Here is a 57,671-nt window from a genome sequence, read left to right as displayed (position 1 = left end):
AAGAAACAATTACTACAACATTAATGCCATTAAAAGATAAAACAGAGCATTTTTTTAAGCTGGGTCTCTATATACGTGATTCGGCTGCTGGCATCGGAACAATGACTTTCTATGAACCAAAATCAAAAAAGTACGGTGCATTAGGACATGTCATTTCTGATATGGATACGAAGAAGCCGATTGTTGTTGACGATGGACAGTTAGTAAAATCAACTGTTACATCTATAGAGAAAGGTATTAATGGGAATCCTGGAGAAAAATTAGCTGATTTTTCAACGAATCGAGAAGTGATTGGAAATATTAAGAAAAACAGTCCATTTGGTATTTTTGGGCATTTAAAAGAAGATTTAAAAAATGGTGTGTTCGATCAACCAATGTCCATTGCATTATCACATCAAGTAAAAGAAGGACCGGCCCAAATATTAACCGTTGTGGATGGTGACAAAGTTCATCCTTATGATATTGAAATTGTTACCACAATTCCACAAAAATTCCCAGCAACAAAAGGAATGGTTATTAAAGTGACAGATCCGAACTTACTTAAAAAAACAGGCGGAATTGTCCAAGGAATGAGCGGTAGCCCCATTATTCAAGATGGAAAACTCATTGGTGCTGTTACCCATGTTTTTGTAAATGATCCGACTTCAGGCTACGGTGTCCATATTGAATGGATGCTTCATGATGCGGGAATCGATATGTATGAATCCGAACAAGAAAAAGCGAGCTAAAAGCCAACAGGCAGTGATTGTCACTGCCTGTTTATTTTTTTCAGCAAATTTTGACAGAAAGAGTTTATTCTGACGAAAAATATCGAAAACAAAAGAATATGAAAGAAAATTAAAGAAAACAACTATTTTTTTAGAAATTTTTAAGAAAATAGAGGAATTAATGGGCCTTTGTCGAAATGGTTATTTAGAATATGTGATTAACAATACATGTAAATATTGAAGGAGGATATGTTGATGAAAAAAATAAAAGTATGTATCGTTGATGATAATCGCGAACTAGTAGGATTATTAGAGGAATACATAGCTTCTCAAGATGATATGGAAGTTACTGGAGTAGCTTATCATGGTCAAGAATGCTTGGAATTATTAGCTGAATCTCAAGTGGATGTTCTTATTCTAGACATCATAATGCCTCATTTAGATGGTCTTGGTGTTTTACAAAGATTAAAGGAATCTAATCAGGAATCATATCCAAATGTCATTATGCTGACCGCATTTGGTCAAGAAGATGTGACCAAAAAAGCAGTTGAACTTGGCGCTTCCTATTTTATCCTAAAACCTTTTGATATGGAAAATTTAATCCAAAATATTAGACAGGTAAGTGGAAAGGCAAGTCATCTGGTGAAAAAAATGACCGCAAAAGTGCCTGCTGAGCAAAAGCCAAAAAATTTAGACGCGAGTATTACAAGTATTATTCATGAGATTGGTGTCCCTGCTCATATAAAAGGTTATCTATATTTACGAGAAGCAATTTCGATGGTATATAACGACATCGAATTATTAGGTTCGATTACGAAAGTGCTTTACCCGGATATTGCTAAAAAATATAATACGACAGCAAGCCGCGTAGAACGAGCGATTCGCCATGCTATTGAAGTCGCTTGGAGTAGAGGCAATATTGATTCAATTTCTTCTTTATTTGGCTATACGATCAGCATGTCAAAAGCAAAACCAACCAACTCAGAGTTTATAGCGATGGTTGCAGACAAGCTTAGATTAGAACACCGCGCTTCATAGCTTTGGTATTACTGGGTTTGTATCGCTCAATTACTCACTTTCTCCGATGAATTGGGCGTCATCATTCCGATAAATCTTATACCAGCGATAAGTTCATCTTCGATTTAAGTAAGTCGTCATCTGTTCGATAAATAGCTCATTGCAATTCAGATATTTTTTTCGTATTCATCGCGATAAATATGTACACGTTTTCATGATGCGGCACTGGCCGAAATGAAGAAGCCCCGCCTGTACGACGAGGCTTTTTTTCTATGTATAAATTCATGCAGCCTTAGATGGAATTGGTTGATTAACTCATTCAAAAGTTATAATCCTTACCATTATTGAAACGATCTCTAATCGATTTTGACTATAAACGCCTTAGTTATTCCACTATTTTATCATTATCTTATCGTACCTAAACAGTTTTACGAAGATATGATAATTCCATCGGACTATTTTTAATATTTTTGTGCTATTTTGTCCAATTATAAAAATAGTTAACGCAACGTATAATATGAACAATGTCTAAATTATATCGTTGGGGAATGAATGTATTTCGTCGACGGCTTTACTGTAATATAATGTCTAAGCATCTGTTCCTGCAATTGTTTTTAATAAATAACCTTATGAATGATATGTTTTCATTAAATTTTCATTAAATTATACAATCTTTGCAGTGATGAATCTTCATCAAATTTGCAAAGTTTCTTCAACTTTCACTTTTTATAGGCAACTTGTTCTTGCACGAACTGATTCGGAATTTATCGTGATGTTGCTCATAAAAATAGATTAGAGAAATGCAGATGAAACAATGAAGAGGAGAATTAACAGATGAAAAAAACGATGGTTTTTGCTCATAGGGGGGCATCGGGAACACATCCTGAAAATACAATGGAAGCCTTTATAGCAGCGGAGGCAATGGAAGCAGATGGTATTGAACTGGATGTTCAGCTATCTGCGGATGGCGAAATTGTTGTCATCCATGATCGTAAAGTAAATCGGACGACAAATAAAAAAGGTCATGTGAAACATTATACACTCCGAGAACTAAAGAAGATGGATGCCAGCTATATGTGGAAGCATCTCAATCGAAAGCATTATATTCCCACGTTGGTCGAGGTTTTTGACTGGCTATGCACCAACACGTTAATTTGTAATGTAGAATTTAAATCAAACAAGTCCAACTCATTGGAACTCGAAAATAAAGTGGTGCAATTAGTGAGAGATTATCAACTGGAGGACAGAATCATTTTCTCATCTTTTAACCACTATTCAATCGTACATTGTCATCAAATTGCACCAGAAATAGAAACAGCGCCGCTGTATTCAGAAAACATTTTTATGCCGTGGGTCTATGCGGAATCTATCGGTGCTAAAGGAATTCATCCGAAATGGGGAGTTATTTCTGAACAAGCTATAAGAGCAACTGAGGAGAACGGTATTTCTGTAAGACCATATACTGTCAATAGAGAAAGAGATTTACAGCGGCTATTTTCCTATCAATGTACAGCAGTTATCACTGATTTTCCCGCATTGGCAGTTAAATTGCGAGACAAAAAATATTGAGGTTGGAATCGATTTTTTCCAGCATAAAAAAAGTCTGTATGCAATCATACAGCTTTTTTCTTTTCATTCATTTTTTTTTCTAATAAAACGTTTTTGTACTTTATTTCGTTTTTGATCACGTCTAAATATAAAACCTGCAATAAAACTTAATCCAGCAACAAAGAATACGAGTCCTAATAAAAATTGAATACTGAGATTAGGATAAGGATGAAGCAAGATGCCGAATAGCATGTCCCTCATCATTTTAATTCCATAGCCAGCTAAAATACCTGGAATGACTAAGATAATCAGCGCCACCAAACGTCCCATTACTTTATTCTCCTTCATATCATGCTTCTAAAAAAGCATATAACATCACATAAATTTGTCAAGGGATTGATTTTTCCTTAAAATAGAGACGTGAAGATCATTGCAAAAGAGTGTTGGGATGAAGGAGGAAAAACCTTGCAAAATGTCTTAGTGGTTGGCGGTGGTAAAGGCGGAAAAGCAATATTAGAAATTTTAAAAGAAACGACTTTTCGCATCGTTGCTGTTGTTGACCCTAATGATCAAGCAGAAGGGATGAAAAAAGCGAGAGAAGCAGGGATAAAAACAGGAGCACAATGGCGAGATTGGTTAAACGATGAGATTGATATTATTTTTGATGTAACAGGAGATGACAATGTTTTTCGAGAAATTCGAGAAGCTAGAAGCAAAAATACGGTGCTTATCCCTGGAAGCATCGCATATTTAATTGCGCAGCTGATGGAAGAAAAAGGTGAATTAATCACTACTTTAATGAACGAAACGTACAAAAGAGATTTAATTTTTAATTCGACAGATGAAGGCATGGTAGTCATTGATAAAACGGGCAAGGTTATTTATTTTAATAAAAGTGCCGAAAGAATGACAGGCGTTTCACAGCAGGATGCTGTAGGAAACGATGTTCGAAAAGTGATACCAGATACGAAGATGCTTAGGGTGCTGCAGACACGAGTTGCAGAAATAAACCAAAAAGGCGTGTTGAATAACGGATTAAACATTATCGCTACTAGAATCCCGATGATTAATGAGCAAGATGAAATGATTGGTGCATTATCCGTTTTTAAAGATACGACAGAAGTAGTCCGATTAGCCGAAGAAGTAACAAATTTAAAGGAAATACAAACAATGTTAGAAGCTATTATCTTCTCAAGCGACGATGCTATATCGGTTGTAGATGAACGAGGCCGTGGAATTTTAATCAATCCAGCTTATACAAGAATTACAGGCTTGACGAAAGAGCAAGTGATCGACAAACCAGCTACTGCGGATATTTCTGAAGGAGAAAGTATGCATTTGAAAGTGTTGAACACTCGTAAAGCAGTTCGGGGCGTTAAAATGCTATTAGGGCCATTAAAAAAAGAGGTTATCGTCAATGTTGCCCCGATTATTGTAAATGATACATTAAAAGGAAGTGTCGGTGTTGTTCACGATGTTTCTGAAATCCAAGCATTGACAAAGGAATTGGATCGAGCTCGTCAAATAATCCGTACCCTTGAAGCGAAGTACACATTTGCAGATATTATTGGTGATTCTGAAGAAATGAGCCTTGCCGTTGGGCAAGCAAAGCTGGGGGCTAAAACGCCAGCGACAATTTTACTTAGAGGAGAGTCAGGAACAGGCAAAGAATTGTTTGCTCATGCCATTCATCATGCTAGTGACCGACGCTATAACAAATTTGTTCGTGTCAACTGTGCCGCAATTTCAGAATCGCTGCTGGAAAGTGAACTCTTTGGTTATGAAGACGGCGCGTTTTCTGGAGCAAAAAAAGGTGGAAAAAAAGGTTTGTTCGAAGAAGCAAATGATGGAAGCATTTTTCTTGACGAAATTGGTGAACTGAGTGCCAATACCCAAGCAAAATTACTTCGTGTTCTTCAAGAGCATGAAATCGTTCGAGTCGGGGGAACCAAGGCGATTCCGATACATGTTCGAATTATTGCCGCTACTAATGTAAATTTAGAAAAAAGAATGGCAGAAGGAACATTTCGCGAAGATTTATATTATCGTTTAAATAGAATGCCAATACATATTCCTCCTCTTCGAATGCGAAAAGGTGATATTCCTGAACTCTGCCATCGATTAATTCAAAAAATTAATCAAGACTATGGACGCAATGTCGAAGGCGTAACAAGCGGTGCAATGAAAACTTTATTTTCATATGAGTGGCCGGGAAATGTTCGTGAATTAGAAAATATTCTTGGGCGAGCGATGATATTTATGCAATTTAATGAAACACATATTGATGTGAAACATTTACAATTCCTAAAAAGCACGGAATGGGAAACGCCAAAAGTAGAAAAAGAAAGGTTTACAGCTGTCGAAGGGCATGAGGATTTGGCTTCAATCCTGCTTGATTTTGAAAAAACAGTGATTTTGCAAAGGTTAAAACAAAATAAAGGCAACAAAACATTAACTGCGAAGCAATTAGGAATTTCTATCCGCAGTCTTTATTACAAACTGGAAAAGTTTTCAATTGATAGTTTTAGCATGCAATAAACTTCATTCTGTGCAATTAATTGCAAATAATAATCAGTGAAATAAAGCGTTTTCAATCTTTGTTTCATTGGCATAAAACTTGCAAATTTAATTGATCGTGTGAAACAGAAGAGAGGATCAGGGAAAATGGTTTTAAACGAATTAATCGCAAGAGCAGCAGCCATGCCGCAACAAACGATCGCAATTGCAGCCGCTGCCGATATAGAAGTACTGGAAGCAGTAGCGCTGGCAGTGGAAGGAAAACTCGCTTCCTTTATGTTGTTTGGGGATCAAACAGCGATAGAAACATTATTAAAAAAGGATCATCCACAATTGCTAAAAAGCGCACATGTAAGCATCAAACATTCATCATCACCTGAAGCTTGTGCCGTAGCAGCAGTTCGAAGTGGAGAGGCAAGTGTTTTAATGAAAGGCAATATTGCAACATCTACCCTTTTGAAAGCAGTTCTTCATCGAGAGCTTGGTTTGCGCGGCACTCGTATACTTTCTCATGTTGCTTGTTTTGAGGCGGCTGGATTTAATCGTTTGCTTTTTGTATCAGACGCCGCTTTGAATATAACACCAGATTTGCAGGAAAAAGTACAGATTGTGCAAAATGCAGTTATCATTGCTAGAGCAGTTGGGGTTAACAATCCTAAAGTTGCACCAATAGCAGCTGTTGAAGTAGTAAATCCCGCAATGCAAGCAACTATTGATGCTGCTGCTCTAACGCAAATGAATAGAAGGGGGCAAATTCAAGATTGTGTCATTGATGGCCCTTTGGCATTAGATAATGCAATTTCTATAACCGCAATGAAGCAAAAAGGAATCACGAGCGAGGTAGCCGGCAAAGCGGATATTTTGCTCGTACCGAATATTGAAGTAGGAAATATATTATATAAGTCGCTTATTTATTTTGGCAAAGCAAAAGTAGGAGCAGTAGTAGTAGGTGCAAAAGCTCCGATTGTGTTAACATCAAGGGCAGATAGTGCACAAAATAAGCTCTATTCAATTGCACTTGCGATTCTCTCGACAACTTTTCAATAATCTGACGATACGACAGGGGGATTTATCATGCAAATTTTTGATTACATGGGGAAATATGATTATGAACAACTATTATTTTGCTACGATGAAGCATCGGGGCTTAAAGCAATCATTGCGATTCATGATACAACATTAGGACCAGCATTAGGCGGAACGAGAATGTGGACATATGATTCTGAAGAAGCAGCTATAGAAGACGCCCTGCGGTTGGCGCGTGGAATGACCTACAAAAACGCTGCTGCTGGTTTAAATCTTGGCGGCGGAAAAACAGTCATTATCGGTGATCCAAAAAAAGATAAAAGTGAAGCGATGTTTCGTGCATTCGGGCGCTTTATTCAAGGACTTAATGGGCGCTATATTACAGCAGAAGATGTTGGAACGACTGTAGCAGACATGGATACGATTTACGAAGAAACAAAATTTGTAACAGGTATTTCCCCTGCTTTTGGATCATCTGGAAATCCATCTCCAGTAACTGCTTACGGCTGTTATGTCGGAATGAAGGCAGCGGCAAAAGAAGCCTTTGGTACTGACTCGTTGGAAGGCCGGACAGTTGCTGTGCAGGGTGTCGGGAATGTTGCTTTTGAGATGTGCCGATATTTGTACAAAGAAGGAGCACAGCTTGTTGTTACAGATATTAATCAAGCAGCTGTTAAGCGTGCAGTCGAAGAATTTGGTGCAGCTGCTGTAGACACAGATGAAATTTATCGTGTAAATTGCGACATTTTTTCGCCTTGTGCTTTAGGTGCAATCATCAACGATGAGACAATACCTCAGTTAAAAGCAAAAGTCATTGCTGGCTCGGCTAATAACCAATTAAAAGAAGCTCGACATGGCGATCAGATTCATGAAATGGGTATTGTCTATACACCTGACTATGTCATTAATGCTGGGGGCGTCATTAACGTTGCCGACGAATTATATGGGTATAATAAAGACCGGGCAATGAAGCGCGTTGAATCGATTTATCAGAATGTCGAAAAGGTCATTGAAATTGCAAAACGTGATTCCATTCCGACTTATGCAGCAGCAGATCGAATGGCGGAAGAAAGAATTGAGAAAATGAGAAAATCTCGCAGTCCATTTTTATTGAACGAACGACATATATTAAGTGCTCGTGTATGAATAATCTTAGAGGACGCTGACAAAGTGGATCATGAGGCACTTTCTCCTTCTTGGCAATAAGTAAAGTTACACCCATTCTATCCTCCAACGATGCAAATTCGCCTGCCGTGCTAATAAAGCAATTCTTTTTGGTGCGGCGGGGAATTGATCATCTGGGATGATTCAGTTATCAACAACGAAAGACGTAGAAGGCATCGTTGATTAAGACCTAACTTCAATGAATTTTATCAGTACACGTGTTTAGCCAGCTAGATGCGATTCCCTCTAATATTGGGGAATACTGGATATTAATTTGGGTCTTGCCCCTTGCAACATCAAGATGAAAAGTATAGAGAAACACTTTCGAAGGTTGCAGCGAAAGGTATCTCGATAAACCGACATGCATAAGGAGGGTAGTCGTTATCGAAAAACGTGCAACATGTTAAAAACGAAGAAGATATACTACTGCGGCTTCTAATTTTCGTCATGATGATGTTCTTCAATCTAACTTATTGCAGTAGAGAGTTTTTATAAGTTTTTCGTAACGGTACACATATTGCAAGAAAAACAACTCATTCTTGTAATCAACCCTGGATCTACTTCTACTAAAATTGGTGTCTTTCAAGAGGATGATGCCATTTTTGAAGAAACGATTCGTCATTCCATTCAAGAACTGAATACATTTCATTCTGTATTTGATCAATATGAAAGTCGAAAAAAAATTATTTTAGACACTCTTTCAAAAGCAAATATCCCTTTATCAAGCCTCCGTGCTATTTGTGGCCGGGGTGGATTGTTGCGCCCAATTGAGGGAGGTACATATGTAGTAAATGAACAAATGCTTGAAGATCTTCGCAAAGGGTATGCTGGTCAACATGCTTCTAATTTAGGTGGAGTTCTTGCATTTGAAATTGCTAGAGAACTAGATATTCCTTCTTTTATTGTTGATCCCGTAGTAGTAGATGAGTTGGAGCCAATTGCTAGGATTTCGGGATTACCGCTTATTGAAAGAAAAAGTATTTTTCATGCTCTTAATCAAAAGGCTGTTGCGCGAAGAGTTGCAAAGCAGCTTGGGAGAAGTTATCAAGATTTGCGGCTTATTGTTGTCCATATGGGCGGCGGAATAACAGTTGGCGTCCATCGAGGGGGCCGAGTAATTGATGTAAATAATGGGCTGAATGGCGACGGGCCTTTTAGCCCTGAGCGGGCAGGAACCGTTCCAGCAGGTGACTTGGTTGCATTGTGCTTCTCAGGCAAGTATTATCGAGAGGAGATAATAAAGAAACTGGTAGGACAAGGTGGACTAGTAGGATATCTCGGTACGAATGATGCGGTCAAGATTGAGAAGATGATAGAAAATGGTGATATGTATGCTAAATTTATCTATGATGCGATGGCCTATCAAATTGCCAAAGAAATTGGCGCGGCGAGTGCAGTCTTAGATGGCAATGTCGATGCCATCATCTTGACAGGCGGCCTTGCGTATGGCAGCCAATTTGTACAAGCGATCAGCCAAAAAATAAGCTGGATTGCCGACGTTATTGTACAGCCTGGAGAAAATGAATTAAAAGCATTGGCAGAAGGTGCACTCCGTGTATTAAATGGTGAGGAGCATGCTAAAGATTATCCAGGGAAGACGGTAGAACATGAAGGACGAAACTGGGAGAGAAGGGAAAGTGACGATTAAGCTTATCTCACTGAGTATGTATGCTCTTAACATAAATTCTCGTCACTGAATATACATGGTAACTGGAATAGTAAAATTTCCATAAAAATATCCCGCTTCTATTTCCAGTACTTATGAAAAAAACCTCTTAAAGGAAAAAATATTTGTTGTAGGGGAGGATGAAAAAAATGTCGCAAGAATATGATTTAGTGATTCTTGGAGGCGGAACTGGCGGTTATGTGGCAGCAATACGTGCTTCTCAGTTAGGTTTAAAAACCGCTATAGTTGAAAAATCAAAGCTTGGCGGAACTTGCCTTCATAAAGGATGCATTCCGAGTAAAGCGTTGCTGCGCAGTGCTGAAGTCTACGCTACAGCAAAACGTGGAAGTGAATTCGGAGTAAATATAAACAGCGTGAGTTTAGACTTTACAAAAGTTCAGGAACGTAAAAATAGCATTATTAACCAGCTTCATAAAGGTATTCAGTATTTAATGAAGCAAGGAAAGATCGATGTTTATCATGGCTTTGGGAGGATTCTTGGACCATCCATTTTCTCGCCAATGCCTGGAACAATCTCTGTTGAGATGGAAAATGGCGAAGAAAACGAAATGCTTATCCCTAAGAATGTTATTATTGCAACAGGATCTCAGCCGCGAACACTTCCGAATCTTATGATAGATGGAAAGTATGTACTCTCCTCAGATGATGCACTGGAACTGGAAGAGCTGCCGAAATCAGTCATCATTGTTGGTGGTGGTGTAATCGGGATAGAATGGGCTTCTATGCTTTCAGACTTTGGGGTGGAGGTAACGGTTCTTGAATATAGTGACCGTCTTGTTCCAACGGAAGATCATGATATTTCAAAAGAATTGCAGCGCCTGTTAAAGAAAAAGGGTTTAAAAATTGTAACGAAAGCAAAAGTTCTCCCCGAAACAATAGAAAAAACAGATCGTCATGTGACGATTAGTGCAGAGGTAAAAGGGATAGAACAAGCCTATACAGCTGAAAAGATTCTTGTAGCTGTTGGCAGATCAGCCAACATCGAAAATATCGGTTTACAAAATACACAGATTATAGTAGAAAATGGATGCATCCAAGTAAATCCATATTGTCAGACGAAGGAATCACATATTTATGCAATTGGCGATTGTATCGGCGGTTTGCAGCTTGCACATGTCGCTTCTCATGAAGGGATTATTGCGGTAGAACATATTGCGGGAAACACCCCTGATCCGTTGGACGATACACTTGTTCCAGCTTGTATCTATAGTCAGCCAGAAATCGCTAGTGTCGGTTATACAGAAGTACAAGCAACTGAAAAGGGATACGAACTTAAAATAGGGAAATTTCCTTTTCGAGCCATTGGCAAGGCGCTTGTCTTTGGGCAAGTGGATGGATTTGTAAAAATTGTTGCAGATAAAGAAACAGACGATATTTTAGGTGTTCATATGATTGGCCCTCATGTCACCGATCTTATTTCCGAAGCAGGCCTAGCTCGGGTGTTGAATGCAACTCCATGGGAGATTGCAAATACGATCCATCCGCATCCAACATTAAGCGAAGTAATGGCAGAGGCAGCATTGGCAGTAGATGGAAAGGCCATTCATGCGTAGAAAAAACGATACTGTCGAATAAAAAACATGAAGGAGGTTCATATAATGGCAATCAATCGTCACCAAGCTTTAGGATTATCAGATGAAAATGTATTAGAAATGTATGAAACGATGCTTTTAGCCCGCCGTATTGACGAGCGGATGTGGCTGCTAAACCGTTCTGGAAAGATACCATTTGTTATTTCCTGCCAAGGTCAAGAAGCTGCACAAGTTGGCGCTGCTTTTGCTCTCGACAAGGATAAAGATTATGTACTGCCTTATTATCGTGATATGGGAGTTGTCTTGCGGTTTGGCATGACAACAAAGGAGTTAATGCTTTCAGCTTTTGCTAAAGCGGAGGATCCAAATTCTGGTGGCCGTCAAATGCCAGGTCATTTTGGTCAAAAGAAAAATCGAATTGTTACCGGATCTTCACCGGTCACGACCCAAGTGCCGCACGCAGTTGGCATCGCACTTGCAGGTAAAATGAATAAAGAAGATTTTGTTGCTTTTGTCACATTTGGAGAAGGCTCTTCCAATCAAGGTGATTTTCATGAAGGAGCGAACTTTGCGGGGGTTCATCAGCTTCCAGTAGTGTTCATGTGTGAAAATAATAGGTATGCGATCTCTGTTCCTATTGAGAAGCAGCTTGCTTGTGAAAATGTATCTGATCGTGCAGTTGGCTATGGTATGCCAGGTATCACTGTAGATGGGAATGATCCATTGGAAGTTTACCGAGCTGTCAAAGAAGCTGCGGATCGAGCACGGAGCGGCGGGGGGCCAACGTTGGTAGAAACTATTTCTTACCGCCTTACAGCCCACTCCTCTGATGATGATGATCGAACTTATCGTTCAAGCGACGAGGTTGCTGAGGCAAAAGCAAAAGATAGCATCATTACTTTTGCGGCCTACTTAAAGGAAAACGGCATTATGGATGAGAACATGGAAAAAGCGATCAACGAGCGCATCATGAAATTGGTTAATGAAGCGACAGATTATGCTGAAAATGCATCTTATGCTGAGCCGGAGGAAGCATTGAAATACGTTTATGCTGAATAAAAACTGTCTAATCAATGGTATGTATGTTCCAGAAAGTCGTAGTAATGGCACGGACGTACTTTTTGAACAACCTCTTTCGAAATGAAGGTAAGTTGAGAGAAAAATTAGGAGGGAGTAAAGAGATGCCAGTTATTTCTTATATTGACGCAGTAACGATGGCAATTCGTGAGGAAATGGAACGGGATTCGAGTGTCTTCGTGCTCGGGGAAGACGTTGGGAAAAAAGGAGGCGTTTTTAAAGCAACGCATGGACTTTTTGAGCAGTTTGGCGAAGAGCGTGTGATTGATACTCCGCTTGCAGAATCAGCGATTGCTGGTGTAGGTATTGGAGCTGCTATGTACGGCATGCGCCCAATTGCAGAAATGCAATTCGCCGATTTTATTATGCCAGCAATTAATCAAATCATTTCCGAAGCCGCCCGAATCCGCTATCGATCCAACAACGATTGGCATTGTCCGCTTGTCATCCGGGCGCCATTTGGTGGAGGCATTCATGGTGCACTTTATCATTCACAGTCAGTGGAAGCGATTTTTGCAAATCAACCCGGTCTAAAAATTGTCATTCCATCGACTCCTTATGATGTGAAAGGCTTATTGAAAGCAGCTATTCGTGATGATGATCCAGTTTTATTTTTTGAGCATAAACGTGCTTACCGCTTAATTAAAGGTGAAGTTCCTGATGATGATTATGTGTTGCCAATCGGTAAAGCAGATGTTAAACGTGATGGAGAAGATATTACGATCATTACATATGGTCTTTGCGTTCATTTTGCGCTTCAAGCTGCAGAGCGGCTGGCGGAAGATGGAATAGAAGCGCATATTTTAGATCTTCGCACAGTGTATCCGCTCGATCAGCAAGCGATTATTGATGCTGCGAAAAAAACGGGGAAAGTACTTTTAATAACTGAAGACAATAAAGAGGGCAGCATTATGAGTGAGGTCTCAGCTATAATCGCTGAAAATTGCCTTTTTGATTTAGATGCTCCAATTATGAGATTAGCTGGCCCAGATGTACCAGCAATGCCATATGCACCAACAATGGAGAAATTTTTCATGGTCAATCCTGAAAAAGTAGAAAAGAAAATGCGAGAATTAGCAGCATTTTAACTGGATTTCCGAAAAGAATTCTCCCACTTCTAAATGTGAAGGGCATAGCCCAATGAAAGTAGGAGATGAATTTTCGGTTGGTGTAAGCCAAAATATTGTTCTATAATCAACCTATACACTATGGAAGGTTGATGACAGGGATGTGAATGCAAGTAAGAACTTGCTGAAATTAGCCATGTAGTTGGTATTTTCTCTAGGGGCAGGGACTGCCCTTATAGCTTGGTAAAAATAGATAGCTAACAAAAGTATCTAGATCCCAAGAAGCTCCCACTTCAATCAGACCGCAAGGTCAATAATTGGTGAGTAGTTCACTGGATTGTATTTGAACGATAACATGTTTATTCAGTTTCCTTATGAAACTCTTTAGTAGCGTTCATTTAAATATGTAGGGAGGGAATCTCGTTGGCACTCGAAATCATTACAATGCCTCAATTAGGAGAAAGTGTAACGGAGGGAACCATTAGTAAATGGCTCGTTGCTGTAGGCGATCATGTAAATAAATATGATCCAATTGCAGATGTCATGACAGACAAGGTAAATGCAGAAATACCATCATCTTTTACAGGGATCATAAAAGAAATTGTTGCGCAAGAAGGAGAGACGCTCTCAGTTGGCGAAGTGATCTGTAAAATGGAAGTCGAAGGAACAGCTCAAACTGAAATCGAAAAAACAATGGATGTAGTTGATTCTGTTGAGAAGGAACAAAAGCAAGAAAACAGCAGCAGCAAAAAAATGCGTTATTCACCTGCCGTTCTCAAGTTATCTCAGGAACACGGCATCGATCTGTCCCTTGTAGAAGGGACTGGGATGGGAGGACGCATTACAAGAAAAGATTTGCTGAAAATCATCGACTCTGGGCAGATTCCGCAACAACAACCAAAGACAGCAGATACAGCTTTAAAAATAGATAACAAAGTAAATAGTTCTATCTCCTCACAGCCAGCAGTTGTTCCGTCTGTAAAGGGAGACATTGAAGTTCCTGTCACTGGTGTTCGGCGCGCGATCGCAACGAACATGCTGCGCAGCAAACATGAAATACCTCATGCTTGGACGATGGTAGAAGTGGATGTTACCAATCTTGTCTCCCTTCGAGAATCACAAAAGCAATTATTTAAGGAAAAAGAGGGCTTTTCTTTAACCTATTTTGCATTTTTTGTAAAAGCAATTGCCCAAGGGCTGAAAGAATTTCCACAAATGAATGCAATGTGGGCAGGCGATAAGATTATCCAGAAAAAAGAAATTAACTTGTCAATTGCAGTCGCAACGGAAGATGCTTTATTTGTGCCTGTTATCAAACATGCCGATGAAAAATCGATCAAGGGCATTGCGCGCGAGATTACAGAATTGGCTCAAAAAGTACGTACTGGTACGTTAACATCAGCAGAGATGCAAGGCGGTACGTTTACGGTAAATAATACAGGATCGTTTGGCTCAGTACAGTCTATGGGCATTATCAATTACCCTCAAGCGGCTATTTTGCAAGTAGAATCGATTGTGAAACGCCCAGTTGTCAGAAACGATGGCATCGCTGTGCGTGACATGGTGAACTTATGCTTATCACTGGATCACCGTGTGTTGGATGGTCTCATATGTGGCCGTTTCTTACAGCGAGTGAAGGAAATTTTAGAGAATATGTCAACAGAAAATACGTCTATCTATTAAAAAAAAGGTGACTCAAAAGGACGCTGAAGCGTTCTTTTGGACACCTATTCTATATAACACTAATCAAGCATTACTTGCATTAATGGCAATTTTCTGTTGGAGAATACTGTAGATGGAATTTCACCAATACGTACAGCCCCCATCTTTTTATAAAAATCTTCTGCATTTGGGTCACTGTCAATTGTAAATTTACTTAGTCCAAGCTGCTTCGCTATAAGTATTAGGTGCTTCCAAAGTTTTTTGCCAATCCCCTTGCCAATATGTTTTGAATCAACGAATAGCAAATCTAATTTTTCAGCTGCCACTACAAAACAATAAAATCCTTGTATTTCATTTTTTTGCTCTAAAAGATATACCGGATTTTTAGCAATATATTCTGTAGTTATTGTCAATCCTTCTTTGCATGCTTCTATAAATTTGTCATCGTATCCCCAGTATGCTTTTGAACGTAATGCAAGGTTGCTAAGAAGCAAAGCATCTTTGGATGCAGCCCTCCTAAAAGCCATATAATTAACCTCCAATAACAATAACAAAAATACTAAATTATTAGAATGGGATAACAAATATACAAGTTTCTCGTATTCATTTCTTCATGTTTTCCATGAAGGGAGGTGAAATAACCATTAATGCCAATTATAGCAAAATATCATATGTACTCTAAAACTGAAAGTTCACTTTCCGACTATCCTACTTAAAAGAAAAACATCACAGTTATCCCACATCTAACTGGCAGTAAGCCCCCACCTCAAGAGTAAGAGAATGAAAGAAGTCTAGGTGGGGGATAACTGAAAGTCAAATGTCCGATTGGTTCAACTAACCATGAGTGGGGGATGAAAGAAAACCCCCACTCATGGAAGTTTCACTGATATGAACGAAACTTTCAAGTCCCTACTCTATTTTTTACAAAATGTGCTATTTTAGGGCAACCTTAAGAAAAGACCACTATTTTAGTGTTCTCACAAAAAACTTTATACGGAGTGGCGGGCATGATAACCTTTGGGGTGTAGCCAATTTATCTTATTAATTGGCGTCTTGGCGTAAGACTCATGCCCGCAGAGGACTCCGTGTCAAGTTTTTATACTTCGACGAAGCACCTTATTGACGGACCTTCATTGGTTAAGCACACGGCACGAAGGCAAAAATACTCTACGACGGTGAGCATACTGATATCCGTGGGTTTTCACATTTTATCTTTCCGTCTGGGGAGCTTCCACTAACTTTATACGTGAATCCATCCAAATTGGACTGTCACAAGTGAAACTCGTGGATTCTCCTTTCCGGTTTTTGTCTTTGCCTCCGAGCCCTACTCTTATTCAATTCTTGTCCTATGTTTTATTTCATCGTATGTTATGTGTTTAAAAATATTTAAGTCGTTTTAGTTTACTGTCGTATATTTATCTTTTACTGATTCGATTTCTTGCGCAATTGCCCAAACAAAACCTGCTAACTCTCTTGCTATTGCAGTAACAGCTTTTCCACTTGCCTTTCCTCTAGCTAGTAGACGATAATACTTTTTGTGTAAACGTTGTTGTGCTTGCCATGAGATTGCATTAATGGAAGCAGATTGCCCTTCTTGCCTTTTTTTCAATTTGCCCTTGACTACGGGTTTGTATCGATAGCTCCATGCGGATTCTATTAGCAGCCAACGAAGATGGCGATTTCCTGTTTTAGTAATACTTCCCTGTTTTCTTATTTCTCCACTTGAGTGTTCACTTGGAACTAACCCTGCGTAAGCCATTAGTTGACTTGGCGTCTTAAAACGACGAAATGATCCAATCTCAGCCACTAGTCCTGTCGCGGTTATCGTTGCCACACCTCTTAATACTTGAAGTGCTTGGATCATTGGGGCATGGAAACCTTCTTCAGCTTGCTTTTGTATTTCATTGTCAATCCGTTTAATGCGTTGTTCTATTACTAGCAGCTCATGAAGATATTCTTCAAATACAAGACGTAACATTGAATTTTCAAATGTAAGTGTTTCTAACCATTCACGATAAGCATATGTCCATCTTTTTATCCCTTTAGGAGGATGAATATCTCGTCGTAATAAGAATTTAGTTAAACGATGTTTAGCTCGAAGTTCGTCTTCTTTTCCATCTTTTCGAATACGAACTAAATCTCTAAGCGCTTCATCTTCTTTGGTAGGTACGTATATAGATGTAAGCTCTCCGGCTCTAAATAATTGTGCTAAACGGAGTGCATCTCGACGATCTGTTTTTACTCGATCTCCTGGTTTTTGTGGAATAAGTGAGGGTGCAATGACTGCACATTCTACTCCAATGCTTACGAGCAAACGGTATATACCATATCCCGTTGGACCTGCTTCATAACAAAATTTTAATTGATCTGGATTACCCAGTTTTTTAACTAACTGTCTGATAGCATTTGGTGTATTAGAAATCATCCCAAGATATCTTGGTTCATTTCTTCCTTCATCTGCGATCGCAACAGCAATTTTTTCCTTTGACACGTCTAAACCTACGTATTTTGTGGTATCCTTCATATTAATGGCTCCTTTCGTAATGCAGCTCTAATTTGGTTTTCTATTTAGTAACAAGTCTAACCAAGTTAACCTGCGATATTACGAGTAAGGGGCCAGTTTCGTTCATGATAACTTTATTATCAGAGGCTGGCCATCATGTATTTGTAAGGTAAAACAAAAAAGGGATAGCGGGGCTCGCTATCCAAAAAACATCTAGGGAGTTTAGGGGTATGGATTCTAGATGTATTATTATATTGCCCAACAACAAAGAAGCTAAACATAAAGGAAAAAAACTTTTTACCATCTTAACCGTTTTTTTTGACCGCTTTGCATTTGTATTTGTTCTTTTAATTAAGTGAGAAAACAGTAATTTAACAGTGCATAACTTAAATATTTGAAATAATTATTGTAAACCTGCTATGATGTTACTATCACAAGTAAGTGTTCAAAAAGGAACTGAAGAATCTGGATGAAATTGTAATGCTGCAACCATTTTTTCTTAAATTTTTGAACAACATTACAAGGTAGTTGAAAGGGAGCGAAAAATGATGAATATGGATTTTAATATGTTAATGAATGATGTTGTGCGTCAAGCGCGTGAAGAAATGACAAGAGGCGGATACGAAGAGCTGACAACCCCAGAAGACGTAACAAACGCTTTAGAGAAAAAAGGAACGACACTCGTGATGATTAATTCAGTTTGTGGCTGTGCCGGTGGCATTGCTCGTCCAGCTGCTCTTCATTCTATTCATCATGATAAGCGTCCAGACCATCTTGTCACAGTTTTTGCTGGTCAAGATAAGGAAGCGACTGCAAAAGCACGCAGCTATTTCACAGGCTATCCGCCTTCATCACCTTCATTTGCGCTATTAAAGGATGGCGAGCTGATTACAATGGTAGAACGCCATGAAATTGAAGGACATGATCCAATGTCTGTAGTGAATAAGCTGCAAGGGTATTTCGACAAATACTGTGATTCTTTGGTTTAGAGCGGTGGGGCTAACTTATTAGCCCACTTATTTATTTTGATATTATCTAAAAGAAGAACTGATTCTTCTTCATGCTTCTTCGTAACATGGGAGTAAACATCAGCAGTTATTTGGATGGTGGTGTGGTCTAGACGTGTACTTACTGTTTTTGATGTTCTACGCCACTTTCCAATAACATGACTGCAAGGGTATGTCTTAATCCATGTGGGGAAATGTGATAAAGATTTGTTCTTTTTATTATGTTGGTGATAGCTTTGTTATTCCTTTAATGTAATCATTAGAAGGCCCTCTCTAAAGTCTATAATTGGGGTAAAAAAGATTACATATTAAGTGAACAACGAGAATTAAGCGAACAAGAACGAATGAATTAAATAAACAATTAGTTGATGAAAAGGAAGCAGATTAGACGTATAGGTTTACCCTATACGTTTTTTTATGTTTAAAGGTGAATTACAATTCATGTTGTTGAATACCAATCTCACAAAAATGTCTACTGATAACACATTTGTATATCAACTTTGTGTTCCTTTTCCACCAATTCCATGTCCGACTCATTAAGTAAAGATGTTAAAAAAAAACAGGACTATCATTCCTGTTTTTTTAGTTAATAAGGATTTTAAATTTTTTTTGAGTAGTGCTGCCATGCATGGCGTTTGTCAACAGTAAGAGGACCAAAGGGAGCATGAAGGAGTTGACAAGCTCGAACCCTCTTGGAATTGAACAAACCACATTTGTTCCTGCCGACGACCGACGAGGGGTTAAGGGGAAAAGTTCCTCTTACAGGTTTGGACAGCGTCCAGGTGTTTGTTATGCGTAGCATAATCGAATGAATTTTATAGATGACATGTTGTGTACTTTTTTATGTTACTGTCCCAACAATGGGAATTAATACATCTGCCTATACAATTAGGTTTTTAATGCATATATAGGTAATAGAACCAATAAAAAAATAAGAAAAGAGGTTAAAAAATGTACGAAAACCATTATCTATACGAAAACCATTATCCATATGAAAACCCTTATCTATATGAATATACTGATACTGATAATCAGTATGATGGTTATTCTGAATACCGAATAGATTACTCACAATATGTAGGGAGAATAATTAACGCTCGGGCAACTGTGCCAGGTTATTTTTCAAGAGGAACTCAAATTTTTATTCATAGGACTTTTACTAGGGCTGGTCGACAAATGGTAGTTGTGGTATATCCAACCCAAAGTCCTTATGGTTGCACAATTAAAATGGATACTTTTAGAGCATCTGTTCTTGATGGTCAAATTACACGTCGTACCCTTCGTAGAGGCGATCAAGGATCAGATGTTATAGTACTCCAACAAGCTCTAAACAGAGCAGGATTCTATTTTGGAAGAATTGATGGGATTTTTGGACCTGTGACTGAAAAGGCAGTGAGAGGGTTTCAGCGCTCTAGAGGACTTGTTGTAGATGGAATTGTGGGTCGAAGAACTTGGGGTGCCCTTGAAGAATTTATAAGCTAAATTTGTAAGTGGGCATATTATGGTGATTAGCCCTGTGGCTTCTTTAGTTTTACATGCATTTATGTTTGCATATTATATGCAAACATGGCCTCGTAAATAAGTCCAGCATAGGAGCCATCTTCAAAGCTTAGTAACAGTCCAAATTTTCCTTTTCTTAAACCGACATGTTCAAACTTTTAATTAATGACTTTCAACCAGTCATGGGATCGTTTATAGATTTGATATTTAGAGTTTGATTTTTTAAAAAGAATAAGCCTTACTTTTTGGACGCTGAATAACGTATGAGACATTGTTCTGTGTCCTTTTTTTGCTTTTAGACATTCTTATCATAATAAGGAGATGGGAAATAATGGAACACAAAAATAAAGGTACTATCTCTAGGCCTGACAATACCTAATTATTTATCAAACCTTGATAAATCTACATTATTATATAAGAATTTGCAGAAAAACTTCATGTCCATAGATCAATTATTTGGATGAATATGGAAAAATGGAAATTGGAGGGTTGATAAGAATCAAAAAATGAAGTAGAGGTGTAAAGTTTACGATTTATTTATTAAGAATAACAATTTATCGTGATCTTTAACAAACCTTTTTTAATAGTAAAAAGTAATTTAAAATAGTTCTGGTTTTCTTTTTTGGAAAAAAGTGTATAATAATGATGAATAGTAAATAAGCTAAAAAGACCGTAGGTGCACGAACACCTACGGTATGTACAATAAGACGTTCCCATCAAGGGTGCGGCTCAATTGACTTTATTCGGAATAGGTTCCTCGGTGTTCAAACTCAAGGGGGGCCTATTTCTTTTTGTCTTGGGATTCATTATCTTATAAGTGATGTTGCTCCAGATTATGCAAACTATAAAATCGAAGATATAACTAATAGTGATACACAAGGGTCTTTAAGTTATGACAATGTTGGACACCTGGTATCATGCCAAGGGACCTTTCTTATTCAAACCTCATTATTGTATTTAAAAATTCACTTGACGAATGACAACCTGTCATTTAAGATAAAAACAAAAATGACAGGTTGTCATTTTAAATGATTGATTTATAACTGATAGGAGATATGTGTATGAAGGTACTAGAATTAAAAAATATTTATAAGACGTACAAAATAGCAGGAAATCAGGAATTCCTTGCTTTGAAAAACATTAATATATCTTTTGATAAAGGTGAATTAGTCTCGATTATTGGTGAATCAGGTAGTGGGAAATCGACACTAATGAATTTAATTGGTGGCTTAGATTCGGATTTCCAAGGAGAACTTTTATATAATGGGAAAAATATTGGTGCTTTTAAAGAATCTGAATTAGTAGATTATCATAAGGAAAATATAGGATTTGTTTTTCAGAGTTTTAATTTAATTTCGCATTTGAATTTATTGGATAACGTAGCAATGGCTATGACATTATCTAATATAGATGCAAAAACGAGAAACAAACGAGCGCTACAAGTTCTAACAGACGTTGGGTTAAAAGACCATGTTTATAAAAAGCCGGACCAAATATCTGGTGGGCAAAAACAACGGGTAGCCATTGCTAGGGCTTTAGTGAATGACCCAGATATCATTATTGCCGATGAACCAACAGGTGCACTTGATTCTGATACAACAGATCAAGTGCTGGCTATTATTAAAGGCATAGCTGAGCGTGGGAAATTAGTTGTTATGGTAACTCACTCTGATAAAGTAGCCGCACACTCTAGTCGTGTTGTGAGGGTTGATAATGGTGAGATTGTAGAAGATAGAGATCGTGAACCTATTCATCATATACAGGAAAAAAATATAGAAAAAGCGAATTCTAAAAATAAAAACTTGAGTTTCTTTTCTGCAATGAGATTATCTTTATTGAATATGAAAGAGAAATTTTCACGAAACATGCTTGTTGCTTTTGGTTCAAGTATTGGGATTATGAGTGTCATTTTGATGCTGTCACTTGGAAATGGTGTGACAAGTTATATTACAGATACAATGAATAGTTTTGTAAACCCTGAAGTTATAGAAGTGAACAAACCAGCTGAAACGAAAGATGATACTGCATCTGAAAATTTATCTATACAAGAGCAGCAACAAGCACAGCAAGCACAAATGATGAATATGTTTGGAGGGGCAGAGCCTTTTACGAATAGTGACATAGAAAAACTCGAAGAAATAGAGCATGTGACTTCTGCGGAAAAAGGCTATTCTTTGACGGCATTAGGTAGTAATAGTGTATCGTATCAAGATAATGAAACAATGATTATGCAATTTATCTCAACCTCATCTAATTTAATGGATTCTAATTTGACTGAAGGTGAGATGCCAAAAGAAGGAGAAATACTTGTTTCAAATATGCTTGCAGAAGCGTTAAACGAAGATATCATTGGAAAATCAATAGATGTCAATATAGTAGTCGATGAAAAAAAGATTACAGAAAGTTTTCAAGTAAGCGGTGTGTACGAGAGTACAGGTAATGCAGTATATATGTCTTATAGTGACATTGAATCGTGGTTCAGTGAGGAAGGGGTAGAATTAGAACCGAATGTACTTTATTTACATGCTGATGATGCAGATAATGCTGACTTCATTAAAGAGCAAGTGAAAAATTTAGGATATACTGGTTCAGCGCAAGAGACAATGGCCTCCATGTTTACAGAAATGCTAGATATTTTGACTTATGTACTTGCAGCTGTGGCTGGTATTTCGTTAGTTGTGTCAGCTATTATGATTCTAGTTGTCTTGAATATTAGTGTTGTCGAGAGAACGAAGGAAATAGGTGTATTAAAAGCGTTAGGTGCGAGAAAGAAAGATATTCGCAGAATTTTTGTTTCCGAAAGCTTTTTACTGGGGGTTTTTGGTGGTTTAATAGGTACAGTTTTAACCTATTTAATTGGAATTGGATTAAATCATTTCACTAATAAACTTTTTGATGTTAGTATTATTCAAACTATGCCGACGTATATATTGTCCGGGATTGGAATTAGTGTCATAATTAGTATGATAGCTAGTTTCTTGCCAGCAAATAAAGCTGCAAGACTAGATCCAGTTGAGTCTTTACGCAGAGAGTAAAAGAAAAACGGAAAAGGTTGGTTCAACTCTAATAGGCAAATGCTCTACATAATCAAAGTTGCTTTTTAACTATACGTATGTAGAGCATTTGACACGAAGAGTTAGCCTTAGAAGCTAGACAACATAAGGGGAGAGAAAGAAGATGCCTACTGATCTTTTTTTTAAAGCATCTATGGAAAAACAAGAAAGGATATTGGCTGCTGCAAAAAAAGAATTCAGTCAATATCCTTATTTTGATACTTCAATTAATCGCATAATTAAAAATGCGGGAATATCAAGGGGAAGCTTTTATCTTTATTTTGCTGATAAAGAAGATTTGATTTTCTATATTTTAAGGAAAGATGTTGAGGAGCCTCTCTTACAAAAATATAGAGAAAAATATAAAGGGCAGCCAGTAGATTTATTTGAATTAGGTTTGTATTTTTTTGATAGTATGATAGAAATAACATTAAATAAAAAAGATTTTTTTATTAACATTTTTACAACCATAAATATTAAACAATTTAGGTATTTCTTAAAAAAGAAAAGAAGCGGCAAATATGGAGATCCGCTTATAGAGCATGTAGAATCACCGTCTCTTGAAAAAATTGGCGAAATAATTAGGATAGAAAAGTTAAATTATTCTAGTATAGATGAACTCCATTTTATCTGTGATACAGTAAGGTCAATAGTAGCATTTTCTATCGTATCAATGTTATTGGAAAATAAAAGTGCTGTATATACGAGAGAAAAATTAAATAACCATTTTCAGATTTTAAGGCGTGGTTTTGAAAAGTAAATATGATGTAAAGAGATTTATTACTAGTCTTATTCTTATTTCTTACAAGAAGCACGATTAATGAACGTGCTTCTTGTATTTATGGGTGAAAAAATACATTTTGATTGATAATGTCCGCCATTGTAGCTCTATCAGAAATAAGCTTGGAAAATAGCTTGAAACGCATTTTGCGTCAATAAAAGATATTATATCTAACGTAAAGTTTTAAACTGATTAGCCTCGCATTTAGGAGCACAACTTTACCCAAAAACTTGATCTGAATAATGTTCTTAAGGGTTCGGTTATTTTAATTTTTTACAAAGATGCAAGCCAACTACTTCACCATGTAAAATCTACTCAGATACAGCAGCAATGAAAAAAGCCGTCTATCATCATTTTGACGTTTCTGTTTGATGAATACTAGTAGATCTTGTTAGAGAAAAAAGGGCACATAGTAAAGCTATCATAACGATTCCAGCACCAACGTTAGCTGTGCTTGATACTGAACCTGTCTTTCCCAATACTACACCGCCAATTGCTGATCCAAATGAAATCCCAATCTGCAAGGCAGAGTTATTAAAACTTTGTTGAATATCAGAAGTTTCAGGGTCAGTCTGTATAAGGTAATCCTGTAGAGGAGGAGCAAGACTCCAACTAAGTGCTCCCCATAACATCATCACCGCTAGAAATAATATAAAAGAAAAAGTAGAGTATGGAAGTATAAATAATACAATGGCAAAAGAACTAATTACTAGTAATATACTTTTGTGAGACCCAATTCGATCTGCAAGTGTCCCCCCTAATGCACCACCACATACCGCTGAAAGTCCAAACAGGAAATAACAAATGCTTATCCAGTATTGATTTAGATTTAATGTAGTTTCTAAAAAAGGCGTAAAATAAGCATAAAGTGTATAATGTCCAGCAAGCATAAACATGGTTGCTAGGTGTGCAGTAGCAATTTTTAAATTTCCAAGTGTCTTTATTTGTACCGATAGTGGCTTCATTCTTTCAACAGGAATACGCTCTAAAAATAAATAAATGAGAATGATAGATCCAATTGAAAGGAAAGCTATCCCTAGAAATACGGTACGCCACCCAAAAGCATTCGTAATGAGAATTCCAATAGGTACTCCTAAAACAAGGGACGAGCTAATTCCCATATATATAACGCCTAAAGCTTTCGCCCTATGTGCCGGCTCAACAATCCTGGCTGTCATTGTTAATGAAAGTACTATCACTAAGGCAGTGCTCATCGCCGTTATGATTCTTGCAACCATTATGAAGGAAAAAGTCGGACTAAAATATGTCATCAAATTTCCAAGAAAAAATATAGACAATGCTATAAGATACAATCGTTTCCGTTCAATTTTTGCCGTTAGTGATAACAGCACGGGACCAGAAATGGCATAAACAAGAGCAAATACAGTAATAAGCTGTCCTGCGGTGCCAAGAGTTACATTTAAATCATCGGCAATAATAGGTAAAATACCACCTACTATTAATTCGACCAATCCTACCGCAATAGTAGATGCAGCCAGTATCATAACTTTCAAATTCATTAAAGCTCCCCCTTAATTTACTACTTTTATCAAAAATCAATATTGAGTCATTCCTATATTTAAGCTCTGAAGACACAAAAAATCCTGACTACAAAATAAGAATGACATTTTTGTAGTCAGGATTTTTAACGGTTCCTGGTAGAGACCCTCAAACCAAATTATTGAGGTTATACATTTTTAGCTTATATGATAAATTTTCCGTTTTTAAATTTATCATACTTATTATTTCTTTTCAAGTAGTTTTTTCAGTAAACTAATGATTTAATAACAATTATGAATCGGGTTCTTGTAAAATATAATCCTCATCAAGTAAGAAGCAAATAAAAGACTAGGGATATACAGCGGACAATATCAAGAAAGTGGAGAGTGAATGTTATGGAAAAAAAGATTTATGTTATTAGACATTGTGAGGCGGAGGGTCAACCATCTGAATCAAGTCTTACAAAAAGAGGATATAAACAAGCGATAGAATTAGCTAAATTTTTCTCAAATATTAAAATCGACCGAATTATCACAAGTCCATTTGTAAGAGCGATTCAATCGATCGAACCACTTGTAGAAAATACAAAAATTGAAATGCAGATTGAAAGCAGATTATCAGAACGTATACTAAGCGTAAAAGATCTTCCTGATTGGCTTGAAAAATTAAAAGCAACTTTTAGTAATATGGATTTAAAATTTGAAGGCGGAGAGTCAAGCAAAGAAGCAACGTGTCGAATAGTAAGCGTGATTCATGACGTTTTAAGTAGTGAGAATAAACATACGATCATCGTCACGCACGGAAATCTAATGTCGTTGCTTTTAAATGATATTAATCAAGACTTTGGTTTTGAACAGTGGAAAAATCTTAGCAATCCAGATGTTTTTCTTTTACATTTTATAAACAATAAAATTAGCTCTGAACGTGTATGGTCCTCTCTTTGATTTAACAAAAAAGCTATATGCAAGTGAAGGAAACCCTAATTTTCTTTTTTGGCAAAAAGTATATAATAATGATACAGATAAAATAAGATAAAAAACCGCAGATACTCGAATACCTACGGTTTTGTACAATAGGCATTCCCATCAAGGGTGCGGCTCATTGGATTCTACTGAAATAGACCGTAGACCTGTGTCAAGGGCGGTCTATTTCTTTTTGTTGGTATATTTGATCAACATGATAATCATGTTGTAAATGTGACTATCCATATTTTAAATTAGAACATGAATGCTTTATCAAGACTTATTTTTATTTTAATCAATAAACATAAACGCAAGAAAATTTATAGTTTATTGATGGAATAAATAAACAGAAAATTTTATTTACTATCCTAATGATTTGATAATTTTATCTGAAGAGGTGAAAAAATGAAAAGTTTAACTAAAAATACAATAAAATATTTAGAATATCTAAATGTTCAACCCGAGGATCCATCATTCAAGTTATTAGAAAATATTTGCAATTCCCATTTGAACACTTTTCCTTTCGAAAATATAAGTAAATTAATATATTTTAGTAACAATAATGATACTAATTTTGATTTACCTTCTTATGAATTATTAAATAGAACATTAGATGTTTAATTATTTTTTTGGATTTGCTATTCGTATACAAAAATTGTATATGAACGAAATGTTTCATGAACTCACTAAAAAGTTAAAAAAATACTTGCAGGCAGCCTCTTGTTTTCTTTTTTGGCAAAAAAGTGTATAATAATGATGAAGATATAATAAGCTAAAAAGACCGCAGGTGCTGATAACACCTACGGTTATGTACAATAGACGTTCCCATAAGGGTGCGGCTCATAATGGTTACAAGAATAGACCATCCCTAAAAACTTGTCTAGGGCTCAAGGGAGGTCTATTTCTTTTTGTTGGTATATTTGATCAACATGATAATCAGTGTTGTGAATGCAACTATCCAAATTCCGAATTGGAACATGATTGATAGTGATTCATATACCGTCATACGCCTCACCCCCTTTCACGGGGATGAGCCAGACCACCCTTGAGGAGCCGAATCCTATTGTACAACATTATGATACCATAAATATAACATCTGAAGTTTGAACATTGGAATTTGTTTAATAGTTTTCTTTTTTTAATAAGGGATTGTTGTTATTTGTATATATAAATGAATTAGTTTTACTAGCTTTCTGTTATGTTAGCTCCTTTATTTTTTGTTAACTTAAAATACATCGAAGGGCAGCGGCAAATTTCGCAATCCCTGGAGCTATCTCGTCTGCTCTTGATCTTGCATATGTGAAGCGTACGTAACCAGAATCTGAACCATAGACGCTGCCGGGTGCAAAAATCACTCCCCTTCGAATGGCTTCTTCAAACAGTTTGTTATCATTCACTTTTGGTATAATTTTGCACCATAGATGCAAGCCTCCTGCTGGAGCTTTGAAACTGACTAGGTCCGGCAATTCTTTTTGAAGCGCTTCAATTAATAAATCCCGTTTATAAAGCAGATGCATTCGTAAACGATCTAAATGAGGATCGATGTATGGAGACTTTAAAAACTGAGCAGCAACCTTTTGCGGAACAATGCTAAGCCCGAAATCCATCTGCTGCCTAGCATCAGCCAATCGTTCGACAACGGAGTGTGGAGCGACCATCCATCCAACTCGCAGCCCAGATGCTGCAATTTTAGAAAGAGAACCAATATAAATGATCGAGCCGATTGAATCAACAGATTTTAGCGGTGCAGGCGGTATCCCATTATAAGAAGTCAGGCTAAAGGGATCATCCTCTACAATTGGAAGGCCAAGCTCACTCACAACATTTAGTAATTCAATGCGACGTTCATTATCGAGAAGAGTGCCTGTAGGATTTTGGAAATTTGGATTTAAAAATACCATTTTTATACGGTGTTTTTTATATAAAGAACGAATATCGTCAGGACGGACTCCTTTATAATCAACGGGAAGACGAAACAATCGAAGACCTGCCGATTGAAACATGGGCAATGAGTAGCAATAAGAAGGATCTTCAATTGCTACAGCATCTCCAGGTGCAAGCAAACACTGGGTAATTAAATATAACGATTGTTGTGAGCCAGATGTGATAAGAATCGATGATGCTGTTGTTTGAATGCCTCGATATTTTCTTAAATACGTGACGAGTGTTTCTCTCAATGGCGCGCAGCCTTGGGGATTGTCATATCCAAGATAGTCTGTATAATGTTTCACGTTCATAAGATGATTGATTTCTTCCACAGGACAGAGGTTTGCTGCCAGTTCGCCGCTCGCAAAATCGATCATTGTTTCCTCTTTTTGAAGCACTTCTCGGATACGCCGTAAAAAAGGTACATTAGGCAAAAAACTCCCGCCTTCTACATATCGATGCCAGTTAGGGGTGTGTTTTGGAGTAGCTTCCCATTTATATTTACTTACACGTGTTCCGCTCCCCGTCCGGCTTTCGATGATTCCAAGCGCACGAAGCTCCGCATAGGCAAGAATGACGGTGCTTCGATTCACTCCTAGTTTTTCGGCTAATTTGCGTTCAGAAGGCAACAAACTGCCTGGTGGAAACTCTCCGTATGAAATTCTTCGTTCAATATTATCGGCAATTTGCTGATAAAGAGGCTGGGCGCTTTGACGATCAGGTTTCCACATCATCACTACCTCCTTCACTAGTCTTTAAGAAAGATAAATACAGTGTAATTGCTACTAATCATAACATTTGATTTAGGGTAAGTGTTTTTCTTTTCATCAAAAATGGCGAATATATCAATCTGTTAAACATGGATTCATTATTGGCAGTGAAGTGGATGATCTCTCATATTGTTTTGAATTTGTAATGTTCTTTTCCTCTTGTGTTAACTGATAAAAAGGCAAGAGAAAAAAGATAAAAGTGTAGAGCCTCTCCACACTCACCATGTTTCCGATTTTTAATTTAATAAAAGAAAATGGCTAAACAGACAGCAATGATAACAACGGTCAAAACAACATAAATCCATGTCAATGATCTAATATTTACTCGTAATGAATTTGTTTCATACTCATTAGATCGGGCCAGTGTATTTTCAAGAGTATCCCCTTTTTTTTCGTATTCTTTCAGTTTTGAACTAACATCTTTTCCTACTAATAATGTTCCTACAAGTGCTGCAATGCTGGTCGCGATTGCAGTAATGATAATAAATGTAGTCAATGAATCTCACTCCTAAATGAAAGATAAATAGATGAATCATTTTATGATCCTTGCTGTTTAACATATTTGAACAGTATAAAGAGTCCTTTATCTTACATCATAGTATATTTACAAATTATTAAACCAGCCAATTGGTTGATTTTTTCACCATCCACTTTACCAAAAGGGCTTGTGAGAGAGGGGGGAAGTAAAAAATGTATCTAAAATGTTGGAAAATCCAAATGAAGCTTTTTTAAAAATAAAAATACGATTCATGCTTGACCTTGCAGTATACTTCAACGTATATCCTTTATCTAAACAATATAAATCCTGGGGGATAAAGTAATGTTGGAGGTTTATTCTATGAGACTGTTTGAGTTAATGATCATTGTGATTAATTTAACGGCCACGGGAGTAATGATCTTTGGTAAAAGAAAAAGACATATCGATCTCGTTTTATTATCGTCTATTGTGTTCATTGTACTGTTGCATGGAATAATTGAACATTTTCGTTTGCAATTAATTCCAGCATACGTTGTTGGACTGGTTCTTGGGGTTGTTTTCATTTTCAGGATTATCAATGAGCAAAAGAAAACTCGCCGTCAATCACGTGTCAAAAAATGTTTAGCAGCTACTTTAGTACTTGCGGCTACTGCTGTTTGTATGTATCTGAATTATTTGCTTCCTGTATTTTCAATGCCCGCCCCGACCGGGAAATATGCGGTTGGCACCATTTCTCAACATTTAAAGGATGAAACACGTGAAGAAATATTGACAACTAAGCAAGGCGATAAGCGAGAATTAATGATTAATGTCTGGTATCCTGTTAATCCTGAAGCGGCTAAACAGAAGACAAAAGAACATTATCCATCCGAGCTTGGGGAAGCAATCAGCCTCGTATTTGATATACCGAAGCAGTTGTTCAGCCATGTAACAATGATTCCTACACATGTTGTCACAGGGTTAGAATTATCAAAGGATGAAACAAGTTATCCAGTACTGTTGTTTTCTCCCGGCGTCCGGTCGACTCGATTTCAGAGCATGACAGCTATTGAGGAGTTAGTCAGTCATGGTTATATTGTTGTAGGTATCGATCATCCAATTACATCTGCTAAAGTCTCTTTTCCAGATGGGAAGACACTGTTTTATAAACCAGGTCCGGAATTTACAACATCAGCGGAGGTGTATGAAAATAACATAAAAGGCATTAGTATTCGAACAGCAGATGCCAGCTTTGTTTTAGATACGTTGACTGAATGGAATAAAAAGAATTCTGATAGTATTTTCGAGGGAAAATTAGATTTAAATCGTGTTGGCATATTTGGCCACTCTTACGGTGGAGCAACAACGGCTGAAACATTGGCACAGGACAAACGCTTCAAAGCTGGCGTTAGTCTGGAAGGAGGATTTTGGGGAAGTGTCGCGCATGCCGAATTACAGCAGCCTTTTATGTATATGATGTCTGGTAAGACAGCCGAGAGTTTCGATCCTTCCGCGACGATAAAGGATAAAGTATTTTATGAGGAATTTTCTGCAGACTTAGAATCGGTCATGGATAAAAGTAAAAATGATACTTATTATTTGACGGTAGATCATTTTTTTCACCAAAGTTTCACAGATTTAGCGCTTATATCACCTTCAATTTTTGCTAAAAATATTGATCCTGTGCATAATATCGATATTACTAGATCATATGTAAGGGCATTTTTTGATCAATATTTAAAAGGAGAACACCAGACACTTTTGGAAGGTCCATCGTCTAAGTTTCCTGAGGTGAGTTTCGATAAGACATTTACGAAAAAGAAATGAGAACCCCAAAATCTTGATTTTATCCCGCATCTAACTGGCGAGTCAAGACCCTCATCTCGGGGAGTAAGAGGAATCAGAAACGCTAGGTGGGGGATAACTGAAAGTCAAATGTCCGATTGGTTCGGGCCGACAGGATAAGGAAAGCTTCTTGAATCAGCATCGCACGAAGAAAAAGTACTCTCCTTTTTCGAGGATGTCGGTCACAAAGGCGTTGCAACAGGACAAGGAAAGCTTCGGCAGCGATACATCGCACGAAGAAAAGCGGTTTCCTTTTCGAGGACGCCTGCGACCTTAGCCTTTGTTCTACTTCTTATCAGTGAGGGATAAGAGAAAACCCCCACTGATGGAAGTTTCACTTTTATCCCACATGCCACTACTCCAGATGTAGGAAATGTGAGAGAAACTGTTCAACCATCTTTCACATCTTTTTTAGTAAATGTGCGATCATGTAAAAGATGATAGGAGGATCAGATTGTGAAAAGAATGACGCGAGGTGAACTGTCAAAGCGTACAGGATTAAGCACTGCTACAATTCGCTATTACGAAGATAGTGGCATTCTGCCTGTTCCTGAACGAGCTGCTAACGGGTATCGTATGTATACGGAAGATTATTTGGTAAAGATTAAGTTTATTAAAGATGCCAGATCGTTAGGCTACTCACTTAAAGAAATTAAAGAAACACTCTGCCTATTGAGTAAGGAAATGGAAAAGGAGACATTAAAAGCAATCGTTCGTCAAAAAATTGCTGATATTGAAGCCAATATTAAAGTGTTGGAGACAGTGAAAACACGGCTTGCAGACTTGCTCTTAACAAATGATGGTGATATTCATAACTATTTGAAGTCATTTCATATCTCTGAATAATGCAATCACGATCTACTTCTTATCAGTGGGGATAAGAGAAAACCCCCACTGATGGAAGTTTCACTTTATTTAGGTCTCGAACTTACAATGGAGAGGACTTGAATAATATGTATGATAGTCATTGCGATTATGCTTGATAAACTGCAAACCGTTTTTCCAAGTAATGCTGCAATATGGTCATGATGAAGCAAATGCCCCAATAGATAAGTGCTACTAAAATGTACATTGTCATATAGTCAAATTCCCTGCCGCCAACAATTTTAGCTTGTTGGAAAAGTTCTGGTACAGTGATCATTGCAGCTAGAGAAGAAGCTTTTATCAAGTCTAAAAAAACATTAGACAACGGTGGGATCGCAATTCTAATTCCCTGTGGGATGATGATTTTCCATAATGTTTGCCAATTGCTTAGCCCAAGTGCAGCTGCTGCTTCCCACTGCCCTTTGTCTATAGAAGAAAGAGCTGAACGATTGATTTCTGCGATATAAGCGGCACAATTTAAACTGAAACCTATAATGGCTGCAGTGGTTGCATGAAACTGAATGCCAATGACGGGAAAGCCAAAATATAAGATAAATAAAATGACAAGCACCGGCACTCCGCGCATAAAAGAAATATACACCCGTGCTGGCCAACTAAATATGATGGAATTTGCGGCGCGAGCAAGGGCAATAAAAAGCCCTAATACCAAACTTATTGCCATGCTTGCCAAGGAGATCAACAGCGTGTAGCCGATTCCTTTTATAACGAAAGGAAATGAACGCATGGCCAAATCAGCATCAAATAAATATTGCCATTGTATATCAGTCATCATTTGACTCCTTTTGGCTTTGTCTATTCAAAATCAATATCTGGTTTTTGTGAGACATCGGCACCAGAAAAAAATTGTTTAGATAGTTCGCTTATTGTTCCATCATCTAACATTTCTTGAATAACAGGATTGATTTTTTCCAATAGCTCTTTGTTGTCTTTTTTCATGATCATCGCTTGAGCGTTCGGAAAATAAAATAAATCAGGATGAATGATAACACCTAAGTCTGGAAAAGCAGCTATAGCAAGACTTTGTAGATAGAAATCATTTAAAATCACATCTGTTCGTCCAATTCCAACATCACGTAAATACTGATCATTTGTAACATTGTCATAGATAACTTCCTCAGCACCATATTTGCGTGCAATTTCCATATAGACAGTCGTAGATGCCCCAGCTGCTTTCTTTCCTTTTAAATCTTCCAACGTTTTAATCCCTGATAAATCGTCTGCTCTTACAATTGCACTGCCGTAGGAATGTTTATAAGGAATAGTGAATTGAAATTTTTCTTCCCTTTCGTCAGTGATGTCCATGTCATTGGCTGCCAAATCAACCGTCCCGCTATTAATAGAGGTTAGCATGCCGTCAACACCCATTTCGACAAATTCAACGTCTAACTCTAAACGTTTTGCCATCTCACGAACAACTTCTACTTCAAAGCCAGTTAACTCATTTGTTTCATCTGAGTGATAGGATGTAGGATAGAGAGTTCCTGACGTAGCAACCACTAACTTGTCATTTTTAGTAAGCTGATCTCCATTCGATGATGTTTCTTCATTTTTGCTGCAAGACGCAAAAACTAGGGTAAGAGATAGGATTAAAATTAATCCTGACCACTTTTTTGCTTTAAACATAAAAATCACCTGCTTATTAAATAAAATTGATAAATAAAAGAATTGATTAATCAAGTCCACAAAGATTATGACACAGATGAGAATCAATATCAACAAACTAGTTTGCTAATATAATAATAATGAAATTGATATTTCATTTTAAACATCCATGCACATTGAAATTTAATGCATGAAAGAAACTTTTGATAGGACATACGGAGCTTCCATTAAAAGGGTCATTTTTCGTTTTCAAGATATCTAACACGAGGCTAGATTGCCATCATACTGTACGTTTTTTATTATTCTTTGTAAAAACTTGATGAACAGGGACATGAAAACATGCATATTCATCCTGTTACTAAGCAAACTAGGTAAAAAAGAATGTGGTGATGTGATGCGTTTTTTTTCATATTGCTGATGATAGGTTCTCCCCTTTGGCCGTTGGGTGATACATTGCCTGGAGATCCTGTTGTCATTGTCAATAAAAGGATAAATGAATTGGTGTGGGTAAAAGATGGAAAGATTCAATTGCATACGAAGGTAGCAACTGGCAAAACAAATGATTTGACGCCTGAGGGAATATTTACATTGATCGTGAAACACCGTTCTCCCTATTACAGTCGAGCGCATATTCCCGGAGGCCATCCGAGAAATCCACTTGGCACAAGGTGGATAGGCTTTGATGCAAGAGATACCAATGGAGGGATTTATGGATTACATGGTACGAATCAACCAGATTCGATCGGCAAATATGTGTCAAATGGCTGCATCCGTTTATCTAATCCGGTCGTGGAGACACTTTATGAGCTTGTTCCAATTGGTACAAAGATATTCATTGTGAATACAGAGAATTCCTTTGAAGAGATTGCGAGAGAGCATGGTGCAATGAGGTGACTCAAATGACGCATGAAAAGCGTCTGTTTGAGCCACTTATTAAAATAGGATTACAGTGATTTCTATTTAAAATAAGAAAGATAAACCTGCGAGCAATGACGTAGCAAGCATTGCAAATAACATTAAAAAAATGACGATTTTTTGCATTTTTTTGTTAGACATTTCTACTCTCCTTATCATTTTAAGTGATAACAAATGTACTTAACTGCGTGTATTTATTACGATGGTTAGCTATTTTATATGACAACGGTAAAACCTTCTATAACACTATTTTAGCTACTTTTTACTTGAATGACAAGCACTTAAACAATGGGGTAAAGCTTCGCAACTTTTATTTTCCACGGGATAGACAATTCAAATGCTGGAGTTTATCGTAAAACGAACCTTTATACTCAGGGGCGAATCATATCCCCCTGAGATTATAAAGGTTTCTCAATTAATGGAGGAGCTAATTAAATGGCACAACCAAGAACAAGACCTCCATCCAATTGAAAAGGTAGCCAAGTTTCACAGTAAATTTGTACATATTCACCCTTTTACGGATGGAAATAGCCGTGCTTCGCGATTGATGATGAATCTTGAATTGATCAAATCAGGAAAAAACTTATTATTGTTGAAGATAGATACCAAGCAAGAACAGAATAACAATATGAGTTGGATAAAAAATATAAAAGAAGTATTTCAGTCCTAACCCTTTCTTATTGTTATAGATTAATATTAGTGGTAATGCTGCAATCATCATCCATTGATAGTCGGCAAATGGAAATGAAAATCTAGCCTCAGGAATAGGGACAGAACCCCATCTTTGAGACGCATAGAAACAACAATAGGAAAAGAAGGCGTATAAAATAAGTATATTTATTTTCCTTTTACGAGCAAAATAAAGTGATACGCCTAACAATATGAATAATGGTCCACCTTCAACAAAGAGAATATTTCCAAGTATAGAACCCCAGAAATAATAAGCAGCATACGGATCATAAACATAGGGAAAATCAAGGATTCCTGCCAGGAGAATAATGAGAAAGAATGTTATGATTTGCCACATTAAAAATAGAATGATGTATTTTAGTTGCTTTTTCTTTACGATGCTTATGATAAAAACAATGAGAAATAGGGGTGCAAAAAAATTAGTAGTCAGAGAGTAATGCATATCATTAAGTGCCAAATTTAGCCATAACACAATGAAAGACATTCCGAAACTAGCAACATATACCCGTAGAAGGTATTTTTTTCGATTAGAGGTGTGTGTATAGCCAACCACAATCGCAAAAATAAAAATAGGAATGGCAATACGTCCAATCCACCGAAACCATTCAGGTGTATTTGGGATAAATAAACCAACATGATCGATTAACATAGCAATGACGGCAATTATTTTTAATTGAGTTGTGCTCATAATAAGAATCTCCTCATAAACAAATAGGAATGGTCATCAATTTAATCATTGACCATTTTTTAGATTACAAAGAATATGCTATCGAGTATATCCAGAAAACCTAGATGGTGCATTGGATTGTAAGAAGTAATCTTTACTCGAGAATTCTAGTAGTTATTAAATCTACCATAATCTACATTAACAAAAATATAAAAAATGTAAATAATATTATATTTTGATATTTTTTTCAAAAACAAACTTTAATCTTTAAAATAGAGTAGGGTAATCTTTTCAAGGCTACCTTCTCATCAAACCGTACGTGCCCTATTAAGGCATACCGCTTACCAATGTGTTATACGTTGCTAATCTTTGGACATAGTTTATTTTACGGATTCGCTCGGAGGTGTAATACTCTTGTCCATTTTCTTTTACTCTTTGTATTTGTCTTTTCTGTTTATTTTGCTGTTTCATTTTCATTCGCATCATGCAGCTCTCCAAAGAGAAACCGTATATCTTATGGTAATAGTACCAATATGACGGGATAATACCTATCTTCGCAAAAAATTCATTGTTCCATTTAGTCTTCATCGCACCTTTTCTTTGGCCAGGATGATTGTGTACCATGGCTACTCTTAATTGTTGTCGTGTATATCCATCAAGTGCTAACAGCTCTTTGCCAAACGCTTTGAAGAAACACGAACTTTCTATACTTTGCATTTTCTTGGATGCTTCGTATAGGGTGAGGAAATAATTTACTTTCCCTCGAATAATTGGATTCACTTGTTCTATCCACTTTTCTTTACTCAAGGTAAGCGTTTTTCTCGTTTTTGGTCCTTACATTACTCCCGTACTATGAGAAAGTCTGACTTCTCATCCACATTCATCATTTCAGTTTACCCTTATAGATAAGTGTCCTTTCGGTAAAAATGGAGACCTCACGGGGTTATCGTACCTTCCTTCTAAACATACCCAACTTTTCTTCTTTTTTGTACCACGAATAAAAACACCATCTGCTTCCGCGGTTCATGATGATTTTAAGTAATCCATCTTCACATAGGTAAACACTAAAATGTAGGGAATAATAAAAAACAATTACAATAAAAAATCAAGGAGTGAGAGATGTGAAAAAAGTGGATCATATTGGGATTGCGGTCCGCTCAATTGAAAAAACACTGCCATTTTATACGAGAATTTTAGGTTTTACGTGCCTTGGCATAGAAGAAGTAGAATCAGAACAAGTTCGTGTTGCCTTTATTGCAGTGAATAATGTTAAAATTGAATTGTTAGAGCCGATACATGAAACGAGTGCTATTGCTGCATTTATTGCAAAATGTGGGGAAGGAGTTCATCACATTGCCTTTGGAGTGACAGCAATTGAAGAACGGGTAGCGGATTTAAAAGAGTATGGCATTCAAATGATTCAAGAAAAACCTAAGCAAGGTGCAAGAGGGTCACAAGTTGTTTTTCTCCATCCAAAATCAACGTATGGTGTTTTGTATGAATTATGTGAGAAACAAGCACTGGAGGAGACAATAAGTGGCAGATATGTATGAGAAAATCAATGAACTCTATGACCGCCGCCTTAAAATTGAACAAGGAGGCGGGGATCATAAGCAAGCAAAACAGCGTGAAGAAGGCAAGCTTACAGCTCGGGAAAGAATCAATCTTTTATTAGACGAAGATACTTTTGTAGAATTGAACCCATTTATTGAACACCGTTCGGTCGATTTTGGTTTAGATAAAATAAAATGTCCAGGTGATGGCGTCGTAACAGGTTATGGAAAAGTAAACGGAAGGCCGATTTATTTGTTTTCACAAGACTGTACTGTTTTTGGTGGTGCATTAGGAGAAATGCATGCAGAGAAAATCGTCAAAGCAATGGACTTAGCAGTTAAAAATGGCACTCCTTTTGTTGGTTTAAATGATTCAGGAGGTGCCAGGATTCAAGAAGGTGTTCTTTCTCTTGACGGCTACGGCCATGTCTTTTATCGCAACGCAGTTTACTCTGGTGTCATTCCGCAAATTTCCGTAATCATGGGGCCTTGTGCAGGCGGCGCTGTTTATTCACCAGCAATCACTGATTTTGTTTTTATGGTTGACAAAACAAGCCAAATGTTTATTACTGGTCCTAAGGTGATTGAAACGGTGACTGGAGAAAACATTTCAGCTGAGAATCTTGGCGGCTCAAAAGTACATAGTGCAATAAGCGGCAATGTCCATTTTCGTGGGAAGAGTGAAGAAGAAGTTTTGCAGATGGTACGCATTTTGCTAAGCTATTTACCACAAAACAATAGGGAAAAACCCCCAATTGCTTTAGCTTTTAAAAAAGATGATGATAAGCGGCCAGAATTGCTGGAAATTGTTCCTATCGATACAGTAAGACCTTATGATGTTCGAAAGGTAATAGAGCAAATTGTCGATAAAGATTCTTTTCTTGAAGTACAAAAAGCGTTTGCTAAAAATATCGTGATTGGGTTTGCTCGTATTCGCGGGGAAGTAGTTGGGTTAGTTTGCAATCAACCTAAATATATGGCAGGAGGATTGGATATCGATTCCTCTGATAAAGCTGCTCGTTTTATTCGTTTTTGTGATTGTTTTCAAATTCCACTGATTACTTTTGAGGACGTAACTGGTTTTTTTCCTGGTGTGAAACAAGAGCACGGGGGCATCATTCGTCATGGAGCTAAGATACTTTATGCCTATTCTGAAGCAACGGTACCAAAAATAACCGTTATACTTCGTAAAGCATACGGTGGTGCTTATGTAGCGCTGAATAGTAAAGCAATTGGAGCCGACTTAGTTTATGCGTGGCCAAATGCAGAGGTTGCTGCGATGGGGGCTGAAGGAGCTGCCAATATTATTTTTGCACGTGAGATTCAAAAGAGTGAAGACCCAGAAGCGATCAGAGCACAAAAAATAACAGAGTACCGAAAAAAGTTTGCAAATCCTTATATTGCTGCTGCAAGAGGGATGATTGATGATATCATTGATCCTCGCGAAACGCGCATTAAGCTTATTCAAGGATTAGAAATGATGAGAAATAAGAAAGAATCGCGTCCACAAAAAAAACATGGCAATATCCCACTCTAACAATAGAACAATAGGAGGAGATTAAGGTGGTTAATGAAGAGCGTTTACTAAATGAATTTATGGAGCTTGTCCAAGTTGATTCTGAAACAGGCTTTGAAACAGAAATTTCAAAGGTTCTTAAACAAAAGTTTGCTGCACTTGGGGTTGAAGTTTATGAAGACGAAACGAAAGCACAAACAGGCTACGGTGCTGGCAATTTGATTTGTACATTGCCTGGAACAGCAGCAGATAAGGATGTCATCTATTTTACATCACATATGGATACGGTTGTTCCTGGAAAAGGAATAAAGCCAACAATTAAAAATGGTTATGTCGTGTCAGACGGAACAACGATATTAGGCGCCGATGACAAAGCAGGCATTGCTGCTATGCTGGAAGCAATCCGAGTATTAAAAGCAGAGAATATTGCACATGGAACGATTCAATTTATTATTACAGTTGGAGAGGAATCTGGACTTGTCGGTGCTAAAGCGCTTGATCCATCGTTGCTAAAAGCAGCATATGGCTATGCGCTTGATAGTGATGGCCAAGTCGGAAATATTGTTGTCGCTGCTCCTACGCAAGCAAAAATCAAAGCAGTTATCGAAGGGAAAACAGCTCATGCGGGTGTTGCACCAGAAAAAGGTGTGTCGGCAATTACAATTGCTTCCAAAGCTGTTGCCAAAATGCCATTAGGCAGAATTGACGAAGAAACAACAGCGAATATCGGCCGTTTCGAAGGTGGAGTTGCTACAAATATTGTTTGTGATCAGGTTAATATTCTTGCAGAAGCTCGTTCTTTAGTACCGGAAAAAATGGAAAAACAAGTAGCAAAGATGAAAAAAGCTTTTGAGGATGCAGCAAACGAAATGGGAGGTAAAGCAAAAGTAGACATAAATGTGATGTATCCAGGATTTTCATTTCATGATGGAGATCAAGTCGTTGAAATTGCAAAAAGAGCAGCTTCTTCTCTAGGTTTAAAAAGTAAATTATTAACTAGTGGCGGCGGAAGTGATGCTAATGTAATTGCTGGTTTTGGGATTCCAACTGTTAATCTTGCAGTTGGCTATGAGGAGATTCATACAACAAATGAAAGAATGCCAGTGGTCGAGCTTGTCAAGCTTGCTCAATTGGTCGTCGCAATTATTCAAGAAGTTGCAAAATAGGAGAGGAGTGCCTGAATCATGGAAATGAATGAAAAAGCGATTATTTTTCATATAGGACAAGAAGATTATGGCATCCCTATTAAATATGTCATTTCTATTGAAAAATTCGAAAGATCAACAACGATTCCTCAACTTCCGAGCTATGTAAGAGGTATTGTGAAGGCAAGAGGAGAATTAATACCGGTAATTGATATTAGTGATGTTTTATATAAAAAGCAGCTTCAACAAGACGAGCAATTACGTTTAATTGTTTTAAATACTGCTGAGCTTCCGGTAGGAATCCTTGTCAAAGAAACGAAAGAAATCATAGATATACCTAAAGAAAGCTTAAAGCAAATTGGATTGGTTGCTTACCATCGAACAGAATATTTTTCCGCGATTGCCAACCTCGAAGATCGATTGATTACGATGATCGATCCAGAGCGTTTTGTTTCCTCTTTAGATGGAATAAAAGAAATTATAAAATACATGGCAGAGCAGAAGGAAAATGCAAATGTCTGATCGATTATAGTCATTCTTCAAAAGCAACCGAGGCGTGCGTTGCGGCTGGAACAGCATTGTTCAGCCGTGACTTTAAACACGCCTTGAAAAGGGGATATAAATCTTTTTTATGCTAAAAAAGCGAACGTATGTTAGTATATTAGGAGGTGAAAAGATATACAATATGGAGGAAGGGAACCAGCTTGAAACAATTTTATCCGAAAAATGGCAGAGTCATTCTGCATGTAGATATGAATAGTTTCTTTGCATCAGTTGAAATCGCTTATGATCCAACTTTAAAAGGGAAGCCATTAGCTATTGCGAGAACAGAAGAGAAACGCAGAGGTGTGATCGTCACTTGCAGCTATGAAGCTCGAGCGTACGGAGTAAAGACGACGATGAATGTATGGGAAGCAAAAAAACTTTGCCCCCATTTAATTGTCCGTCCGCCTCATATGGATCGTTATCGATTAGCATCAAAAGAGATGTTCGAACTTTTAAATGGCTACTCTAATCTAGTTGAGCCTGTTTCTATTGATGAAGGATATATAGATATTACGGATAGTCATGAGCTCGGTTCGCCATTAGACATCGCGAAGGACTTGCAAAAAAGTATCCTAAATAAGCTTCATTTGCCTTGCAGCATTGGAATTGCTCCGAATAAGTTTCTAGCAAAAATGGCTTCAAATATGAAAAAGCCGCTCGGAATCACCATTCTTAGGAAAAGAGATGTACAGACAAAGCTGTGGCCTTTGCCTATTATTCAGATGCATGGAATCGGGCAAAAGACAGCCGCAAAATTAAAGGCTATTCATTTATATACAATCGGAGATATCGCAAAAGCAAATGAGCTGCAATTAAAACAGCTACTTGGTATAAGAGGATTAAAAATGAAAGAAAGGGCAAATGGGATTGACGACCGCCCTGTCGATCCAGAAACTGCTAATGAACATAAAAGTATAGGGCATTCTACAACATTAGCAAAAGATGTGAGTAGCGAGAAGGAACTAATAAAAGTACTCAATCAATTATCAGCGCAAACGGCTTCGAGGCTAAAGAAAAAAGGATATGCAGCGAACAATATTGTGGTGACAATCCGGTATCATGATCGAAAAACAATTACGAGAAGCAGAAAGCTACCATATCCTATTATTCGTACAACAGATGTGTTTGAAGCAGCAAAAAATTTATTCCTGGAACACTGGGATGGCAATCCAGTACGTCTACTTGGAGTAACTGGACAAGATTTAATGGCAGAAGAAGAAGGTTTTGAACAGCTAAATTTGTTTTCCTTTCATAAAGCAGCAGAAAAAGAAACGCTCTATAAAACGATTGAAAAATTGCAAAGTAAATTTGGGAAAACAGCAATTCAACAAGGAGCCAAGTTCTCAAAACAACAATTTGATCAGGGGAAAGGAAAACCCCCGATCTAGGGCTTTGCTTGGATATTTACATTTTTCTTTTTAATAGTTTTTTTATTGAAAAGCTGGTGCTTGTTTGTTGATTTGTTGTTTCTTCAGGTTTCTTTTTCTCAAGATAGATTTCTTCCTTATCAATCGCATAGTCATAGGCTAGAACTAAGCCAATGTCTGTTTGATGATCTGGATTTGAAACGATAGAAAAAACAATTTTATGTTTTTCAGCCATTTTTATATAATGAGCGAGGTTGGCGTAGGGAATGTCGCCATTTAAATAGAGAGCAGCTTGCTGATGTTCCTTTAGCAATTCTTCTATTTCAGAAAAAAAGAGGCCTTCCATCACTTGCCCTTTTTTTAATGCGACAACAATTCTTTCACGCAACGTACCTAAAAATTTTCTTCTTTCTTCTGGTTTTGTTTGTTTTTGTCCATAAATGCCATTTTGCAAATAATCATCAATATTAGGCTTCTGCAACGTGATTCCTCCTCTATATCCACCTGATGTTGTACTTAATCATCATTCAAAAGCGGCCAGACCCTTGGTTATCATATGTAAACCGTGGGTTGGTGTGCAATGTTTTATTTACTATTGACATCATTATCGATTATGTCTATCATACCAACTTTTCAAAGAAAAGTAATTGATATCCTCTAGAAAATGAAAATAATTATCGTATAATAATCTATTGGATCATGGTATTGTCAAACAAGAGATAGTTTATATATACATAAGTAGCCAAAATCGTTTATGTTTGTACTTTCGCTTTTCATTATTTTTTGCTAAAATGTTTGGTATTATAACGAAAAAGGAATAAAATCCGTTTCACTTGTATATTAAGTTGTTCTTTGTCTATATTACTGTTTCAGTATAGGACAAAAACTGCCTCTCATCCAAATTTCATCGTTATTCATTTCTGATTAATTTCCTCTTTAAGTGGGTAAAGTGGTCATACATCAATATGTTTAAATATCCATTAGGTATTTAAAATGTAGTTCGGAGGATTAAGTTGTGGAATTGTTATTTTTAGGAACAGGTGCTGGTGTCCCTGCTAAACTGCGAAATGTGTCAGCAATTGCTCTAAAATTATTAGCTGAAAGGAAAGCGATATGGTTATTTGATTGCGGCGAGGCAACACAGCATCAAATTTTACATACTTCATTGAAGCCGCGGCGCCTTGAAAAAATATTTATCACACATTTGCATGGCGACCATTTATTTGGACTGCCAGGATTATTAGGAAGCAGGTCTTTTCAAGGGGGGAAAACACCCTTAACGGTTTATGGTCCACATGGTATTCGGCGTTTTATAGAGGCAGCTTTACAAGTAAGTGACACTCATTTACAATATCCTTTATTTATTAAAGAAATTTCAGAAGGAATTATTTTTGAAGATGAGCAATTTTTTGTAGAAGCAAAATTGTTAGATCACGGAATTACATGTTTAGGATATCGTATATCGGAAAAAGATAAGCCCGGAACGTTAGATGCTACAAGTCTTAAGGAAGCTGGAATCCCTCCAGGCCCCATTTATCAACTTTTAAAAAAGGGAGAAACTGTTACATTGGCAGATGGAAGGATAATCGATGGCAGTGATTTTCTTGGTCCCGAGCAAAAAGGGCGCATTGTTGCAATTTTGGGAGACACACGTCCATGTCAAAATGCAATTGAGCTTGCAATGGACGCAGATATACTTGTCCACGAAGCAACTTTTGCAGCGGATAGTGAACAAATGGCGTCTGCATATTTTCATTCAACAACAATACAAGCCGCCCAAATTGCAAAAACAGCGAATGCGAAGAAACTGATTTTAACACATATTAGCTCACGATACGGAAAAGAAACGTGGGGTCAGCTGGAGGAGGAAGCAAAGAGGGTATTTCCAGATACGCTTATGTCCTACGACTTATTAGAAGTAGACATCCCTTATTAAAATGGCATTTACCAAAGCAAATTAGAAGTATGCGGAAAGCTATAATAAAGAGGAAGGGTGGCATACCCTTCCTCTTCATAACGACCATGTATCATGTTGCTTGCCAACCTCGAACGTACTGTACAGGCGCTTCAAGCTGCACTTGCAATTCGTGGGCTGCTGCTAATGGCCAATAAGGATTTCTCAATAGCTCACGGCCGATAAAGATAAAATCTGCTTGTTTATTGTGGAGTATTTCCTCTGCTTGCCGCCCGGTTGTAATTAGTCCGACTGCTCCGGTTCTGATCTCCGCTCCTTTTTTTATGTCCGCTGCCAATGGTACTTGGTAGCCTGGAAAAACAGGAATTCGAGCGGGAACAACTGCACCTGAGCTGACATCGATTACATCGACTCCTTGTTCTTTCATCCATTTGCTCATTTCAATATAGTCAGCTACATCCATACCTTCGGGATGATAATCTTTTGCAGAGATGCGGACGAACAATGGACCTTGCCAGACAGCTGATACAGCTGTGATTATTTCTTTTAAAAATCGATAACGGTTTTGTGCAGAACCGCCATATTCGTCTGTTCTTTTATTTGTGAGTGGCGACAAGAATTCATTAATGAGATAGCCATGGGCAGCATGAATTTCAATACAATCAAAACCAGCTGCTTTTGCACGGAGCGCCCCATTTTTAAATGCTTCTACAATTGCTTTTATTTCTGCTTTCTTCAGTTCCTTCGGGGTTTTTTTATTTTCTGTAAAAGGAATTGGCGAAGGAGCAACAATTTCTCCATCAATTTCCGCTTTTCGACCAGCGTGAGCAAGCTGAATGCCAGTAGCCGCTCCATGTGCCTTCATCATTTGCACCAATTTTTTTAACCCTGCAATATGCTGATCATTCCAGATTCCTAAATCATGTGAAGAGATGCGTCCTTGCTCCGAAACAGCAGTTGCTTCAACGATGATGCAGCCAACTTGCCCAACAGCACGGCTCGTGTAATGTACAAAATGCCAATCTTCTACCATTCCGTTTTCTTGATAGCTTGAATACATACACATTGGCGACATAACGATGCGGTTTTTTATCGTGAGATTTTTAATAGTAATAGGTTCAAATAATAATGCTGACACTATTGCTTCCTCCTTTATATTCTAGGCATGGAGACGCTTTTGACATGTTGCCGAACATGTTTGACTTCATTCTCTGCCTGCGGAATCATCATCTATCAAAAGCAGCGCCTAATTTTTTTGATTTTAGCATTGCTTCTTTAATACATGAAATGAATGCTTCCTTTACTTGATGCTGCTGAAGGATGTTAATGCCAGCTTCTGTCGTTCCTCCTGGGCTCGTCACCGCTTGGCGTAAGTTTTGTGCTGTATTGCCCGGTTTTTGCAGCATTTCAGTTGCTCCAGATAAGGTTTGGAGTATAAAGTTTTTCGCCATTTCTTTTTCAAGGCCAATTTCAGCAGCAGATTGCTCCATGGCTTCAACAATGTAATAAATATAGGCAGGGCCGCTGCCAGAAAGTCCCGTAATTGCGTCCAACTGTTCTTCTGCTACAACTTCTGCAATGCCAACTGCGTGAAACAGCGAAAGTGCTAATTTTTGATCAGTGGCTGTCACTCTCTCATTAAAAGCGAGAGCAGTAGCACCTTTGCCGATTGTTGCTGATGTGTTCGGCATTGCCCTAACAATAGGACACTGTACTTTTAAAATAGATTCAAGATAAGTAATTGAAATTCCTGCTAATACGGAAATAAAAAGCGTTTGGGGTTGAAGATAATGTTTTATTTTTTGTAAGACTTCTTCTGCATCTTTTGGTTTAACTGCAAGCACCACAATATCCGTTCCGTCAAAGAGCGCCTTGTTATCATAGGTAACTTGAATATCATAATTTGATTGTAACCGAGCTAATTTTTCTTCATCTGACCGATTTGTTGCCATGACTTGCTGTGGAGCAGCAACCCCTTTTTCAATAATGCCGCTAATAATGGCTTCTGCCATTGAACCAGCGCCAATAAAAGAAATTTTCATGTTGGTATGTCCTCCTTTATAGTTAAAACGCCGTTATAGTGCGTGTTCTATTATTCCTTAATTAATACTGAGGATTTAAGTAAGACTTTTTTGTATAAATCCTATACTGTGTATGCCCAGCCTATGTTTACCAAAAAGCGCTACTGGAAAATAAACAAAAAACCCTTTCATCCAGAAAAAGGACGAAAGGGCTGCTTCGCGGTACCACCTTTAATTAACCGCTCTAAAAAGAAAAACGGTTATCTCTTGTTCCGTTAACGCCAGAAATGACGGTTAGTTTTAGCTAACAGCTCGCAAGGTAGGGTTCAATAAAAAAGAGGATGATGAAGTCTTCCAGCCGATGGACTTCATTCTCTTGCATCATTTTTTATTTACTCGTCTTGGTCATAGCAAATGATTTTTCCCAAATAGTTTGGGCAATGATGTTTTTAACAGTGAACATGTACGGACATTTAAACTTTATTTTATATGTGATTATCCACAATTGGCTAGCAGATGTCAAGAGGCAAATAATAAGACGGGTGAATAAAATGACATTTAATGATCAGATCGATAAAATAGAATCAAGAGAAAAAATAGGATGATAGGTGTGTTCAAGAAAGGATTCACTAGTAAACATCAATCAAGAAACGCAGGTTTTAGGGATTTTTTGAACATCCTCAAATAAGGGAGATATGGTATGAGTGCTTGGATAGGGAATATTGCTAAAATAATCGTACCGACGCCATTTACGGTCGGAGACGTTAATCTTTATCTCATTAATGGAGAGCAATTGACGTTAGTTGATGCAGGTGTAAAAACAAAAACTGCTTGGGAAGCATTTCAGTTTCAGCTTTCACAGCTAAAGCTTACACCGGATGATATCGAACAGGTCGTGTTGACACATCATCATCCAGATCATGTAGGTTTACTAGATTGGCTGCCAGATAAAGTGTTCATTTATGGGCATCGTTACGTTGTACCGTGGCTTGCCCGCGATAAAGCTTTTCTTCATCATCATGATGCATTTTATACACAACTATATACCGAATTTGGTGTGAAAGGTGATATGTTAAAAATGCTTCATGCATTAAAAAAACCGTTGAAATTATTGGCTAGTCGCCCCCTTTCCAATGTGATTCAAGCTGGTTCAATCATCCCGGGCCTTGAAGATTGGCAAGTGCTGGAGACACCTGGCCATGCCCAAAGCCATCTTTGTTTTTATAGAGAAAAGGATCGAACCCTATTAGCTGGAGACCATTTGTTGGCGACTATTTCTTCTAACCCTATATTAGAGCCACCGCTGCAAGAGGGAGAAGAGCGCCCTCGGCCACAGCTTCAATATCGCACATCATTAAAAAAACTTTTTTCCTACGATATTGATGTAGCATTTACCGGCCATGGAGAAGAGATTTCAGAGGTGCATGCTTTAGTTGAACAGCGTCTAATAAAGCAGCAAGATCGAGCATTGCAAGTAAGAGAAATGCTAAAAAGCCAATCAATGACCGTCTTTTCAATCTGTAAACAGCTTTTTCCTACTATTTATCAACGGGAACTTGGTTTAACATTATCGGAAACAACTGCACAATTAGATTATCTACTGGCACATGGAGCAATAGAAAAATATGTAGATGATGCAGGTGTTGCTTATTTTACTGCGAAATAGGGAAGAGGGATGACGAATGAATGATCGTCTTTGTGAAAAAACAGTTGTTATTACGGGAGCATCAGGCGGTTTAGGAGAGCAGATTGCTTATGAATGTGCAAAAAATCGGGCAAATCTTGTATTGCTTTCTCGCCAATATGATAAATTGCTTTTGCTGAAGGAAAAAATCGAAAGGGAATATCATGTTCGCTGTTTAGTGAAAGCTGTCGATATTTCTAAACCTGAGAGCGTTGAACCGCTTTTCAAGGAGATTGAAAAAACATGTGGCGCCATTGACGTGTTAGTGAATAATGCCGGCTATGGTGTGTTTGCAGAAGCAGAGGAAGCGGTTCTCGTTGATATACAAGGGATGTTTGCTGTGAATGTTGTTGGCCTAATTGCTTGTACTCAAGCAGTTATCCCCGGTATGAAAAAGCGGAAAAGCGGCCATATCATCAATATCGCTTCTCAAGCAGGAAAAATGGCAACACCGAAATCAAGTATTTATGCTGCTTCAAAGCATGCAGTACTTGGATTCACAAATAGCTTGCGGATGGAAATGTCGCGTTGGAATGTTTATGTAACTGCTGTCAATCCTGGACCAATTGCAACCGATTTTTTTAAAACAGCAGATAAAAGCGGCAACTATGTTAAAAATCTCGGACGTTTTATCCTTTCACCCGAAAAAGTTGCCGCCAAAATTTGTAGGAGTATGATGACAAAGCAGCGAGAGATCAATGTCCCACGCTGGATGAACACAGCGAGTATTTTTTACCAGCTGTTTCCACGAATGGTTGAAAAGATAGGTAGGAGGGCCTTTTTGAAAAAGTAGAGAAAAAATGGAAAAGAAGTTGTAACAAAATGCTGCCGTTTTCGTCTAATTATAAAAAGGGAAGGGGGTTTTTGTAAATGGCAAAAATAAGTGCGTTTCTTATTGCTAGCCTTTTCTTTATGTCTTTTCCTGGAGATGCAAGCAGTGGAAATTTAATTAATCCAGCCCTTAAAAGTATTGAAAAGACAGGCTTCGTAACAAAAATCACTGGCAATGAATTATTGATTTCTGATACGCGTTTTAGTGTTGAGGGTGCTATTTTTAAAACTGATCAAGGGAAAAAGCTGACAATGCAAGATATCAAACTTGGCATGAAGGTGAAGGTTGTTATAGAAGGTCCAATCCTTGAATCTTATCCAAGTAAAGCGAAAGCTGCATCTGTTACTGTCTTGACAGATGAAAAGAGTCAAGCGGAATCAAAAGCGGTTTATCTTGTTTTGAAAAAACATAACGATGAAGCGCTTGTTGTTAACAACGTTATAACGATGGATAATAACTTGTTTTTAGTGCAATATACGAATCTCTCACAAATAATAACCTTGCTGAATTCGGAAAAGCCACCGGCGGCTGCGATTGTGAACAGCAAGACTGAAGAAGTCAAATTGATGAAAACGTACACAGGATTTGTAACAGATATAAACAAACAAGCATTAGTAGCTGAATCATATTTTCAATTGGAGAAGGTGCTATTCACAAATGATCAAGGCGACACCCTTACAAAAGAGGATATCATTCCAGGGATAAAAGTGACTGTTTTGTACACCGGAAATGTCAATCCGTCACTTCCAGCGCAAGCCAAGGCCAGTGTATTTATTGTTCATACAGATGAGTGGAGCAAAAAAGAAGCTAATGCAGTAACAATCTTACTAAATGAAGTTGGCAGCTCTACTGTAGTTCATCCTATCGTCCACAAAATAAAAGAGAAAATTGCAGAGATAGAGTATACTGATCGAAATAACTTTAAACAAGTAAAAGTGATTGTTGATCTTGAGGCGAAGAAAGTAAGAGAATTTCAAGAAGTGGAAGAGAAGTCAAACCAGAGACGATAAATAATAAAATTTTCCTTCTATATAGAGAAAAAAAGCTGCTTGATAATGAGAAATGGCGAAAAGAATTCTTTTCGCCTTCTGGCCATTTTTCCTACATAGCAAATGAATGGATTTTAACATAAAAAATCTATCAAATGACAAGTTAGTGTATCTTCAGTATTGTTGGTCTTGAGTCATTTTTCATGTTGTTTTGCAGCGATGAATAGGACGTTGTGTTCTTAGCTTGGGGACTCTATTTAGGGGGATGAGAGAAAATTCTCACTGATGGAAGTTTCATTTTGATAAACTGTCTTATTCAGGTACTTTAAAAAAAAGGCGCAGGATCTACTTTACATTTACATTTATATCATGTAATATGATATTTAGCTAATTAGCTAAATATCTAATGAATGGAAGATGGAGGAACTCTTATGTCACTGAATCAGGCATTTAAAGCATTGTCTGATCCAACCCGACGCAAAATATTGGATCTCTTAAAAGAAAACGATTTAACAGCAGGAGAAATTGCGGAACATTTTAATATGACAAAGCCAAGTATTTCACGTCACTTAAGTTTATTAAAACAAGCAGAATTAGTCTGGGATGAAAGAAAAGGACAATACATTTATTATTCTCTAAACACGACAGTCTTTCATGATTTAATGAAATGGGTTTTGCAATTCCAAAATCAAGGAGGAAAATAAGATGAGTAAATTAATCGCCACTTTTTTTGTTATGGTAGTTGTTGGCTCAAGCTTTTGGTTTTATCCAATGTTACCGGAGCAGATGCCGAATGAATTTGCATATTACGGAAACCCTAGCAGTTATGCCTCCAAAGAAATCGTACTTATTTCGTTAGTTGCAAGTGTCATTGTTGTTTACATCACAATGATTATTTTATCTAGGGTGATGCAGTCGAAATCGATATACAAAAGATTCCAAAAAAGTATGAACGATATTTTAATGGTTGTCATACTCATTGTTTCTGCTTCTTATGCTGGGGTTATTGCTAACGGACTTGGATACGAGGTCAACATGTTGCTGCTTGCACCTTTAGGGGTGGGATTTGCTTTTATCGTTATCGGTAATACAATACAAAGATTTAAAGCTGACGCCAATACAGGAATTCCTTTGTCTGATGGACATAGTGATCTTTGGAACAAAATAAGGCGTTTTTTTTCCAGAGCGCTTTTCGTAGGAGGACTATTGTTAATACCGTGCGTATTATTTCCCATAAAAATAATGTTTTTCGCCTTTTTAATCATTTTAGGGATGACAGTTATCGTTATTTTGTTAGGTTCCTATATTATCTATAAGAAACAGTATATTACCCCTTCTAATTAAACACTTCAAAAGTACTCCATAAAACACACGTTAAATGAATTATTTTCCAGTATGAAACGAACATACTTTCGTATATACTATATACGAAAGTATGTTCGTTTTTTAGAAAGGAGAATTGTAATGAGGGAAAAAGTGATTTTCCTTGTTGATATCCAATCATTTTATGCTTCGGTAGAAAAAGTTGATCACCCGGAGCTGCATCATAAACCGGTAATCGTGTCGGGAGATCCGGAACGGCGAAGCGGTGTTGTTCTTGCTGCTTGTCCATTAGCAAAAAAATGGGGGGTTCAAAATGCCGAGCGATTGTGGGAAGCTCAACAGAAATGTCCACAAGCTATTGTTGTGCGGCCCCGCATGCAGCATTATCTTGATGTTTCTATCCAAATCACGAATATTTTAAACCGATTTACCAATTTAGTGGAGGTTTATTCTGTAGATGAACAATTTTTGGATGTAACGGCTAGCAGGCGGCTATTTGGAGACCCTTTTTCTATTGCTCGAAACATTCAAAAAGCAATTCAGGAAGAAATCGGAGTGTATGCTCGTGTTGGCATCGGCCCAAACAAGGTTCTTGCGAAAATAGCATGTGATAATTTTGCAAAGAAGAACGAAAATGGCTTATTTCAATTAGATTTTGACAATATGGAGCGAGAGATGTGGCCGCTGCCAATTGGAAAAATGTTCGGCGTTGGCAGCCGAATGAATCAACATTTAGAGCGGATGGGCATTCGAACGATTGGTCATTTAGCGAATTTTCCATTAAATCTTCTAAAGAAAAGATGGGGAATTAACGGGCAAGTACTATGGCAAACGGCTAACGGCATTGATTATTCTCCTGTTACTGTAAAAACGCATGATCAACAAAAGGCAATTGGCCATCATATGACGCTGCCGAGAGATTACGAAACCTTTCAAGATATTAAAGTTGTTTTACTTGAATTAAGTGAAGAAGTTGCTCGGCGATCTCGTTTAAAGCATTACATGGGCAACACCGTTTCAGTAGGGGTTCGGGGTGCAGACTTCGACTTCCCAACTGGGTTTCACCGACAAATGAAATTGTCTTCGCCCACTAATTTTGACATGGATATCTTTCGTCCTGCTTGTCGTCTCTTTCAAAAATATTGGGATGGTTCGCCGATTCGCAGTGTTGGGGTTACTCTCTCTCAATTGCAGCCAGCAAATCATTATCAGTTAAATTTATTTGATTTTCAATTAAAAAAAGAAAATATCAATAAAGCTTTAGATTTCGTTTATGCCAAATATGGACCAACCGCTATTATCCGTGCTTCATCATTAACAGAAGCAGGGCAAGCCCATCATCGAGCTGAAAAAATTGGCGGACATTACAAATAGAAAGGCAAACAAGAAAGAGGTGTAAAGCTTTTATGTTTCCGAACAAATTAACTCCTGGATATAATTTAATGTGGGAATCTAGCCGCATGATGTTGCCGGAACACAGGGAGCAGTTATTAGAGGCAAGGCGAGAGCAAATGGAATTTAGATATCCTGTACTTGATGATGATCAGCTTATGGAGATAAACCGCTTGATTGTTGAATCAATTGAAGAAGAGAGAGCAGTTGCAATTACATACGCAGAAAAGTATGGACCTGTAGAGTTTTGGGGGTGGATTCAAAAAGTAAATCCTTATGAGGAAAGGTTAAAAATAGTGAATGATGAAGATGCCCTCATCCTTTCCTTCAAAAGAATCTTATCTGTGAAGATCAGTTAATCCAAGAACAGAACACCGATTTTAATCGGTGTTTTTATCACGAGAATCCTTTTTGGTAAAACAATTGCCAACTCTATAGTAGAGGAAGCTTCGTTTCAAGCAGCAGAGATCCATACACTTGAAAAAGCAAAAAAAGAAATGAATCTACGAAAATGGAATATGATTGTCTATATTCCAAGTACATTTACGAAAGATTTGCAAACGAAAGGAACAAGTAATATAAAATATTATATTAATCAATCTAGTCCTACCCTTTCAAAGCAAATCATGGAATCGGCAGCTACAGCAATAACGAGTAAGATTAATAAAGAAATGTATACGGTCATACAAAAGCAAATAAACGAACAACTACCAAAGGAAGTTGCAATACAAACTCCAAATCAAGAAATCGCAGAACAATTAGCAAAAAAGATCGTCGAAGAGATGCAGGGCGCATTGCAAATAAATCCAGTAACAATGTCCATCATCAAAACAAATGATGTAAAAGGATTTGCAGCGACGATGATTCCGCTTCTAATGATATTGGCATCCTTCGTAGGAGCAATGATTATGAGCCAGCAGCTTCAATTTGCAACCCAGAAACTGCTAACATTATACAACAAATGGATGCTTTTTTTTGCTAAACAAATGATTAATCTACTGCTGTCATTAACATTAGCGCTGCTAACACTTGGACTCATGGCATTATATAAAATGGATATGCAAACCAGCTTGTTAACAGTATGGTTATTCCAATCGCTGCTCTTTTTTAGTTTTCTTTGTTTCACGCAAGTATTTGTTATTTTGTTTGGAAATCCAGGAATGATCTTTAATATTATTGCAATGGCAACACAATTAGTAAGTTCAGGAACAATTGTACCACGGGAAATGTTATCATCTTTTTATTGGAAAATAGGAAGTTTTTTGCCAGCTACTTATGGAGCAAATGGGTATTTTAGTTTGATTTACGGAGGCGGAGATCTTGCAGCTGATGCGAAAAGTTTAATGATGTTAGTAGGCGCAGCCATTTTAATTGCGGTGGGAAGAGTCACTTTCAGTCCATCAGTAATAAAAACTGATAGAAAAGCAGAGACACATATGTAAAAAATTTGCTGAAAGAAGAAAGACCTCCGTCAAAAAAGAGATTTTCTTCAATAACGAGGCCTTTAAGGAATACAACGTTTATTTCGTTTCAACTATCTCTTCAAGAAAATCGTCGACTGCTTTTTCATATGCTTCACGGTTTTCATTCAATGATTGTGCATGGAGGCCATTTTTGGCCATAAAAAGGCTCTTGCTGCCCTTTTTCCGATCGTACAGCTCCTTTGTCATTTCTGGCAAGATAAAATCATCTTTTTCGCTATGAATAAAGAGGATAGGCTTTTGAATTTCCTCGATTACTGCAAGCGGAGAAACAGAGTCGAGCGAATAGCCATCACGCATACGAATAAATAAATCTGCAAGCGGTACGAACCATTTACCGGGAAGCTTTATTTCTTTTGTGAATCGATAGGCAAGTAGCGATCGAAAATCAGAAAAAGGGCAATCAACAATATAAAAATTTGCTCGATCTTCTACAGAGCCCGCATAAAGTAAAGTAGTAGCTGCTCCCATCGATTCTCCATGGATGCCAAAGAAAAGCTCATTGCCTTCCCGGAATAAAAGGTAATCCACAATTGCCTTTAGATCGTGCTTCTCATAAAATCCATAGCTGCTTGTTTTTCCTCCTGACTGCCCGTGCCGGCGATGATCATAGATAACGGCATTAAAGCCTCTTTCTAAAAAAATATTCATATACTTAATAGCGTTCGTTTTGTTTTCGGTTACACCGTGGCAAAAGATCATGTATTTTTTAGATGCCGGGTAAGGTCGAATGAACTGGGCTTTTAATGAATAGCCAAAAGGGGAGCGAACCCAGATATCTTCCTTCGGCAATGCAGCAAAGTCTACTGGGGAGAGTCGTTTAGCAGCGACTTCTCTTTTATAAATAAAATCTTCATCTTTTTTCTTTATATACATCACGCGATTAGAAAGATAATAGCCAAACCCTGCAATCGCCATTGCGGCTCCAGTTAATATCCCTGCTACTTTTTTCGTTCGTTTCAATGTATTTTCCTCCAAATCATGCTGTGTTGATATATTTGGTATTTGGATGTAATTAGAAATCTACAAATCCTGTCCGCATACATGAAAAACGCTGCTCATCCAAAAAACGAAACTTATCTCCGTTTTCTATAAATCATTATTTTCGATTGGATCGGGTGTATAAAATAAGGAAAAACACGGGCTACTCTTTTCTAGCTTGCAGGTCACACAAGGTGCTGCGTTTTCACTCGCTTTTTTAGTATCACTTTGTTCTTTCTTTATTTTTCGCCAACCGGTAGTAGCCACTTTCAATTGGGCGTGAAAGCGATGGGGCAATAACATCAATTGCTTCTATGAACTGATCAAGATTGACATCCGTTTTAATGTTCATTCTTTCCAGCATAAAGACGACATCCTCTGTTGCTACATTTCCAGTTGCACCAGGTGCGAATGGACATCCACCTAAGCCGCCAGCCGATGTATCAAAGCGATGAATCCCTGCTTGTAAAGCAGCATAAATGTTAGCGAGCGCAAGTTTGCGAGTGTCGTGAAAATGAGCAGTTAACAGTACACCAGATAGACGTTCATGGAGTTTGGAAAATAGAGAATATGACTCAGTGGGTGCTGCCATGCCAATTGTATCTGCAACACTCAATTCATCAACACCTGCATTTGCCAATTCTTCACATAAATGAATTGTTGCTGTTTCTGCTATTTTACCTTCGAATGGGCAATAAAAAGCTGTGGAAATACAAGCACGAACAAAATGTCCTTGTGCTTTTAAAGCTGCGATCATTGTTTTCCACTCTTCGACGCTATCTCTTGTTGATTGATTAATATTTTTACGGTTAAAAGTATCGCTAACCCCAATAAATAATGCAATCGCCTCACACGATGCTGCCATTGCCCTTTCAATACCTTTTTGATTTGGCGTCAGCACAATGTTTCGATCACTGTCTAAACATGCTTCGACAACCTCAGAAGCATCCCGCATTTGTGGAACCCATTTTGGGGAAACAAATGAGGTTAATTCCATTTCCTTGATTCCAGCTGCTTTTAATTTCTTTATAAAATTTGTTTTCACTTCAGTAGGGACAAAATGCTTTTCGTTTTGCAGTCCATCTCGTGGACCAACTTCAATAATAGTCACTTTTTTTGGCAAATTCATCAATATGTTCCTCCTCTTCTTTATACTCATTGTAATCAGTAGAAAAGTCGCTATGCAAGCGTTTTCTTCAATGAAGTATAAAAAGAGGAGCAATGATGAGAGCCGTTTTTCACAGAAAATGAACCAGACAGAATCTAGTCCGGTTCATTTTATTTTAATTCTAATAGCTTATGTTTTAATTCGTTTTCCATTGAAATCAGTTCTTGTTCAGCTTGCTGGCGTTTCGCCCGGCCTTCCTGTTGGATTTTAATCGTTTCCTCCAACGTTGAAATTAAGTTGGATTGCGTTTTTTTCAAGGTTTCAATATCTACAAGGCCGCGTTCATTTTCTTTTGCAGTTTCAATTGTATTTGTTTTTAGCATTTCTGCGTTCTTTAACAACAGCTTATTAGTTGTGCTCGATACTTGACGTTGTGCTTCAACAGCTTGCTGTTGGCGGAAAAGCGTCAGTGCAATGGCAATTTGATTTTTCCATAGCGGAATAGCGGTCAGAATAGACGATTGAATTTTTTCAGCTAATGTTTGGTTTGTATTTTGAATGAGCCGAATTTGCGGCGCTGTTTGAATCGTGATCTGTCTGCTTAGTTTCAAGTCATGGAGCCGTTTTTCTAAACGATCAGCAAACTGGATCATATCATTAACCTCTTGATAAGCCATTTGATCATCAGAAGCCTGTGCCTTCTGTTTCAATTCTGGGATCGTCTTTGTATGAATTTCCTCCAATTTTAACTCTGCAGCAGCGATAAAGATATTAAGCGCTTGGAAATATTCTTTATTTTTTTCGTAAAGCTGTTCAAGCATCTTGATGTCTTCAATAAGCGTCGTTTTGGAATGGTCTAGCTTGATGCTAATCCGATCAATTTGAGCACCAATTTTTTGATACTTTGAAAAAATTTCTTGAATGGAGTTCGAGATTTTCCCGAACATTCGTGAGAAAATATTTCGTTTCTCAGGCTGCAGCTCATCTGGATTTGTTTGCTGCAGCTTTTTCATTAATTCATTCAAAATATCGCCAATTGGACCAATATCCTGTTTTTGAACTTGATCAAGCATGGAATGAGAAAAGTTTGTTAGTTTGGATTGCGCTTGCGTGCCATAAGAAATAATTGCTTGATGATTCGTTGGATCGATTTGTTTTGCCAATTCCTCCGCTTTTCTTCGATTTGGTTCTGGCAGGACATCAACGAGACGCTGCGGTTTTTCTGTTGGCTGGACTGTGTCTGCTTCCGTTGTAACTAACTCATTATCGCCAAACGGGTTAGCGAGTAAATCTTCCAGATCGTTGCTTAATTGTTCTTCTAACAATACTTCTTTATTTTTTTCGTTCATTATTGGTTCTCCTTTCGTCGTCAAAGAGTGGATGTTCCAGCCTTTTTAACGAATGTTTAGCAACATCTAACTCAAAATCGAGATGATCAATATCCGTCGAAAGAACCTGATAGAGGTCGTTTTCAATAGATTTGCTTAAGTCCTCAATTGTTTGGCGTGTTTCACTTAATTGCTGATACATTTTTTCGTCTTTCAGCGGCTGGTTAGCAAGAAATGCATATTTTTCTGAAAGTTCGACAATAGAATCAAGGTGGTAAAAGAAAAAGCGCTCCGCCTGATAAAATCGTCTTGGCTCTTTTTTAACAATAGCATAAATTCTCTTCACTAAGCGACTGATAGTGAGCATTTGCCGCAAGTTATGAAGACTGCGAATATGAACAAACACTTTTTGTAAACGATTAA

The 57,671-nt window shown here is 37.6% G+C and carries 54 protein-coding genes and 1 riboswitch (2 of these 55 cut by a window edge); of the genes, 34 read left to right on the top strand and 20 right to left on the bottom strand.

Going from position 1 to position 57,671, the window contains the following annotated elements; translation table 11 throughout:
* The 3 genes from spoIVB to J2S08_RS04755 all read left to right on the top strand — a co-directional run.
* A protein-coding gene (gene spoIVB / locus J2S08_RS04765; protein WP_307227154.1) for a SpoIVB peptidase crosses the window boundary here: on the top strand, window positions 1–728 show its 3' portion. 562 nt of this gene lie to the left of the window's left edge; only the last 728 of its 1,290 coding nucleotides appear in the window; the start codon falls outside the window, past its left edge; it ends in the stop codon at window positions 726–728.
* A 234-nt stretch (window positions 729–962) separates the two neighbouring features.
* Window positions 963–1,745: a sporulation transcription factor Spo0A gene (spo0A, locus tag J2S08_RS04760; protein ID WP_307227152.1), complete on the top strand. Its 783-nt coding sequence runs from the start codon at window positions 963–965 to the stop codon at window positions 1,743–1,745.
* A gap of 813 nt (window positions 1,746–2,558) precedes the next feature.
* Window positions 2,559–3,293: a glycerophosphodiester phosphodiesterase gene (locus J2S08_RS04755; RefSeq protein ID WP_307227150.1), complete on the top strand. Its 735-nt coding sequence runs from the start codon at window positions 2,559–2,561 to the stop codon at window positions 3,291–3,293.
* A 63-nt stretch (window positions 3,294–3,356) separates the two neighbouring features.
* On the opposite strand, the gene J2S08_RS04750 is transcribed toward J2S08_RS04755, so the two are convergent.
* A complete protein-coding gene (locus tag J2S08_RS04750; protein WP_307227148.1) occupies window positions 3,357–3,602 on the bottom strand; it encodes a DUF2627 domain-containing protein in 246 nt (81 codons plus the stop codon).
* A 135-nt stretch (window positions 3,603–3,737) separates the two neighbouring features.
* On the opposite strand from J2S08_RS04750, the gene J2S08_RS04745 reads away from it, so the two are divergent.
* The 8 genes from J2S08_RS04745 (at window position 3,738) to J2S08_RS04710 (ending at window position 15,025) form a co-directional block, all read left to right on the top strand.
* Window positions 3,738–5,810: a sigma-54 interaction domain-containing protein gene (locus tag J2S08_RS04745; protein ID WP_307227146.1), complete on the top strand. Its 2,073-nt coding sequence runs from the start codon at window positions 3,738–3,740 to the stop codon at window positions 5,808–5,810.
* A gap of 126 nt (window positions 5,811–5,936) precedes the next feature.
* Window positions 5,937–6,836: a phosphate butyryltransferase gene (gene yqiS, locus J2S08_RS04740; protein WP_307227145.1), complete on the top strand. Its 900-nt coding sequence runs from the start codon at window positions 5,937–5,939 to the stop codon at window positions 6,834–6,836.
* A gap of 27 nt (window positions 6,837–6,863) precedes the next feature.
* Window positions 6,864–7,961 carry a Leu/Phe/Val dehydrogenase gene (locus J2S08_RS04735; RefSeq protein ID WP_307227143.1) on the top strand — a complete coding sequence of 366 codons (1,098 nt, stop codon included), beginning with the start codon at window positions 6,864–6,866 and terminating at the stop codon, window positions 7,959–7,961.
* 532 nt (window positions 7,962–8,493) lie between these two features.
* Complete coding sequence (gene buk / locus J2S08_RS04730) at window positions 8,494–9,627, top strand: butyrate kinase (protein WP_307227344.1); 1,134 nt, start codon at window positions 8,494–8,496, stop codon at window positions 9,625–9,627.
* 167 nt (window positions 9,628–9,794) lie between these two features.
* Window positions 9,795–11,219, top strand: a complete 1,425-nt coding sequence (lpdA, locus tag J2S08_RS04725; protein ID WP_307227141.1) for a dihydrolipoyl dehydrogenase — start codon at window positions 9,795–9,797, stop codon at window positions 11,217–11,219.
* A gap of 45 nt (window positions 11,220–11,264) precedes the next feature.
* Window positions 11,265–12,257, top strand: a complete 993-nt coding sequence (locus J2S08_RS04720) for a thiamine pyrophosphate-dependent dehydrogenase E1 component subunit alpha (protein ID WP_307227139.1) — start codon at window positions 11,265–11,267, stop codon at window positions 12,255–12,257.
* 122 nt (window positions 12,258–12,379) lie between these two features.
* Window positions 12,380–13,363: an alpha-ketoacid dehydrogenase subunit beta gene (locus J2S08_RS04715; protein ID WP_307227137.1), complete on the top strand. Its 984-nt coding sequence runs from the start codon at window positions 12,380–12,382 to the stop codon at window positions 13,361–13,363.
* 402 nt (window positions 13,364–13,765) lie between these two features.
* On the top strand, window positions 13,766–15,025 hold the full coding sequence (locus J2S08_RS04710; RefSeq protein WP_307227135.1) for a dihydrolipoamide acetyltransferase family protein: 1,260 nt from the start codon (window positions 13,766–13,768) through the stop codon (window positions 15,023–15,025).
* 59 nt (window positions 15,026–15,084) lie between these two features.
* Here the strand turns inward: J2S08_RS04710 and J2S08_RS04705 are convergent, their stop codons facing one another.
* Together J2S08_RS04705 and J2S08_RS04700 are read right to left on the bottom strand one after the other, a co-directional pair.
* A complete protein-coding gene (locus J2S08_RS04705; protein WP_307227133.1) occupies window positions 15,085–15,531 on the bottom strand; it encodes a GNAT family N-acetyltransferase in 447 nt (148 codons plus the stop codon).
* Between the two features lie 869 nt (window positions 15,532–16,400).
* Window positions 16,401–17,528, bottom strand: a complete 1,128-nt coding sequence (locus tag J2S08_RS04700; protein ID WP_307227131.1) for an IS110 family RNA-guided transposase — start codon at window positions 17,526–17,528, stop codon at window positions 16,401–16,403.
* Window positions 17,529–18,055: 527 nt separating this feature from the next.
* On the opposite strand from J2S08_RS04700, the gene J2S08_RS04695 reads away from it, so the two are divergent.
* Entirely contained in the window at window positions 18,056–18,496 is a 441-nt protein-coding gene (locus J2S08_RS04695) for a BrxA/BrxB family bacilliredoxin (protein ID WP_307227129.1), read from the top strand.
* A gap of 139 nt (window positions 18,497–18,635) precedes the next feature.
* On the opposite strand, the gene J2S08_RS04690 is transcribed toward J2S08_RS04695, so the two are convergent.
* Window positions 18,636–18,746 (bottom strand): hypothetical protein, encoded by a 111-nt coding sequence (locus J2S08_RS04690; protein WP_449224235.1) that lies wholly within the window; start codon window positions 18,744–18,746, stop codon window positions 18,636–18,638.
* Window positions 18,747–19,465: 719 nt separating this feature from the next.
* On the opposite strand from J2S08_RS04690, the gene J2S08_RS04685 reads away from it, so the two are divergent.
* The 3 genes from J2S08_RS04685 to J2S08_RS04675 all read left to right on the top strand — a co-directional run bounded on the left by J2S08_RS04685 (window position 19,466) and on the right by J2S08_RS04675 (window position 23,827).
* Window positions 19,466–19,996 carry a peptidoglycan-binding domain-containing protein gene (locus J2S08_RS04685; RefSeq protein ID WP_307227127.1) on the top strand — a complete coding sequence of 177 codons (531 nt, stop codon included), beginning with the start codon at window positions 19,466–19,468 and terminating at the stop codon, window positions 19,994–19,996.
* Between the two features lie 1,079 nt (window positions 19,997–21,075).
* On the top strand, window positions 21,076–23,049 hold the full coding sequence (locus J2S08_RS04680; protein WP_307227125.1) for an ABC transporter ATP-binding protein/permease: 1,974 nt from the start codon (window positions 21,076–21,078) through the stop codon (window positions 23,047–23,049).
* Window positions 23,050–23,191: 142 nt separating this feature from the next.
* Window positions 23,192–23,827, top strand: a complete 636-nt coding sequence (locus tag J2S08_RS04675) for a TetR family transcriptional regulator (protein ID WP_307227124.1) — start codon at window positions 23,192–23,194, stop codon at window positions 23,825–23,827.
* A gap of 371 nt (window positions 23,828–24,198) precedes the next feature.
* On the opposite strand, the gene J2S08_RS04670 is transcribed toward J2S08_RS04675, so the two are convergent.
* Window positions 24,199–25,368 carry an MFS transporter gene (locus tag J2S08_RS04670; RefSeq protein WP_307227123.1) on the bottom strand — a complete coding sequence of 390 codons (1,170 nt, stop codon included), beginning with the start codon at window positions 25,366–25,368 and terminating at the stop codon, window positions 24,199–24,201.
* Between the two features lie 93 nt (window positions 25,369–25,461).
* Window positions 25,462–25,563: riboswitch (purine riboswitch) on the bottom strand.
* Between the two features lie 180 nt (window positions 25,564–25,743).
* On the opposite strand from J2S08_RS04670, the gene J2S08_RS04665 reads away from it, so the two are divergent.
* On the top strand, window positions 25,744–26,292 hold the full coding sequence (locus tag J2S08_RS04665; protein ID WP_307227122.1) for a histidine phosphatase family protein: 549 nt from the start codon (window positions 25,744–25,746) through the stop codon (window positions 26,290–26,292).
* Window positions 26,293–27,208: 916 nt separating this feature from the next.
* Here the strand turns inward: J2S08_RS04665 and J2S08_RS04660 are convergent.
* From J2S08_RS04660 to J2S08_RS04650, 3 genes are all read right to left on the bottom strand, one after another.
* Window positions 27,209–27,316 carry a putative holin-like toxin gene (locus J2S08_RS04660; RefSeq protein WP_307227121.1) on the bottom strand — a complete coding sequence of 36 codons (108 nt, stop codon included), beginning with the start codon at window positions 27,314–27,316 and terminating at the stop codon, window positions 27,209–27,211.
* 214 nt (window positions 27,317–27,530) lie between these two features.
* Window positions 27,531–28,967: a MocR-like pyridoxine biosynthesis transcription factor PdxR gene (gene pdxR / locus J2S08_RS04655; RefSeq protein WP_307227119.1), complete on the bottom strand. Its 1,437-nt coding sequence runs from the start codon at window positions 28,965–28,967 to the stop codon at window positions 27,531–27,533.
* A 280-nt stretch (window positions 28,968–29,247) separates the two neighbouring features.
* A complete protein-coding gene (locus J2S08_RS04650; protein ID WP_307227117.1) occupies window positions 29,248–29,502 on the bottom strand; it encodes a hypothetical protein in 255 nt (84 codons plus the stop codon).
* Between the two features lie 342 nt (window positions 29,503–29,844).
* Between J2S08_RS04650 and J2S08_RS04645 the strand changes: the two genes are divergently transcribed.
* A complete protein-coding gene (locus tag J2S08_RS04645; protein WP_307227114.1) occupies window positions 29,845–31,290 on the top strand; it encodes an alpha/beta hydrolase family protein in 1,446 nt (481 codons plus the stop codon).
* A 483-nt stretch (window positions 31,291–31,773) separates the two neighbouring features.
* Window positions 31,774–32,154 (top strand): MerR family transcriptional regulator, encoded by a 381-nt coding sequence (locus J2S08_RS04640; RefSeq protein ID WP_307227340.1) that lies wholly within the window; start codon window positions 31,774–31,776, stop codon window positions 32,152–32,154.
* A gap of 127 nt (window positions 32,155–32,281) precedes the next feature.
* Here J2S08_RS04640 and J2S08_RS04635 read toward each other — a convergent pair whose 3' ends face one another.
* Both J2S08_RS04635 and J2S08_RS04630 read right to left on the bottom strand, forming a co-directional pair.
* Window positions 32,282–32,965, bottom strand: coding sequence for an amino acid ABC transporter permease (locus J2S08_RS04635; protein WP_307227112.1), 684 nt, complete (start codon window positions 32,963–32,965; stop codon window positions 32,282–32,284).
* Window positions 32,966–32,985: 20 nt separating this feature from the next.
* On the bottom strand, window positions 32,986–33,816 hold the full coding sequence (locus J2S08_RS04630) for a transporter substrate-binding domain-containing protein (protein WP_307227111.1): 831 nt from the start codon (window positions 33,814–33,816) through the stop codon (window positions 32,986–32,988).
* 396 nt (window positions 33,817–34,212) lie between these two features.
* Here J2S08_RS04630 and J2S08_RS04625 point away from each other — a divergent pair, with 396 nt between their 5' ends.
* Window positions 34,213–34,689: a L,D-transpeptidase gene (locus tag J2S08_RS04625; RefSeq protein ID WP_307227338.1), complete on the top strand. Its 477-nt coding sequence runs from the start codon at window positions 34,213–34,215 to the stop codon at window positions 34,687–34,689.
* A gap of 66 nt (window positions 34,690–34,755) precedes the next feature.
* Here J2S08_RS04625 and prli42 read toward each other — a convergent pair whose 3' ends face one another.
* Window positions 34,756–34,851 carry a stressosome-associated protein Prli42 gene (gene prli42, locus J2S08_RS04620; protein WP_307227109.1) on the bottom strand — a complete coding sequence of 32 codons (96 nt, stop codon included), beginning with the start codon at window positions 34,849–34,851 and terminating at the stop codon, window positions 34,756–34,758.
* A 196-nt stretch (window positions 34,852–35,047) separates the two neighbouring features.
* Between prli42 and J2S08_RS22430 the strand changes: the two genes are divergently transcribed.
* Window positions 35,048–35,380, top strand: a complete 333-nt coding sequence (locus J2S08_RS22430; RefSeq protein WP_370875628.1) for a Fic family protein — start codon at window positions 35,048–35,050, stop codon at window positions 35,378–35,380.
* Here the strand turns inward: J2S08_RS22430 and J2S08_RS04615 are convergent.
* Both J2S08_RS04615 and J2S08_RS04610 read right to left on the bottom strand, forming a co-directional pair.
* Window positions 35,297–36,088 (bottom strand): TraX family protein, encoded by a 792-nt coding sequence (locus J2S08_RS04615; protein WP_307227107.1) that lies wholly within the window; start codon window positions 36,086–36,088, stop codon window positions 35,297–35,299. The genes J2S08_RS22430 and J2S08_RS04615 overlap by 84 nt on opposite strands.
* Window positions 36,089–36,394: 306 nt before the next feature.
* A complete protein-coding gene (locus J2S08_RS04610; protein ID WP_307227105.1) occupies window positions 36,395–36,874 on the bottom strand; it encodes a hypothetical protein in 480 nt (159 codons plus the stop codon).
* Window positions 36,875–37,188: 314 nt separating this feature from the next.
* On the opposite strand from J2S08_RS04610, the gene mce reads away from it, so the two are divergent.
* From mce to J2S08_RS04585, 5 genes are all read left to right on the top strand, one after another.
* Window positions 37,189–37,620, top strand: coding sequence for a methylmalonyl-CoA epimerase (mce, locus tag J2S08_RS04605; protein WP_307227104.1), 432 nt, complete (start codon window positions 37,189–37,191; stop codon window positions 37,618–37,620).
* Window positions 37,613–39,157, top strand: coding sequence for an acyl-CoA carboxylase subunit beta (locus tag J2S08_RS04600; protein WP_370875632.1), 1,545 nt, complete (start codon window positions 37,613–37,615; stop codon window positions 39,155–39,157). The genes mce and J2S08_RS04600 overlap by 8 nt, the downstream gene beginning before the upstream one ends.
* Window positions 39,158–39,183: 26 nt before the next feature.
* Window positions 39,184–40,302, top strand: a complete 1,119-nt coding sequence (locus tag J2S08_RS04595; protein ID WP_307227100.1) for a tripeptidase T — start codon at window positions 39,184–39,186, stop codon at window positions 40,300–40,302.
* Window positions 40,303–40,320: 18 nt separating this feature from the next.
* Complete coding sequence (locus J2S08_RS04590; RefSeq protein ID WP_307227098.1) at window positions 40,321–40,803, top strand: chemotaxis protein CheW; 483 nt, start codon at window positions 40,321–40,323, stop codon at window positions 40,801–40,803.
* 182 nt (window positions 40,804–40,985) lie between these two features.
* Entirely contained in the window at window positions 40,986–42,215 is a 1,230-nt protein-coding gene (locus tag J2S08_RS04585) for a DNA polymerase IV (protein WP_307227096.1), read from the top strand.
* A gap of 16 nt (window positions 42,216–42,231) precedes the next feature.
* Here J2S08_RS04585 and J2S08_RS04580 read toward each other — a convergent pair whose 3' ends face one another.
* On the bottom strand, window positions 42,232–42,675 hold the full coding sequence (locus J2S08_RS04580) for a YueI family protein (protein WP_307227095.1): 444 nt from the start codon (window positions 42,673–42,675) through the stop codon (window positions 42,232–42,234).
* Window positions 42,676–43,209: 534 nt separating this feature from the next.
* Here J2S08_RS04580 and rnz point away from each other — a divergent pair.
* Window positions 43,210–44,130 carry a ribonuclease Z gene (gene rnz / locus J2S08_RS04575; protein ID WP_307227093.1) on the top strand — a complete coding sequence of 307 codons (921 nt, stop codon included), beginning with the start codon at window positions 43,210–43,212 and terminating at the stop codon, window positions 44,128–44,130.
* A gap of 91 nt (window positions 44,131–44,221) precedes the next feature.
* On the opposite strand, the gene namA is transcribed toward rnz, so the two are convergent.
* The gene (namA, locus tag J2S08_RS04570; RefSeq protein WP_307227091.1) at window positions 44,222–45,247 is read right to left on the bottom strand and encodes an NADPH dehydrogenase NamA; all 1,026 of its coding nucleotides are present in this window, start codon (window positions 45,245–45,247) and stop codon (window positions 44,222–44,224) included.
* A gap of 88 nt (window positions 45,248–45,335) precedes the next feature.
* Window positions 45,336–46,151: a pyrroline-5-carboxylate reductase gene (proC, locus tag J2S08_RS04565; protein WP_307227089.1), complete on the bottom strand. Its 816-nt coding sequence runs from the start codon at window positions 46,149–46,151 to the stop codon at window positions 45,336–45,338.
* Window positions 46,152–46,830: 679 nt separating this feature from the next.
* Here proC and J2S08_RS04560 point away from each other — a divergent pair.
* The 8 genes from J2S08_RS04560 (at window position 46,831) to J2S08_RS04525 (ending at window position 53,792) form a co-directional block, all read left to right on the top strand.
* Entirely contained in the window at window positions 46,831–47,796 is a 966-nt protein-coding gene (locus tag J2S08_RS04560; RefSeq protein WP_307227087.1) for an MBL fold metallo-hydrolase, read from the top strand.
* Between the two features lie 16 nt (window positions 47,797–47,812).
* Window positions 47,813–48,607, top strand: coding sequence for an SDR family NAD(P)-dependent oxidoreductase (locus J2S08_RS04555; protein ID WP_307227085.1), 795 nt, complete (start codon window positions 47,813–47,815; stop codon window positions 48,605–48,607).
* Between the two features lie 77 nt (window positions 48,608–48,684).
* Entirely contained in the window at window positions 48,685–49,656 is a 972-nt protein-coding gene (locus tag J2S08_RS04550) for a DUF3221 domain-containing protein (protein WP_307227083.1), read from the top strand.
* A 416-nt stretch (window positions 49,657–50,072) separates the two neighbouring features.
* On the top strand, window positions 50,073–50,339 hold the full coding sequence (locus J2S08_RS04545) for an autorepressor SdpR family transcription factor (RefSeq protein ID WP_307227337.1): 267 nt from the start codon (window positions 50,073–50,075) through the stop codon (window positions 50,337–50,339).
* A gap of 1 nt (window position 50,340) precedes the next feature.
* The gene (locus J2S08_RS04540; RefSeq protein ID WP_307227081.1) at window positions 50,341–50,979 is read left to right on the top strand and encodes an SdpI family protein; all 639 of its coding nucleotides are present in this window, start codon (window positions 50,341–50,343) and stop codon (window positions 50,977–50,979) included.
* 120 nt (window positions 50,980–51,099) lie between these two features.
* Entirely contained in the window at window positions 51,100–52,332 is a 1,233-nt protein-coding gene (locus J2S08_RS04535; RefSeq protein WP_307227079.1) for a DNA polymerase IV, read from the top strand.
* 32 nt (window positions 52,333–52,364) lie between these two features.
* The gene (locus J2S08_RS04530) at window positions 52,365–52,709 is read left to right on the top strand and encodes a YolD-like family protein (protein ID WP_307227078.1); all 345 of its coding nucleotides are present in this window, start codon (window positions 52,365–52,367) and stop codon (window positions 52,707–52,709) included.
* 18 nt (window positions 52,710–52,727) lie between these two features.
* Window positions 52,728–53,792: a YhgE/Pip domain-containing protein gene (locus J2S08_RS04525; RefSeq protein ID WP_307227335.1), complete on the top strand. Its 1,065-nt coding sequence runs from the start codon at window positions 52,728–52,730 to the stop codon at window positions 53,790–53,792.
* A 78-nt stretch (window positions 53,793–53,870) separates the two neighbouring features.
* Here the strand turns inward: J2S08_RS04525 and J2S08_RS04520 are convergent, their stop codons facing one another.
* From J2S08_RS04520 to J2S08_RS04505, 4 genes are all read right to left on the bottom strand, one after another.
* Window positions 53,871–54,749: an alpha/beta hydrolase gene (locus J2S08_RS04520; RefSeq protein WP_307227332.1), complete on the bottom strand. Its 879-nt coding sequence runs from the start codon at window positions 54,747–54,749 to the stop codon at window positions 53,871–53,873.
* A gap of 286 nt (window positions 54,750–55,035) precedes the next feature.
* Window positions 55,036–55,941, bottom strand: coding sequence for a hydroxymethylglutaryl-CoA lyase (locus J2S08_RS04515; protein ID WP_307227076.1), 906 nt, complete (start codon window positions 55,939–55,941; stop codon window positions 55,036–55,038).
* Between the two features lie 149 nt (window positions 55,942–56,090).
* On the bottom strand, window positions 56,091–57,269 hold the full coding sequence (locus J2S08_RS04510; protein ID WP_307227074.1) for a toxic anion resistance protein: 1,179 nt from the start codon (window positions 57,267–57,269) through the stop codon (window positions 56,091–56,093).
* Window positions 57,253–57,671, bottom strand: partial view of a 5-bromo-4-chloroindolyl phosphate hydrolysis family protein gene (locus J2S08_RS04505; RefSeq protein WP_307227071.1) — the 3' portion only. The gene runs 253 nt beyond the window's last position; only the last 419 of its 672 coding nucleotides appear in the window; its start codon lies off the right edge, out of view; it ends in the stop codon at window positions 57,253–57,255. The genes J2S08_RS04510 and J2S08_RS04505 overlap by 17 nt, the downstream gene beginning before the upstream one ends.

Source organism: Bacillus chungangensis, from assembly GCF_030812995.1.
Classification (GTDB): Bacteria; Bacillota; Bacilli; order Bacillales; family Bacillaceae_C; genus Bacillus_CF; species Bacillus_CF chungangensis.
The sequence above is the reverse complement of the archived record's forward strand: the minus strand, read 5'-3'. Positions and strand labels throughout refer to the sequence as shown.

Bases quoted from the DNA above. Each gene is read 5' to 3' on its own strand.
- spo0A (WP_307227152.1), top strand. From the start codon at position 963: ATGAAAAAAATAAAAGTATGTATCGTTGATGATAATCGCGAACTAGTA.
- J2S08_RS04755 (WP_307227150.1), top strand. From the start codon at position 2,559: ATGAAAAAAACGATGGTTTTTGCTCATAGGGGGGCATCGGGAACACAT.
- J2S08_RS04750 (WP_307227148.1), bottom strand. From the start codon at position 3,602: ATGGGACGTTTGGTGGCGCTGATTATCTTAGTCATTCCAGGTATTTTA.
- yqiS (WP_307227145.1), top strand. From the start codon at position 5,937: ATGGTTTTAAACGAATTAATCGCAAGAGCAGCAGCCATGCCGCAACAA.
- J2S08_RS04735 (WP_307227143.1), top strand. From the start codon at position 6,864: ATGCAAATTTTTGATTACATGGGGAAATATGATTATGAACAACTATTA.
- lpdA (WP_307227141.1), top strand. From the start codon at position 9,795: ATGTCGCAAGAATATGATTTAGTGATTCTTGGAGGCGGAACTGGCGGT.
- J2S08_RS04720 (WP_307227139.1), top strand. From the start codon at position 11,265: ATGGCAATCAATCGTCACCAAGCTTTAGGATTATCAGATGAAAATGTA.
- J2S08_RS04715 (WP_307227137.1), top strand. From the start codon at position 12,380: ATGCCAGTTATTTCTTATATTGACGCAGTAACGATGGCAATTCGTGAG.
- J2S08_RS04705 (WP_307227133.1), bottom strand. From the start codon at position 15,531: ATGGCTTTTAGGAGGGCTGCATCCAAAGATGCTTTGCTTCTTAGCAAC.
- J2S08_RS04700 (WP_307227131.1), bottom strand. From the start codon at position 17,528: ATGAAGGATACCACAAAATACGTAGGTTTAGACGTGTCAAAGGAAAAA.
- J2S08_RS04695 (WP_307227129.1), top strand. From the start codon at position 18,056: ATGAATATGGATTTTAATATGTTAATGAATGATGTTGTGCGTCAAGCG.
- J2S08_RS04685 (WP_307227127.1), top strand. From the start codon at position 19,466: ATGTACGAAAACCATTATCTATACGAAAACCATTATCCATATGAAAAC.
- J2S08_RS04680 (WP_307227125.1), top strand. From the start codon at position 21,076: ATGAAGGTACTAGAATTAAAAAATATTTATAAGACGTACAAAATAGCA.
- J2S08_RS04675 (WP_307227124.1), top strand. From the start codon at position 23,192: ATGCCTACTGATCTTTTTTTTAAAGCATCTATGGAAAAACAAGAAAGG.
- J2S08_RS04670 (WP_307227123.1), bottom strand. From the start codon at position 25,368: ATGAATTTGAAAGTTATGATACTGGCTGCATCTACTATTGCGGTAGGA.
- J2S08_RS04665 (WP_307227122.1), top strand. From the start codon at position 25,744: ATGGAAAAAAAGATTTATGTTATTAGACATTGTGAGGCGGAGGGTCAA.
- J2S08_RS04660 (WP_307227121.1), bottom strand. From the start codon at position 27,316: ATGACGGTATATGAATCACTATCAATCATGTTCCAATTCGGAATTTGG.
- pdxR (WP_307227119.1), bottom strand. From the start codon at position 28,967: ATGTGGAAACCTGATCGTCAAAGCGCCCAGCCTCTTTATCAGCAAATT.
- J2S08_RS04645 (WP_307227114.1), top strand. From the start codon at position 29,845: ATGAGACTGTTTGAGTTAATGATCATTGTGATTAATTTAACGGCCACG.
- J2S08_RS04640 (WP_307227340.1), top strand. From the start codon at position 31,774: ATGACGCGAGGTGAACTGTCAAAGCGTACAGGATTAAGCACTGCTACA.
- J2S08_RS04635 (WP_307227112.1), bottom strand. From the start codon at position 32,965: ATGATGACTGATATACAATGGCAATATTTATTTGATGCTGATTTGGCC.
- J2S08_RS04630 (WP_307227111.1), bottom strand. From the start codon at position 33,816: ATGTTTAAAGCAAAAAAGTGGTCAGGATTAATTTTAATCCTATCTCTT.
- J2S08_RS04625 (WP_307227338.1), top strand. From the start codon at position 34,213: ATGATAGGTTCTCCCCTTTGGCCGTTGGGTGATACATTGCCTGGAGAT.
- prli42 (WP_307227109.1), bottom strand. From the start codon at position 34,851: ATGTCTAACAAAAAAATGCAAAAAATCGTCATTTTTTTAATGTTATTT.
- J2S08_RS22430 (WP_370875628.1), top strand. From the start codon at position 35,048: ATGCTGGAGTTTATCGTAAAACGAACCTTTATACTCAGGGGCGAATCA.
- J2S08_RS04615 (WP_307227107.1), bottom strand. From the start codon at position 36,088: ATGAGCACAACTCAATTAAAAATAATTGCCGTCATTGCTATGTTAATC.
- J2S08_RS04600 (WP_370875632.1), top strand. From the start codon at position 37,613: ATGTATGAGAAAATCAATGAACTCTATGACCGCCGCCTTAAAATTGAA.
- J2S08_RS04590 (WP_307227098.1), top strand. From the start codon at position 40,321: ATGGAAATGAATGAAAAAGCGATTATTTTTCATATAGGACAAGAAGAT.
- proC (WP_307227089.1), bottom strand. From the start codon at position 46,151: ATGAAAATTTCTTTTATTGGCGCTGGTTCAATGGCAGAAGCCATTATT.
- J2S08_RS04560 (WP_307227087.1), top strand. From the start codon at position 46,831: ATGAGTGCTTGGATAGGGAATATTGCTAAAATAATCGTACCGACGCCA.
- J2S08_RS04555 (WP_307227085.1), top strand. From the start codon at position 47,813: ATGAATGATCGTCTTTGTGAAAAAACAGTTGTTATTACGGGAGCATCA.
- J2S08_RS04550 (WP_307227083.1), top strand. From the start codon at position 48,685: ATGGCAAAAATAAGTGCGTTTCTTATTGCTAGCCTTTTCTTTATGTCT.
- J2S08_RS04540 (WP_307227081.1), top strand. From the start codon at position 50,341: ATGAGTAAATTAATCGCCACTTTTTTTGTTATGGTAGTTGTTGGCTCA.
- J2S08_RS04535 (WP_307227079.1), top strand. From the start codon at position 51,100: ATGAGGGAAAAAGTGATTTTCCTTGTTGATATCCAATCATTTTATGCT.
- J2S08_RS04530 (WP_307227078.1), top strand. From the start codon at position 52,365: ATGTTTCCGAACAAATTAACTCCTGGATATAATTTAATGTGGGAATCT.
- J2S08_RS04520 (WP_307227332.1), bottom strand. From the start codon at position 54,749: ATGGCGATTGCAGGGTTTGGCTATTATCTTTCTAATCGCGTGATGTAT.
- J2S08_RS04515 (WP_307227076.1), bottom strand. From the start codon at position 55,941: ATGAATTTGCCAAAAAAAGTGACTATTATTGAAGTTGGTCCACGAGAT.
- J2S08_RS04510 (WP_307227074.1), bottom strand. From the start codon at position 57,269: ATGAACGAAAAAAATAAAGAAGTATTGTTAGAAGAACAATTAAGCAAC.